At 38.3% G+C, this 43,596-nt stretch carries 29 protein-coding genes and 1 tRNA gene; 21 read left to right on the top strand and 9 right to left on the bottom strand.

What is annotated here, in order from left to right:
• The first annotated feature begins 105 nt into the window (after positions 1 to 105).
• Entirely contained in the window at positions 106 to 1,533 is a 1,428-nt protein-coding gene (locus AN389_RS16765) for an NAD-dependent succinate-semialdehyde dehydrogenase (RefSeq protein ID WP_055020297.1), read from the top strand.
• Positions 1,534 to 1,816: 283 nt separating this feature from the next.
• Here the strand turns inward: AN389_RS16765 and AN389_RS16760 are convergent, their stop codons facing one another.
• From AN389_RS16760 to AN389_RS16730, 7 genes are all read right to left on the bottom strand, one after another.
• Positions 1,817 to 3,442, bottom strand: coding sequence for an HD-GYP domain-containing protein (locus AN389_RS16760; protein ID WP_408003059.1), 1,626 nt, complete (start codon positions 3,440 to 3,442; stop codon positions 1,817 to 1,819).
• Between the two features lie 7 nt (positions 3,443 to 3,449).
• Entirely contained in the window at positions 3,450 to 5,597 is a 2,148-nt protein-coding gene (locus AN389_RS16755) for a CHASE2 domain-containing protein (RefSeq protein WP_235575992.1), read from the bottom strand.
• 80 nt (positions 5,598 to 5,677) lie between these two features.
• Complete coding sequence (locus tag AN389_RS16750; RefSeq protein ID WP_200909048.1) at positions 5,678 to 6,526, bottom strand: MBL fold metallo-hydrolase; 849 nt, start codon at positions 6,524 to 6,526, stop codon at positions 5,678 to 5,680.
• A 3-nt stretch (positions 6,527 to 6,529) separates the two neighbouring features.
• Entirely contained in the window at positions 6,530 to 14,041 is a 7,512-nt protein-coding gene (locus AN389_RS16745; protein WP_055020295.1) for an S-layer family protein, read from the bottom strand.
• Between the two features lie 86 nt (positions 14,042 to 14,127).
• Positions 14,128 to 15,279 (bottom strand): FecR domain-containing protein, encoded by a 1,152-nt coding sequence (locus AN389_RS16740; RefSeq protein ID WP_055020294.1) that lies wholly within the window; start codon positions 15,277 to 15,279, stop codon positions 14,128 to 14,130.
• An 11-nt stretch (positions 15,280 to 15,290) separates the two neighbouring features.
• On the bottom strand, positions 15,291 to 16,619 hold the full coding sequence (locus AN389_RS16735) for a hypothetical protein (RefSeq protein ID WP_055018671.1): 1,329 nt from the start codon (positions 16,617 to 16,619) through the stop codon (positions 15,291 to 15,293).
• A 234-nt stretch (positions 16,620 to 16,853) separates the two neighbouring features.
• Positions 16,854 to 16,929, bottom strand: a tRNA-His gene (locus AN389_RS16730).
• 284 nt (positions 16,930 to 17,213) lie between these two features.
• On the opposite strand from AN389_RS16730, the gene AN389_RS16725 reads away from it, so the two are divergent.
• From AN389_RS16725 to AN389_RS16635, 19 genes are all read left to right on the top strand, one after another.
• Positions 17,214 to 18,032, top strand: a complete 819-nt coding sequence (locus tag AN389_RS16725; protein ID WP_055016622.1) for a mechanosensitive ion channel family protein — start codon at positions 17,214 to 17,216, stop codon at positions 18,030 to 18,032.
• A gap of 27 nt (positions 18,033 to 18,059) precedes the next feature.
• Positions 18,060 to 18,842 (top strand): YdiY family protein, encoded by a 783-nt coding sequence (locus AN389_RS16720; protein ID WP_055018670.1) that lies wholly within the window; start codon positions 18,060 to 18,062, stop codon positions 18,840 to 18,842.
• 122 nt (positions 18,843 to 18,964) lie between these two features.
• Positions 18,965 to 21,643, top strand: a complete 2,679-nt coding sequence (locus AN389_RS16715) for an SLBB domain-containing protein (protein ID WP_055018669.1) — start codon at positions 18,965 to 18,967, stop codon at positions 21,641 to 21,643.
• Positions 21,644 to 21,734: 91 nt separating this feature from the next.
• The gene (locus AN389_RS16710; protein ID WP_055018668.1) at positions 21,735 to 22,694 is read left to right on the top strand and encodes a Wzz/FepE/Etk N-terminal domain-containing protein; all 960 of its coding nucleotides are present in this window, start codon (positions 21,735 to 21,737) and stop codon (positions 22,692 to 22,694) included.
• A gap of 234 nt (positions 22,695 to 22,928) precedes the next feature.
• Entirely contained in the window at positions 22,929 to 23,996 is a 1,068-nt protein-coding gene (gene rfbB / locus AN389_RS16705; RefSeq protein ID WP_055018667.1) for a dTDP-glucose 4,6-dehydratase, read from the top strand.
• Between the two features lie 14 nt (positions 23,997 to 24,010).
• On the top strand, positions 24,011 to 24,883 hold the full coding sequence (rfbA, locus tag AN389_RS16700; RefSeq protein WP_055018666.1) for a glucose-1-phosphate thymidylyltransferase RfbA: 873 nt from the start codon (positions 24,011 to 24,013) through the stop codon (positions 24,881 to 24,883).
• A gap of 81 nt (positions 24,884 to 24,964) precedes the next feature.
• A complete protein-coding gene (locus tag AN389_RS16695; RefSeq protein ID WP_055020293.1) occupies positions 24,965 to 26,146 on the top strand; it encodes an ATP-grasp domain-containing protein in 1,182 nt (393 codons plus the stop codon).
• Positions 26,143 to 26,835 (top strand): CatB-related O-acetyltransferase, encoded by a 693-nt coding sequence (locus AN389_RS20840; RefSeq protein ID WP_082422772.1) that lies wholly within the window; start codon positions 26,143 to 26,145, stop codon positions 26,833 to 26,835. Before AN389_RS16695 ends, AN389_RS20840 begins: the two co-directional genes overlap by 4 nt.
• The gene (rffA, locus tag AN389_RS16685) at positions 26,832 to 27,962 is read left to right on the top strand and encodes a dTDP-4-amino-4,6-dideoxygalactose transaminase (protein ID WP_055018664.1); all 1,131 of its coding nucleotides are present in this window, start codon (positions 26,832 to 26,834) and stop codon (positions 27,960 to 27,962) included. The genes AN389_RS20840 and rffA overlap by 4 nt, the downstream gene beginning before the upstream one ends.
• A complete protein-coding gene (locus AN389_RS16680) occupies positions 27,959 to 29,374 on the top strand; it encodes a lipopolysaccharide biosynthesis protein (RefSeq protein ID WP_055018663.1) in 1,416 nt (471 codons plus the stop codon). The genes rffA and AN389_RS16680 overlap by 4 nt, the downstream gene beginning before the upstream one ends.
• Positions 29,375 to 30,646, top strand: coding sequence for a glycosyltransferase (locus AN389_RS16675; RefSeq protein ID WP_055018662.1), 1,272 nt, complete (start codon positions 29,375 to 29,377; stop codon positions 30,644 to 30,646).
• Between the two features lie 32 nt (positions 30,647 to 30,678).
• Positions 30,679 to 32,181, top strand: a complete 1,503-nt coding sequence (locus AN389_RS16670; protein WP_055018661.1) for a hypothetical protein — start codon at positions 30,679 to 30,681, stop codon at positions 32,179 to 32,181.
• Complete coding sequence (locus AN389_RS16665; RefSeq protein WP_055018660.1) at positions 32,171 to 33,271, top strand: glycosyltransferase; 1,101 nt, start codon at positions 32,171 to 32,173, stop codon at positions 33,269 to 33,271. The genes AN389_RS16670 and AN389_RS16665 overlap by 11 nt, the downstream gene beginning before the upstream one ends.
• A 13-nt stretch (positions 33,272 to 33,284) precedes the next feature.
• Positions 33,285 to 34,283, top strand: a complete 999-nt coding sequence (locus AN389_RS16660; protein ID WP_055018659.1) for an EpsG family protein — start codon at positions 33,285 to 33,287, stop codon at positions 34,281 to 34,283.
• Positions 34,283 to 35,410 carry a glycosyltransferase gene (locus AN389_RS16655; RefSeq protein ID WP_055020292.1) on the top strand — a complete coding sequence of 376 codons (1,128 nt, stop codon included), beginning with the start codon at positions 34,283 to 34,285 and terminating at the stop codon, positions 35,408 to 35,410. The genes AN389_RS16660 and AN389_RS16655 overlap by 1 nt, the downstream gene beginning before the upstream one ends.
• 95 nt (positions 35,411 to 35,505) lie before the next feature.
• The gene (locus AN389_RS16650; RefSeq protein ID WP_055020291.1) at positions 35,506 to 36,645 is read left to right on the top strand and encodes a glycosyltransferase family 4 protein; all 1,140 of its coding nucleotides are present in this window, start codon (positions 35,506 to 35,508) and stop codon (positions 36,643 to 36,645) included.
• Entirely contained in the window at positions 36,642 to 37,559 is a 918-nt protein-coding gene (locus AN389_RS16645) for an SDR family oxidoreductase (RefSeq protein WP_055020290.1), read from the top strand. Before AN389_RS16650 ends, AN389_RS16645 begins: the two co-directional genes overlap by 4 nt.
• An 8-nt stretch (positions 37,560 to 37,567) precedes the next feature.
• The gene (locus tag AN389_RS16640; protein ID WP_055018655.1) at positions 37,568 to 38,116 is read left to right on the top strand and encodes a sugar transferase; all 549 of its coding nucleotides are present in this window, start codon (positions 37,568 to 37,570) and stop codon (positions 38,114 to 38,116) included.
• Between the two features lie 160 nt (positions 38,117 to 38,276).
• Positions 38,277 to 40,211, top strand: coding sequence for a nucleoside-diphosphate sugar epimerase/dehydratase (locus AN389_RS16635; RefSeq protein WP_055020289.1), 1,935 nt, complete (start codon positions 38,277 to 38,279; stop codon positions 40,209 to 40,211).
• 266 nt (positions 40,212 to 40,477) lie between these two features.
• Here the strand turns inward: AN389_RS16635 and AN389_RS16625 are convergent, their stop codons facing one another.
• A complete protein-coding gene (locus tag AN389_RS16625) occupies positions 40,478 to 40,771 on the bottom strand; it encodes an REP-associated tyrosine transposase (RefSeq protein WP_268796283.1) in 294 nt (97 codons plus the stop codon).
• Between the two features lie 191 nt (positions 40,772 to 40,962).
• Positions 40,963 to 42,339, bottom strand: coding sequence for an MBL fold metallo-hydrolase RNA specificity domain-containing protein (locus tag AN389_RS16620; RefSeq protein WP_055018651.1), 1,377 nt, complete (start codon positions 42,337 to 42,339; stop codon positions 40,963 to 40,965).
• 613 nt (positions 42,340 to 42,952) lie between these two features.
• On the opposite strand from AN389_RS16620, the gene rfaH reads away from it, so the two are divergent.
• Positions 42,953 to 43,435: a transcription/translation regulatory transformer protein RfaH gene (gene rfaH, locus AN389_RS16615; protein ID WP_055018650.1), complete on the top strand. Its 483-nt coding sequence runs from the start codon at positions 42,953 to 42,955 to the stop codon at positions 43,433 to 43,435.
• The last annotated feature ends 161 nt before the right edge of the window (positions 43,436 to 43,596 follow it).

The following is a 43,596-nucleotide window of genomic DNA, read 5'->3' as shown; positions in this document are numbered from 1 at the left end:
TAGCTGATAGCTGATAGCTGATAGCTGATAGCTGATAGCTGATAGCTGATAGCTGATAGCTGATAGCTGATAGCTGATAGCTGATAGCTTTTACTAGGAGGTTCTATGTCTGATTTGGTTTTTTCTGATTCGTTTATCGACGGTGATTTTTATTCTACAAGCCAGCGTTTTAGCGTTGATGACCCCGCGACCGAAAAGAGTATTGTTGAAGTAAGTGATATAGATGAGCAAGGCGTTAATAGTGCAATAAAGGCAGCACAAGGCGCATTCATTAAATTAAAGTCAACCAATGCTACTGAGCGAAGTGAGACGCTCATGCGCTGGTATGATTTAGTAATAAAACACAAGCAAACCCTTGCAGAGCTAATGACCAAAGAGCAAGGTAAGCCGCTTAAAGAGTCATTAGGTGAAATAGATTACGGCGCTGGGTTTATAAAGTGGTTTGCAGAAGAAGCTAAACGCAGTTACGGCGATGTGATCCCCCCAACCGACGATACACATAGATTAACGAGCTTTAAGCAACCTGTAGGCGTTGTAGCAGGTATCACACCGTGGAATTTTCCGGTTGCAATGGTAACGCGTAAAGTGGCGCCAGCATACGCTGCAGGCTGTAGTTTTGTGTTAAAACCTTCAGAATACACGCCCTTATGCGCACTAGCATTGGCGTATCTTGCCGACCAGGCAGGGTTTGTTAAAGGCGCTTTCAATGTGTTGGTTTCGCAAGATGCAAAAACAGTAGGCAAAATGCTGACAGACTCAGAAGTGGTGCGTAAATTTACTTTTACCGGCTCTACTGGGGTGGGCAAACAGCTGCTTTCGCAGTGTGCTGATACAATTAAACGTACATCTATGGAGCTTGGTGGTAATGCACCGTTTATTATTTTTGATAATGCCGATATAGACGAAGCAATTGAAGGCCTTATGGCGGCTAAGTTTAGAAACAGCGGCCAAGCTTGTGTAGCTGCAAACCGCATTTTTATTCAGCGCAGTATTTTAGATGAAGTGCTTGATAAAATTACCCCTAAAGTAGCCGCGTTAAATGTGGCAAATGGGTTTGAAGATGGGGTAGATATTGGCCCGCTAATTTACCCAAAAGCCAAAGAGAAAGTGCAGCAGCTTGTGCAAGATGCACTTGATAAAGGCGCAAAGCTAATAGGGGATAACAGCGACTTAGGCGGCAGCTTTCAAAACCCGCTCATTGTGACTAACGTAACGACCGAAATGGATATATACCACGAAGAAGTATTTGGCCCGGTATTAACGGTTATTCCTTTTGATGAGGAAAGTGAGGTGCTAGCCCTTGCTAATGACGTTCCTTATGGCTTAGCAGCATATTTTTATAGCCAAAATATCAAGCAAATCTACCGTATTAGCGAAGGGCTAGAGTTTGGTATGGTTGGCGTTAATGAAGGGGTTATATCTAACCCTGTAGCACCGTTTGGAGGCGTTAAGCAATCAGGATTAGGCCGAGAAGGCGGCCATCAAGGGCTTGATGAATACCTTGAAGAAAAATACGTGTGTATCAAGGTTTAAAAAACGCTAAGACACTTAAACCATAAAAAATTGGTTTATTCAGCACGGTTTAGGTTACTAATAGCTATTCGCTTAATTAAGTGATCTATATTGCGCATTGGTACAGGTTTATAACTACAGGCTACCTTTTTATTGCTAGATATAGGCCTTAGTGCTACATTTACGGCATAATTTTTGTTTAAAAGTAATCAAAAATAAAAAGAATTTCTACTTGTAGAAATAACCCGTGTGTAAATGCCACCGCAAGGTGGCATTTTTTATAGTTAGAGAAAGTGGAACTGACTTATTTTATAGGTGAATACCCTGGTAGCTTTGCTAGGTCAACAAAGTCTAATTGCTCGGCAATCGCATACTCTTTAATATAATTTTTATATACTTCAGATTCTACAAACACGGCAAAAATGTCCCGATCTAGGTGATTATCTTCAACCATACGTCCTAAAATTGTTAAACATTCACTCACCGGCTTTGCTTTTTTGTAAGGTCTATCTACGGCAGAAAGCGCTTCAAATATATCAGCAATAGCCATTAACCTTGCAGGTACCGACATTTGTTCTTTTGTTAATCCTTGCGGATAGCCTGTACCATCCAACTTTTCATGATGCCCAAGTGCATATTCAGACACATTACTCAAATGTTTAGGGAATGGCAGGGTGTCTAAAATATTTTTAGTTACATCCATATGGCGTTTCATAACGTCACGCTCGCCAAGGGTTAGTGTCCCCCTGCGGATTTGTAAATTTTCTACTTCATCTTCGCTCAGTAAAGGGGTTTCTTTGCCGTTAATCGTTAAGTGGTAATGTGATGCGATGCGGTCTATATTGGCAACATCTTCATCGGATAAAAACTCCCCACCGACATTGACTCTTTGTAAAAATGCTCGATCTAAAGAAAGCTGTTTTAATTCAGTATCGAGTAGACGCTCAAACTGAAGCACTTCTATGGGTCTATTGAGCTTCATCGCAGAGATAATCTGCTTTTGATAACTTATTTCTAAATCACGTTTAATGACCTCAAATTTAGCATCAATGTGTTCAATACGATCAAAAATAGTTTCAAGCTTAGTCGACTTTTCCATTATGTGATCAGGGGTAGCTATTTTACCGCAATCATGGAGCCAGCCAGCTATATCTAGTTCATGTCTGTCAGCATCACTCATTACAAAGTCAGCCAAAGGGCCACGGTCAATATTATGGACGGCGTCAGCAAGCATTAAAGTAAGCGCAGGAACTCGCTTACAGTGCCCGCCAGTATGAGGTGACTTTTCGTCGATAGCCATCGCAATGGTTTCTACAAATTTAGAAAATAGCTCTTCCATTCCTTTAATAAGGGTTGAGTTTGTCAGTGATATGGCACCTAAAGAAGCGAATGATCGTATAAGTGTGACGAGCTCATCGCTATAGGTGATGATATTGTCATGTTGATCTTTCACATTGATCAGCTGAATCACGCCAATAATATCATCAGTATGATCTTTGAGCGGGATTGTTAGCATAGACTGTGTACGATACCCCGTACGCGCATCCATATTTCGCGCAGCGCTCATATCAAAGGGCAGTGCCGCATATACATCTGGAATATTAATAATTTCGCCAGAGTTAACAGCATGAGCGACTATAGCCGTTTCGTTTTCTTTCCCGTTTATAAACAGATCTATATTAGGAAAGTTAACGGGCTCCCCTGAGCTTCCGCCTAGATAAAGGCCTAAAGATTTATTTATGACTGTTTCAAACTTAAGCTGTTTATCGTCTGTAATAGAGTAGATAGTACCTGCATCAGAATTAGAAATAGACATAACAACTTGCAAAATTTCTTCAAGAAGTTTACTTGCATCCTTTTCAGTTGTTAGCCTAATGCTAATATCAATAAAGTGATGAAGATTCGTTCTATCTTTAATGTACTCAGACATGTTGTTACTACTTTGTTTTGTGGATAAAGGCGCCATTCCAATCCTGTGCTAAATTTTGCAAATCGGTATTTTTAATTCGGTTAATAAAAATATGGTAAACATGATCACTCAATAAGGCCGTTTCACTCAACTCTTCAAATAGTGTCAGAGCGAGTCGCCAATTTTTATTATTGTAGTGCTGCATAGCAGTGAACGACTTTTTAATTTCAGATAGCTGGCTTTCGCTTATCTCAGCTACAAAGTTTATAGGCTCATACAGCTTAGTTGCATTTACTTTACCTACTACTTGTACTTTATCAATTAAGCGAAATGCAATATGTGGACAAGCAAGCATTGTTTCTTCAGTAACCAGAATAGCTACCCCGTAAAATTTGGTCAAGCTTTCTACTCTTGAGCCTAAATTTACTGCATCTCCAAGTACGGTATAGGCTTTTCTATAGACTGAGCCCATATCGCCAACATTCATCTCACCAGTGCTGATGCCCACACCAATACTCACAGTGGGAAGTTGCTGCTCGCTAAAGGCTTTATTTAAGCTTGAAAGACCTGCAACCATTGCCAAGGCGGCTTCAACACTGTGCCTTGCATGCTCACTGTCTTCAAGCGGTGCATTCCAAAAAGCCATAATCATATCACCCACGTACTTATCTATTGTGCCGTTATTATCAAAAATAACTTTTGTGGTTGCCGATAAGTACTGATTTAAATAATCACTTAATTGGTTTGGACTCATCCCTTCTGATAGCGCAGTAAAATTTCGTATATCAGCAAATAACACGGTCATATTTCGTTTTATACTTTGCTGAGTAAGTTGTTTTCGCTGGCGAATTAATTGTTCAATATGATCAGGGGGGACATATTGATTAAACATCGATTTAATTTTTCGGCTGTGCTTTAGTTCTGCTATTGAGCCAATAAAAACAAAGTAAGCGGCTAAAATAGAAATAAGTAATAGCGGCATAAATAGAGGCAGGCTAATTTTTTGTACTGACCACAAATAAAAATTAAGCAATATAACAAGCCCAGCCATACCCACTGAAAGTGTTACAATATAGCGCGCACTTTTACGAAAACTTAAAAGCGATAAGCAACAACCCACAAAGGTAATTAATAATAATGTGGCACCTAAAGCCCATGTAGGTTGAGTAGGTATAATCTCTGGGTGCAGTAGCCCTTCAAAAATATTAGCATGTACTTCTACCCCTGGGTATTGTAAACCCACAGGTGTGGCTCTTAAATCAGCTAAACCAATTGCAGAAGTCCCAATAAACGCTACGCTGCCCTCTAATTGTTGCTCAGTAACTTTTTTAGTTAATACGTCTGTGGCAGAGTAATACTTAAAGCTTTTAGCGCGGCCTTTATACGGGATAAAAACTTGGCCGTACTCATCTGTTTGTATCCAACGCTCATGAAATTTAATGCCTTCAAAGAAAGTCAAATCATCTTGGATGCTTGCACGCGTTTGAATACTATCTGCTAAGGTATATAAACGCGCAGCCTCAAGCGCAAGAGAGGGGTAGAGCTTACCATCTACTCGATTAACCAAGGCCGCTTTACGTATAAATCCATCGTTTTCACTATGGGCATTTATAAACCCGTTACCCGTGGCGCTACTTTGCAACATAGGTATATTAACCGTAGCGCCTAAAAATTGGGTTACCTGGGAGTTGCTTTGCTCGCTCTTTGGCCACACAACGCTCGAACTGGGTAAAGGGTTACGTTGTTTGTAAGCGTCGTTGTTTAACAAAAAACCTAATACGGTATCGTTACTATTAAGTGCTTTAGCAAAGGTGGCATCAGCGTCTACTTGGTGTTTAATATCATTTAACGCCAATTTATATGCACTCAATAAATCAGGGGCTCTTGATTGAATTTGGTTTACAGGGTTCACTTCTGGCTCAGAAAAAAAGATATCAAATGCGATAACTACTACCCCTGCCTCAGTGAGCTTATTTACTAAATCAGCCATTTTTGAGCGGCTCCAAGGAAAGCGCCCTTGTTCCAGCATCGTTTTTTCATCTATGTCGATAATCACAACAGTTTCGTCAAGCTGTCGAGGTGTATCAGGCAAAGTAAGCAATAGCCTAGAGTCGTAAATAATACCTTCGACCCTATTGAGCAGTTTGGCTAATGAACCACTAGAAAACAGCTCCACAGCCGCTATTAGCAGCGTAATGACTAAGCCTACAAATAGGTGTCGGTAAATTTTAGGGATATAAAGGCGAGAAATAACAGTTAATCCTTACTTGATGTAAACTCAAATGATCGGCCTTCTTTGGCACATTCAATATTAATTTGCTCGCCATAATTTGCTTGTAGTTGTGTTTCTATTGCTAACAGCTCGTCATCGGTTCTTGCTGGATCGTGACTTATAATTGCTAAGTTTTTTATACAAGCGTCAACAGCTAATTCAGCTACTTGCTTAAATGTGCTATGCCCCCAGCCATGCTTGAGCGGAAGCTCTTCGGTGGTAAATTGGGCGTCATGAATTAACAAGTCAGCACCTTTAATAAACTCAGCCCACTGGGCAAGGGTGGTTTTAACAACACCAGGCGGGGATAACTCGTTATCGGTTATATAAGCAATTTTTTTACCCTCAGCATGTACACAATACGCAGTGCCTCCACCAGGGTGATTTAACGGTGCGGTTAATACGTTAAAATTATTTATAGTAAAGCTTTCTTGGGTAGCGAATTGAGTGTTTAAGGTAATGTTTGCAGGTAAGTCTTGGTAACTAACAGGAAAAAACGAGCCTGACATTTGCATCAAAACAGCCTGCTTACTTTGCTCGTCTTCAACATCACCTACAACAATGGTTATATCGCGTTCGGCTTGGTAAATAGGCTTAAAAAATGGAAACCCTTGAATATGATCCCAGTGGTTATGTGTTAATAGTATAGCTATAGGGGAGGCGTGCTTAAGAAGCATTTCACCAAGCTGCACGATACCCGTCCCAGAGTCTAAAATAAGGCTATCACCATTTTTTTGCTCAATGTATACACATGAAGTATTGCCCCCAAATACACGTGTATGTTCACCTGGGGATGGCATTGACCCCCTTACGCCATAAAATTTAACTTTCATGATTTAGGGCTTAATTCCATCTGGGTAAAAGTTAAATTTAGATAAGCTAACGTTATTAGAGCCGTTATTAAAGCATGTGCTATTAAGTATGATTTGATTGTTCGTTTGTAACAGCATTGACGTAAATTCATGCGTACCATCACATTGATCTGCTTGATAATAACCCCGCATATTTTCTCCAAATAAGGTATCGATAGTGCCATCAGCTAATATGCGTGCGATTAACCCTTTTGAATCACTCATACCGCTAAGGATAATATTACCATTAGTGTCAATTGCTGCATCGTTCACTTTTGTGTCAGCACTTGAAGCGAGTTCATATTGCCCTATACCACTCGTGGCAAAGCTTAAATCTTCGCTACCATCGGGTTGTAACTTAATAATCACTGCTAGGTTTGGCGTGGTGCCATCATTAGCTATTAAATAGAGGTTAGCCGCGTTATCGGCGAGTATTTTTGTTGCTCTGTTATTTATATCACTAAAGGAGCGGCTATCGGTATAGGTAAATATCTCGTTAGCATCATCGTCTATTTTTAGCATGGTTAATTGCGAGCTACTGCCAGATACTTGCTTACCTGCAATATATATATCTTTATTTGCGTCTATATAAAGCGTTTCAAAAAACTCATTTACGTTGCCATAGTAAGCACCGCTTGTACCAAAACTATTTTCTAATTTACCATCACTTTTTAACATGGTTGCAAACGAATTAGTAACACTCAAAGCATTAGTCGCTGTCCCTACAGCCACAATATAGCCACTGCTATCGACAGCAACATCTGCAAAGCTAATATCGGTATTTAAAATGTCTACAGTGGTATAAATTCCTTCGTCAGCAAAGTTTTTATCTAGGTAACCGTCTTGGTCCACTTTTGCTATAAAGCCTTCTTCATTTACACCGTTTATAAGTGTACCTGCAATAATAATACTACTATCGCTAAGCTCTTTTATTTTAATGGTTTTAAACGCAACATTAATATCTAGGGCTTTATTACCATCAAGGCTAAAGCTGGTATCAATAACACCTGCATTAGTATAGCGAGTCAGCACTAGCTTATTGTTAGTATTAAGTTGCGTTACAGACGCCGTTAAGTACTTATCTGCGTGCGTGCCAGTTTGTAATTGCAATACATCCATTGATAGATCATTCGAGCTAATACTTAGATCGTTTATGCTTGTGTAGCCATCTATAGAAAAGTCGGTGTTTAAATTTGCATTACTCGTTATTGACGTTATGAAAGGCTCATTAGATGAATCGTTAAACCTGCCGGATAGCCATAGCGTGCCATTTTCATCAATAGTCGATGCGTTAGCAGTTTGATGACTGATAACATTGGAAATAATATTTATGCCTGAATTGCCGTAACTAGTGTCTAGTGTGCCATCAGGTACAGAGACTCGCGCCGAAAATAGTTGCTCGTTGTGAGCATCATCAGTGGCTTCAATACCTGTAGTACCAGAGAGGATTATTTGATTGCTCAAAGGTGCGTACTTTACACCAGTAACTCGCGCACTGCCGTTACTTGAGCCCGAATTCCCATCAATATTGTAAATTGACATTTCTTCATTAATATCGCCAAAGCGATCAACTGAAATCATAACCGCTTCTTTTTCACCAGACGAGCGAGTAAAATATCCCCCTAAATAGGCAGTAAAATTAACCGCGTCTATACCACCAATGGCAAGTAGCTCATCGTCACCTTCTTCGTCCGATAAATCTAATATAAGCGCATCGCCTGAGTTAAAGCTGCCGTTATTATTGCCATCAGGAATAAGGTACCTAATGGTTGCATCTAAATCACCTTCTTCGCCTATGGCACTACCTACTACGAGTAAATCAGAGTTACCAAAGTTTTTAATAGCGTGTGATTCATCATCACGGTTTTCACCACTTACATCCACTATACCGGGGCTGCCTGATTCGTAAGCAAGCGTCGACACATCAAATTTAAGAAATAAACTGTCTTTGTCTGAGCCATTGATAGAGTAACCAACGCCTTGTATTTTATTATCGGTAAACTCAAGGTCATTTATTACAGATTCACTCCCAAGTGTTGTACATTTAGTACCGCTGTTAGCGTCACCAGAGTTAGTACTTATAATGCCTGTAGTACTCATTTTTAATAAACATGCTTCAGTTTCTGAGCCATTAAAGCTTGAATAACCTATAAATAACTCACCATTGCCAGAGATAATAGCGGTACCTTTTTCATCTTCACCCAGATCTATCGTTTTAAAGCCGCTGCTATTAAATGCAGTGTTTAAATCGCCCGTATTGGTATAAGAAACAACAATAATATCTGTATCTGTGTTGTTATTGTATCCCACAAAATAAAGGTTAGTGTTAAGCTCAATGCTATCGTTAAATTCACCATTTGAAAAAACGCTCGAAAGGTCTAGCTGTTCGCTAAGTGCTCGTCCAAATGTTTCATCCTCGACAGGAATTAGTGGATCTTCTTCATCTGTAATATTTACATTAATGGTTATTGTAGTCGTTTCATTTGGAGAGCCATTATCAGTAATATCGACATTCACTGTGTGTTGTGTCGCTGTTTCAAAATTAAACGCGTTGCTACCGTTTACGGTTAATAATCCACTATTACTATCAATATTAAATAATGAGGTTTCGCCACCGCTTAAGCTAAAAGTGAGGCTGTTATTTTCAATGTCAGACGCTGTAATCGTACCAATTGTCTCTTCATCTATGGCATTTTCACCGATAGAAAAAGTTTGGTCTACTGCTGTTGGCGCATCGTTAATTGCTACTATTGTAATAGTCAAATTACCTTGCACCTCATCAGTGCCATCACTCAACGTGTAGGTAAGTGTTGCTATGCTTTCACTATTTAAGGCGGGGGTATATTTAATTTCATTATTTTCAACACTCGCTGTACCAATATCCGCTATAACGGCTGTTATAGTTAAGGTATCGGTTGCATCTGCATCGCTGTCATTGCTTATAACGTCAATTGTAGTTTCAGGGGCATCTTCATTTAAAGTCGCTGAATCAGGCTGTGCAACAGGTGCGTCATTCACAGGGGTTACGTTAATAGTTAATGTTCCAGGTGCTGTGTCTGTACCATCGCTCAGTGTATAATTTACGATCACTTGTCCATGAAAGTTAGTTTCTGGCGTGTATATAACGTTGTTGCCAGAGCTCGAAATACCGCCCACATTAGTACTTACGGAAGTAATAGAAAGTGTATCGTTTTCTGTATCAGTATCATTACTTAATACATTGATACTTGTTGCGGCGGCATCTTCTAAAATAGTGGCCGCGTCGGGGTTTGCCATCGGCGCATCATTTACAGGCGTAACCGTAATTGTTAATACGCCATTAGCCGTATCAGTGCCATCACTTAGGGTGTAATTTACTGTGGCTTGACCATTAAAATTGGCCTCTGGCGTGTAAATTACATCATTACCCGCGCTTGTTACTGTACCTGATGTGGCAGTAACAGCACTAATAGAAAGCGTATCGTTTTCTGCGTCTGTATCATTACTTAATACGTTTATGCTTGTTGCAGCGGCATCTTCTAAAATAGTGGCCGTATCGGGATTTGCCACTGGCGTATCGTTGATTGGTGTTACGGTTATAGTAAGTACGCCATTAGCGGTATCGGTGCCATCACTTAGGGTGTAATTTACTGTGGCTTGACCATTAAAATTGGCCTCTGGCGTGTAAATCACATCACTACCCGCGCTTGTTACTGTACCTGATGTAGTAGTGACGGCACTAATAGAAAGTGTATCGTTTTCTATATCAGTATCGTTACTCAATACATTGATGCTTGTTGCAGCGGCATCTTCTAAAATAGTGGCCGTGTCGGGATTTGCCACCGGCGCATCGTTCACGGGCGTAACCGTAATAGTTAATACGCCACTAGCGGTATCGGTGCCATCAGATAGGGAATAATTTATAACTGCTTGGCCGTTAAAGTCGGCCTCAGGGGTAAAAGCAAGATTGCTACCGGCCACTGTAACACTCCCTGTACTTGCGCTTGCGCTGCTAATAGAAAGCGAGTCGTTTTCTACATCTGTATCATTATTTAATACATCAATATTTGTTGTTACAGCATCTTCTAAAATAGTAGCCGTGTCGGGATTGGCTACTGGGGCATCGTTAACTGGTGTTACGGTTATAGTGAGCACGCCATTAGCTGTATCGGTGCCATCACTTAGGGTGTAGTTTACTGTGGCTTGTCCATTAAAATTAGCCTCTGGCGTGTATATCACATCACTACCTGCGCTTGTAACTGCACCTGATGTGGTCGTTAGCGCACTAATAGAAAGCGTATCGTTTTCTATATCTGTATCATTACTTAATACATTAATACTTGTTGCGGCGGCATCTTCTAAAATAGTCGCTGAGTCGGGGTTAGCAATAGGTGCATCGTTAACTGCCGTGACGGTTATTGTTAGCACGCCTTCGGCAGTCGTTGTGCCGTCGGTTAGCGTATAACTTACAACAGTTTGACCATTAAAATTTGCCTCGGGTGTGTAAAGCAGGTTACTGCCAGATACTGAAACTGCTCCCGTACTCGTGCTTGCTGTACTAATAGCAAGTGGATCGTTGTCTACATCGGTGTCGTTGCCAACAACATTAATACTTGTTGGCGCAGCATCTTCTAAAATAGTTGCGGTATCAGCGTTTGCTACGGGGGCATCATTAACTGGGGTAATCGTTATTGTGAGTATCCCAGAAGCACTTTGCGAACCGTCAGTTATTGTATAGTTTACTGTTGCAGTGCCATTATCGTTTTCATCAGGTATGTATTGAATTTGCGAATTTACAATTGAAACACTACCACTATCACTACTCACAGTAGAAAGCGTTAGAGTATCGCCATCTATGTCAGTATCGTTACTCAATACATCTATCAAAGTGGCAGAAGCATCTTCGGTAATGGTAACGCTATCGGCATTTACTATTGGTGCATCATTAACGGGTGAAATGGTTATTTCTAAAGTAGCGCTAGCTTCTCCTGCGCTATTATCGGAAATACTATACGTCACAATAGCAACACCGTTAGCGTTAGGCCCAGCACTGTACTGAATTTTATTATCTGCAATGCTCGCTGAGCCAAATTCGGTACTAACGCTTGTTATTGTTAAATTATCACCGTCTACATCGGTATCATTGGTAAGCACATCAACCAAAATTGGCGGCGCATCTTCTTGCATTGCAGCGCTATCTGCCATTGCTGTAGGCGCGTCATTAACGGGTGTAATAGTGATCGTTACTGTAGCGTTGCTTTGCACTGGCGTGCTATCGCTAAAACCATCAGAAATCGAATAGTTTAGTATTGCTTCACCAAAGTAATCAGGCTCGGGTGTATACTCAATTCTATTATTTACAATACGGACGGTACCTATTGTATTTGTAACATCGGTAAGAGTGAGTGTATCGCCGTTTGCATCGGTATCGTTTTCTAATACGTTTAGCAATGTGGCTGGGCTGTCTTCTAGTAAGGTGTAAAAATCATCATTCGCTTCAGCAGGCGAATTAGAACCCGTTTTATTTAATACAACCTGCGCTGTTGCAGTTAACCCTTGTTCATTGGAAACAGAATAGGTGAAACTATCAACATCTAAAGCGTCCGAATTAGGTTGATAAGAAAATGAACCATCAGCGTTGAGGGTTAAAATACCACTTTGTACGTTAACTACAGGCGTTGTATTAACAGTGAGATTACCAGGTTCTATGTTTACATCGTTTTTAAGTAAGCCATTCTCAGCTGAAACTACCAGTGTTTGGTTGTACTGAAACTGGTACTCATCTTTTTGGGCATTAGGGTTATCTGGTGTGCTATTTATAGTTAGTGTCGCGGTAGCCGTGGCAGTAGCACCTAACGTGTCGATTACTTGGTATTTAAATTCATCAATACCGTAGTAGTTTGCATCAGGTATATACGAAAAGCTACCGTCTGTAGCTAATTGTAATTGTCCGTGGGCGGGCGTTACACTGTATGTATCATCAATAATAAAAGTATCATTATTAGGGTCTGTGTCGTTGGCAAGTAACCCCTGGCTTGTATCAACTACAAGTGTGGTATCTTCATCTAAACTGTAACTGTCGTTTACGGCTGTAGGCGGGCTATTTTGATCCTGTGCATTAATAGTAACACTGGCAATTGCCTCTGCGCCTTGAGGGTCAACAATGCGGTACTGAAAACTATCCGCGCCTTGCATATTGGCGCTACCTATATACTCAAAACTACCATCTGAAGCAAGTGTAAGAGCGCCTTTACTCGGAAGGCTAACCGGTGTTGTATCTAAAGTAAGTTGATCTTGGTCTATATCGCTGTCGTTGCTTAATAAACCGGGCGCGGCAATTAATAACGTTCCGTCATCACTTATGTTGTACGTGTTATCAAGGGCTATGGGCGCATCATTTACAGCATTAATCGTTATTTCTACAATGCCGGTATCTATCATCCCAAGCTCATTAATTACTTGGTAGCTAAACGCATCGTTGCCATTAAAGTTGGCCCGTGGGGTATAAGTAAAATCACCACTTTCGCTAAGGGCAACACTGCCATGTTGAGGGTTAACCAAAGGGTTTGTATTTATGTAAAGAGTCCCTTGGTACTCATCAGTGTCATTAATTAGTACGTTACCTTGCAAGCTTTGATCTTCATTCACTAAAAATTGATCGTTAACGGCATTTGGTGCAAAGTTTAGCTCTCCACCTAGCGGTGCTACGTTAATTTTTTCTGCAAAGCCGCTTTCACCACTGCCATCTACACCGGTTATTAAAACCTGGTAGCTTTTATCTGCTAGCAGATCATCTACATTAAAGCTTGTTCCAGATATGCTTAAAAATTGTTGCCCATTCTCAAGTGTGTTTACATTACTTGTAGTTACACCTGCCTCGGTAGCTAAGTAAATATTGTAACGGTTTAAGTTATCGTTAGCTTGCCAAGATAAATTAATTGATTGACCATCTCGCTGTGCCGATATGCCTTCTATTTGGTAGGGTTGCCAATTAGTCGTCACTGCGTCTGCAAGTACCTGGTTGTTAAGGCTATCGGTAATCCATATCTCTAAGCGTAGGTCACCAGACTCAACGCCATAAAAGTAAGGGCTTAACCCTATAACTGACTGCTCAAAAGCTGTTCCACATGCTTGTGTACAAAGTGCTAGGCTTTTATTTACACTCGGCAGTACTAAATTTACTGCGCTAATGCCATCGGGGTCAGACACGCTAAGTAAAAAAGTGATATTGCCTTGTATAACTTCATTAACTTGTGAAAGAGTTATCGTAGCTTGTGAGTTGGCAACCGTTGTGCCTACAACCCCTCTGCTAGAGGCCACAGCACCCGACACCTGTGTTTTAGTAACAATAGAGTTACCGGCTATACCAGTAAGATTTATGGGTGTAGCAGAAGGGGTGGGTGTAACTTGTTCTACAGGTAGCTGTTCTGAGTTTTGTTGTGCTGTTTCATCAGAGCCCCCACACGCACTAAGCAAAAAAACCATTAAACCGAGCAAAAAAAGGTTCTTTGCTGTCATTCTACATACTCCAATAAATAGCTTTGTATTCAAATTACTTAAACTGAATACGAGTAAAAAAAATTGTTACCTAAAGTGCAGGTTACCTAAGGTTCTAGTCTAAAATCGCCGCCAGCGTTTACAGCAGGGTTGTTTATTTCACTCAGGCTAAAATCACCTGTGATGGTATCTATGTCATTCAAAAACACAGCATCAATTTGGCCTGTTGCTTTATTGTTATTGTGAGAAGCGAATGTAACGGCTAAATCCAGCTTGGTTAAATCGATTAAGCCGCTGTAAGCTGCGTACCAATTTCCCCCTGCATCATTAAAGCTGATTTCACCATCGGGTACTGTGCCGTTATCAAAATCGACTGACATAAACATAGAAAAGTCACTTACCTCGCCAAGGCTCGACGACACATCAAAACTGGTTGCTTGATAATTAAAAACACCTTGGCGCTGCGCGATTTGGTCAATTAAAGTTGCATCATTTACCGCCTGAAATTGCTGCTGTGCGTAAACATCAGTTACTGATATATCGGCATCTATAGTTTTTTCTGAAGTATTGTTTTGTACTATTGATTGCTGCTCTGTGGGTTGCTCAGCACTTGTGTCACCACTAATAGTATTTGTGTCATCACTTATGCTCGCTATGGTTTGTGTAAAAACAGCAGGTGCCTGTGTTGTTTTAATAACACGCCCTAATGAAGTGACCTGTGCAAAAGAAAAAGGCTCATTACTACCAAGAGATACAATGCTTTGATCTTCCAATGTTAAATCTATTGCGCCATCCCAAACAGCTACATACATGTCACCATCTACAAGCTGTAGCTCAAAATGAGTACCTCGAATACCAATTGATCCAACCGGTGTTTTTACGCTATACGCGCCACCATTTTTTTTAATAACACCCGAGATAGAACGCAGCCCGCCTTTTATTAGTTCAATAGAGGCAGAGCCTTGCTGAGTAGTTGGATTAAATTCATAGTTGGCAATATTTAGCTCAGAGTTTTCTTTTAGCGCAATTAAGCCACCATCAGACATTGAAAATTGTGCTTTGCTTTTTTCACCCGTTGTTATTTTATCAACATCATATACCGTATCGCGTCGCTTTAGGGTTCGCTGTTGGGCGGATTCGGCATCTGTAGCCAGTACAGCGCCTCGGGCTAAAATAGTTTTTCCTGCCACTGTGGTGCTTGCTTGAGAATAAAAACTCACGCAAAGTAAGGTGGATAATACCGGAATTAAATGTTTCATAAGTACCTTAATCAGAATGAGTAACTTGCGCTTAAATTGGTATCAAAGCGATCGTATTCGAACAACGAAATATCACTGGTTTTGTCTTGGTAGTTCAATGCTAATTGCACTGCTAAACTTTTATTAACTGAGTAGCGTAATGAGCTCGAAAGTATCAATAAATTATCACTTCGCTCTTGAAGAAATAGCGGGTGTTTATCCTGATGTTCAATCCATTGATACCCTGTTTGCGCAGAGACTTGCCAATGTTGGCTAAGTAATGCGTTTATTTGATAGTAAACCCCACTAATGTGCCTTGCATTAAATTCACCTTCATCAATGTTAGCGCTTTCATTTTTAAAGTTTGCGCTTACACTTTGATACCACTTTTTAGACAGGTAACTTGCACCTACATTAAGAGTATAAAAAGTGTTATCTAACTTATCATCAAATGTATTATTCATAAGGCCAACTGATAATGCGCCAAATACACTTAATTGTTTATTGAATTGGTAACTAGCGCCACTTGTTAGTGATGTTTCAGTTCTGTATAGCTCACCATCTAGTAGTAAAGGTGTAATACCGACTTGCAAATACCAAAGGGTGTTATTATTTAACGCCTGTTGGTATCGACCTGAAACATTGGTATTTACGCGGTCATATTCAGATAGCTCATTAAATTTGTACCAATCGGTGTTTACACCTAAAGCAAAAGCGCTATGTTGGTCTATAGGGTAAAAGTAACGGCCTTTATAATTTAGCTTTATATAATTATCGTCGCTGCTTTTGCTTTTTGGCGATAGTAAAAATTCGCCCAAGTTAGGGATTAAAATTGTATCCTCAGAAGTGCCTGCATTCACGTTACCATCTACACCATATGCAATCTCAATGCTTTGATCATAAGTACGCTCAGTTAAGCGCTGCTTACGCTGCGATGCTTCTAATAAAGAATGAGCCGCTTTTTTCACAGCTTCAGGTGAAGTGGCTGTATTAATTATTAGCGTAGCTTGAGCGTTAGCCGCAGGTAAATTATTGGCTGCAATATAAGATTTTACTAAATATAAACGTGCTTCATACCACTGTGGTTTTGCCTCAATGACTCGCTCAAATGCAAATACTGCAGGGGCCGAAAGATTAGAATTTAGCGCCGAAACCCCAAGCAAGTAGTCAAAATCGGGCTCGCCCAAATATATATAGTGCTTTTGACTAATTTTGTATGCTTCGTCAAATTGCTTTTGCGAAATTAAATATTTAAGTTCACCAAGTAGCTTTACATAGGAAATATTATTTTGAGCTTTTGCATTCAAACTTACAAAAGAAAGGTAACCAAGTAATAAAATAAAAATAGCGTGTTTGATCATGCTCGTTAGAATATCCCAAGAAGAAGTGGTGGTTTGCTAATACTAAATGCTATTAAACCTTAATAAGGTAGCACTTTCTGTTTATATGTAAAGTATATTGGTTCATTATTGTGCGATTGTAAACAGAAGCTAAGTTAGTATTTGATAAAGTGAAATATTCGGTAAAGCAGGATGGGTGAATAAATTTAAATTGAAAAACTAATGGGAGATAAATCAGGAACAAAAGGAAAAAAGTGGGGCGATTGACGGGGCTTGAACCCGCGACAACCGGAATCACAATCCGGGGCTCTACCAACTGAGCTACAACCGCCACTACACACCTCGTTTGGTGTGGCGCGCATAGTACATAAAATAATAAATGTTGTGAAGCCTAAAACTAAAAAAAATCAAAAAAAATCAATATTTCATAAATTTACTTCGTTATCAGTAAAGGTTCATAAAGAGTATGTACTCTATGCGCGGGCTAAAAGTGGCTTAAAAAAACACTAAAACAACAACTTGCTAATTATAATTTACTATTTAATGAGAATAAAATGTAAATTAATGTATAATTACGTGCGGGAAATTGCTTAATAAAAACTATTTGGAGTTACTATGGATTCAATACTTACCTGGCTAAACGAAAACTCAGGTTTAATTTTACACTACGGCATTCAAGCTGTTATAGCGTTAGTTATCTTTTTACTTGGTAGCCGCATTGCTAAGTTTTGTGCTGGCTTAACAGAAAAAGCGTTCGATAAAAAGAAAGTAGATAAAGCGGTAGGCTCGTTTGTATCGAGTATAGTTTACGCTATTGTATTTGCTGCGACTATTTTAATGGCGCTTTCGCAAATAGGCATCGAAACTACGTCGTTCATTGCTATTTTAGGTGCTGCTGGTTTAGCAGTTGGTTTAGCGCTTCAAGGTTCGCTGTCTAACTTTGCATCAGGCGTACTTATTATATTGCTTCGCCCATTCAAATCTGGTGAGTTTGTTGAAGCCGGCGGTAAAATGGGCACAGTTAAAAAAATAGAAATATTTTCTACAGAACTACGTACTCCAGATAACAAAGTTATAATCGTGCCAAACTCACAAATTATGTCGGGCGCTATTACTAACTTCTCTCGTGAGTCTACCCGCCGTATCGATTTAGTTATTGGTGTAAGTTACGAAGCCGACTTACGAAAAACAAAAGAAGTATTACAGTCAGTACTTGACGCAGAGTCTCGTTTACTTAAAGATCCTGCTTACACTGTTGCAGTTTCTGAACTGGCAGACTCAAGCGTCAACTTTATTGTCCGTCCTTGGGTAAACTCAGGCGATTACTGGCCGACTTACTGGTCATTATTAGAGAACATTAAAATTGCATTAGATGATGCAGATATTGCAATTCCATATCCGCAAATGGATGTACATTTACACAAGCAAGACTAATTCTAAGTACTAAATAGGTTATTTTTAATGAAATTAAAGCTTTTAACACTTTTAGTTGCAGCCTCTGCTGCAACTAACGCATTCGCAGAAGACGCTGAGAAAAAAACGTGGGAAGTAACAAGTGAGCTTGGTGCTATCGTCACGAGCGGTAACACTGAAACTACAACGTTAAAAGGCGGTTTAAAGGTATTACATCACCTAGAAAACTGGAACAACGAGTACAAAATCGACGGCATCTATAAAGAAGATGAAGTTGAAGATGACAACGGTGATAAAGAAAAGCAACGCACCAACGAAAAGTACTCAGCGTCTGCTCAAGGTAATTACAAGTTAAATGAAGAAAACTCTCATTTATTCATTTATGGTTCACACGTTTCAGACTATTTTGGCGCGTATAGAACTGAATCTGTAATTTCTGCAGGTTACGGCTTACGTTTAGTCGACCAGCCAGATATGTGGTTAAGTGCTGAGTTTGGTCCGGGTTACAAATTTTTTGAATACTCAGATGACAGCACCCAAGTTGACGACGATGGTAACCTACTTGCAGGTGAAAGCGACAGTGAAGTAATTGCTTTAGGTAAATTAGACTATAACTGGCAAATTTCAGACAACGCACGTTTTACTCAACTTGTATCGGTTGAGTACGGTGATTCAAACACCAAAACGCGTTCTGAGACGGCACTGCTAACTAAAATAAATGGCTCGCTACAAATGAAAGTCGCTTTTAATGTTACCAACAACTCAGATGTTGCTGATGACGAAGAAAGTACAGATACAGAGACGTCATTAACGTTAGTATATAGTTTTTAACCAAACAAACGTATTTAATGACAGTTAAGTGACAAAAGGGACGAAAGTCCCTTTTTTATTTGTTTAGATTTAATGTATTATAGCCACCAATTTTGGTTGTAGACCTAGGGATATACCTACTCGTGAAAGTTTTTATACAATTTTTTAGTGCTTTTATTCTACTTTGTAGTTTTAGTACCATGGCTTTTACGCCAACAGCCTCGCAAATTGAGCAATTTAAAAAGTTGCCAAAAGCTCAGCAAGAAGCCCTAGCTAAGCAATACGGTGTTGATATTTCTACCATCACCGGTGCTAACCAGTCAAATGATGAAAACTCAAATGAGCAGAAGTCAACTATCGGCGAACGCGAAGAAAAAGAACAAGAAGACTTAACCGACGAAGAGCGCTTTAAGCCCAAAACAGAAGAATTAAAGCCTTATGGCTACGAGCTTTTTGCAGGTGAACCTACAACGTTTATGCCAAGCGAAAATGCTGCCGTACCGGACACCTATATAGTAGGCCCAGGCGATCAACTAAAAATTAACTTTTATGGAAAAGAAAGTGACAGCTTTGATGTAACAGTTGACCGCGAAGGGCGCATTAGCATTCCCGATTTAAGCCCTGTAGAGGTAGCAGGCTTAACGTTTGCCGAAATAAAAGAACTCATAAAAGTAAAAGTTGAACAAGAAGTGATAGGGGTGAAAGCCTTTGTATCACTTGGTCAACTACGTAGCATGCGTATTCTTGTACTAGGTGAAGCCTACAAACCAGGTAGCTACAGCGTATCGTCTTTAACAACCGTGTCACATGCTCTGTTTGTAAGTGGTGGTGTGTCTGAAATTGCGTCACTGCGTAATATACAAGTAAAGCGCGCTGGTAAAACAGTAGCTAACTTCGACCTTTACGATTTACTAATCAATGGCGATAGCAGTAACGACATAGTATTAAAGCCTGGTGATGTTGTTTTTGTGCCACCTGTAGGGGCACAAGTTACTGTAGATGGCTTAGTTAAACGCCCAGCAATATTTGAACTTAAAAAAGGCGAGACGGCCAATCAATTACTCTCAATGGCAGGGGGTTTAAAAGCAGGTGCGTATGCTAAAAATGTTGTGGTAGAGCGTTTCAACTTTGATCGCAAAGAAGTACTGTCAATAGATTTCACTAAGCCACAAATTAACTACATTCCGCAAGATGGCGACCGCGTACACTTTAACTCTGTAAGCTCACAATATCAAAATTCTATAAGCCTAATTGGTGCTGTAGCGCGCCCAGGTAATTATCAGTGGTATCAAGGTAAGCGTATTTCGGATGTTTTAAAATCAGTACGTGGTGACCTGCTTCCACAAGCAGATTTAAGCTACGGCTTAGTAATTCGCGAAATTAATATAAATGGTGATATAGAAGCGCATCAGTTTGATGTAGCACAAGCCATAATTAAAAACCCAGAAAATAACTTAACGTTAAAAGCAAACGATAAAATTATTGTATTCAGCCGCTTTGAAGAAAAAGAAGCTGAAAAATCAGCACTTGCTAATATGGCCCTAAGCCAAGAGCAGCAAGAACAGCAGCTAAAAGCTGAGCAATGGCATACATACCAGCAAAAAGAGTTTGAAAAATATATTGGTATAAATCAAGAAGAAGAGGAATTTATTTTTGAAGAAAATAAAGCCCTTACACTCGCTGAAATGTCAAAACGCAAAGCTAAAGAAGAAGCTGAACTTGAATTAAAACCAGAAGATTATGCTTTATTTAGCCGCCATAATTTACTCGCGCCACTTATTGCTAAATTTAAGCAACAGGCTTCTGTCGATCAGGCTATTCAGCTAGTAGAAATTAGCGGCAATGTTACATTCCCGGGTGTTTACCCGCTAATGGTGGGCGGTGAAGTACGTGATTTGGTCACCGCGGCAGGCGGCTTACTAGAATCTGCTTACGTAAAACAAGCCGAAATTACACGTATTGTAGCGAGCGACGCCTCTAAAATAGAACACTTACGTTTAGACCTTGAAAGTGCAATGCGTGGTGATGCACAAAGCAATATTACACTACAAAGTAAAGACAGTATTAACGTATTCGCTATACCCAATTGGCAAGAAAACGTAAAAGTAGAACTTAAAGGTGAGCTTAGATTCCCTGGTACCTACACAATACGCCGCGGCGAAACACTGACAGAGCTACTTGAACGCGCTGGCGGCTTCTCTGAGTTTGCAGAGCAAAAAGCAGCAATATTTACTCGTGCGTCTATAAAAGAGCAAGAGCAGCAACAACTAGCCCGTTTATCAACTGAGCTACGCCGCGACATAGCATCAAAAAGCTTCCAAAACTCAGTAAGTAGTAATTCACTTTCGTATGATGAAATGAATAAGCTATTAAATGATTTAGCAAGCGTTGAAGCGGTAGGGCGATTAGTTATCGACTTACCACTCATAGTTGAAAATAAGCAAAACTTAGTCCTGCAAAATGGTGATGTTTTATACGTGCCAAGTAAACGTGACTCAATTAGTGTAATAGGTGAAGTTAACTACTCAACATCACACTTATATAAAGCTGGGGTTACCTTAGAAGACTATATTGGCTTAAGTGGTGGACTTAAAGATCGTGCTGATGAAGATAGCATTTACATAATCAAAGCAAATGGTTCAGTTAAAATTCCTTCTCGAGGAGGTTGGTTTGCAGCAAATGATCCTACTGAGCTAGAAGCTGGCGATACTATTGTAATACCGATGGATGCAAGCCATATGGATAAGCTTACTCTATGGAGTACTGCAACACAAATAGTATACCAATTAGGTGTTGCTGTTGCTGCGATTAGCAATATTTAAAATATAAACTTACTTATTAAGCAAAGAAAGTAAGCTAAAAATAATTATTGCTTTATGTATATAGAATAAAAAGTGGAACTAGATTAACTATATGAAAACAGATTTGAGAACACAAAGCTCCGAGTTAGAGCAAAACAGATACCCACCTGTTGATGATGAAATAGACCTAGGTGAACTGCTATCTGTTATTTGGCGCGGCAAGTGGGTGATCGCGGCAATAACATTTCTGTTTGTTTTGTTCTCGATTATCTTTGCTTTAAAACAGCCAAATTTATACAGATCAGAAGTATTATTAGCACCTGCGGAGGCAAAAAACAATGGCGGCCTATCTGCTTTAGCTGGCCAGTTCGGTGGTTTAGCAAGCTTAGCAGGAGTAAATATTGGTGGGCAAAGCACTAACAAAACACAGCTCGCTCTTGAAGTTTTGAAGTCTAGAAAGTTCGTATCAAGTTTTATTGAAAAACATAATATTTTACCAGATTTAATGGCAGTGAAATCGTGGGAGCTAAATAAAGGTGTCAGTTATGATCCAGAAGTTTACGATAGCAATTCAAAAACATGGCTGAGGGAAGTTGAGGCTCCACTTACATCGAAACCATCAGAGCAAGAAGCTTATAAAATTTTTAGTGACTTAATTTCAATAAAAACGAATAAAGAAACGGCAATGATAACTTTATCTATTGTTCACCAATCTCCTTTGATTGCTAAGCAATGGGTCAACTGGCTGGTCGAAGATATTAACAAAGAAATGAAAGATAGGGACGTAGTGGAGGCACAAAAAAGTGCTGACTTTCTTTCTAAGCAATTAGAAGATACTAAAATTGCTGATATACGAATTATTCTTTATAAATTAATTGAAGAGCAAGCAAAAACAATTATGTTTGCTAGTGTTCGTGATGAATATGCCTTTAAAACGATTGATCCAGCACTTGTTCCAGAAGTTAGAGACAGCCCAAAGCGTACCTTAATCGTAATTTTAGGCTTCGCATTAGGGATAGTTTTTAGTTGTATGGTCGTTATTCTCAAGCACTATATTAGGATTAAAGATTAAAGTAAGTTTACTTCTGTTTGTTTTATAGTCAATTTGATTAATCAATTAACTATATAAGCGACTAAAGTAATACTGTTTTAATCGAATAAAATTATTATTCGATTGAATTAACTTACTTAACTTCTTTACGCAAAGTAACAAGACCCTAGCATTTTTGAAGCATGTGAAGTCTACTTATTTCAACAAAGCTTATTAACAGCTCAGTAAAAATGGTTATTACTACATAGGATTAATGTGAAAATACTTATAACGGGTGGAGCAGGCTTTATAGGCTCAGCTGTAATACGCCATATCGTAGAAAATACTAAAGACTCAGTGATTAATCTCGATAAATTAACTTATGCTGGGAATTTAGAATCATTAAAATTAGTTGAAAATGATAGTCGTTACATATTCGAACAAGTTGATATATGCAATCGCGCAGAGCTCGATCGGGTTTTCAATTCTCATAAACCAAACGCAGTAATGCATTTGGCTGCAGAAAGCCATGTTGACCGTTCAATCACAGGGCCAGCCGAATTTATACAAACGAATATTGTAGGCACTTACAATTTATTAGAAGCGGCTCGTGAATACTGGAATACATTAAATGATGATGATAAAAAATCGTTTAGGTTTCACCATATTTCAACTGATGAGGTATATGGCGATCTTCCACACCCTGATGAACAAGAAGGTGAACTTCCATTATTTACTGAGGGAACTTCTTACGCACCAAGTAGCCCTTATTCGGCAAGTAAAGCGTCGAGTGATCATTTAGTTCGAGCATGGCTGCGTACGTATGGCTTTCCGACCATTGTCACTAACTGTTCAAACAACTATGGTCCTTACCACTTCCCTGAAAAACTAATACCTTTGGTTATACTTAATGCCCTAGAAGGTAAAGACTTGCCTATTTATGGTAAAGGCGACCAAATACGTGATTGGTTATACGTAGAAGACCATGCTCGTGCCTTGTATAAAGTAGTCACCGAAGGTGTGGTTGGTGAAACCTACAACATAGGTGGCCACAATGAAAAACAGAATATCGAAGTTGTACAAACTATTTGCAGTATATTAGATACATTAGTCCCTAAAGCAACTAAATATGCTGATCAAATTACTTATGTAACTGATCGCCCAGGTCATGATAGGCGCTATGCGATTGACTCATCAAAAATGAGTAAAGAACTTAATTGGGAACCTGTAGAGACATTTGAAACAGGGCTACGTAAAACAATCGAGTGGTACTTATCAAATCAGCAATGGTGCAAAAACGTTCAAGACGGATCGTATCAGCGCGAACGTCTTGGCGAGTTATAAAAAGGAGCTATGTAATGAAAGGAATAATTTTAGCGGGTGGTTCAGGTACTCGCCTATACCCAATTACCATGGGTGTGTCTAAGCAGTTGCTTCCTATTTATGATAAACCAATGATTTATTACCCGCTTTCGGTGTTAATGCTCGCTGGTATCAAAGAAATTTTAATCATAACCACAGATGAAGATTTAGACTCTTTTAAGCGCTTATTAGGGGATGGCTCACAATTTGGCATAGAGCTTAATTATACAGTTCAACCTAGTCCTGATGGACTTGCACAGGCTTTTATTTTAGGTGAAGAGTTCATCGGTGAAGACGATGTTTGCTTAGTACTAGGCGATAATATTTTCTATGGGGAAGGCTTTACACCTAAATTGAAAAACGCCGTCGAAAATGCAAAGAATGGGTTAGGTGCTACGGTGTTTGGGTATCAAGTGAAAGATCCCGAGCGCTTTGGAGTTGTCGAATTTAGCAGAAACAAAAAAGCAATCTCCATAGAGGAAAAACCCTTAGAACCTAAATCTAACTTTGCTGTAACTGGTTTATATTTTTATGATAATACTGTAGTTGAACTGGCTAAAAAGGTCGAGCCTTCTCAACGAGGTGAGCTAGAGATCACTTGCCTAAATGAAATGTATTTGAACCAAAATAAGTTAAATGTTGAACGCTTAGGCCGAGGTTTTGCATGGTTAGATACAGGAACACATGAAAGTTTACTCGAAGCGGCTCAATTCGTTGAAACTATCGAAAAAAGGCAAGGTTACAAAATAGCGTGTTTAGAAGAAATAGCTTTCAACAATGGCTGGTTAAGTAAGGAACAAATTAAAGAGCGTGCCGAATTGTTTAAAAAAAATAGTTATGGCCATTATTTAAGTGTTTTAACTGAATAATAAGAATACATTCTTTCGGCTATATACTTTTTAAAGTATTTATTAGCACTTTAGCAGTAAAAAGTTTACTTGGAATAAACTATGAAAATTATGATATTGGGTGCAGGGATATATCAAGTTCCTCTAATAAAAAAAGTTAAGGAGTTAGGGTATATTGCTATTGTAGTGTCTCCAGTAGGAAACTATCCGGGACTTGAAATTGCAGACTATATTGTAGATTCAGATACTAGAGATAAAGAGACCATTTTAGCAGCTGCCGTTAAGTACGGGATTGATGGAATTCTTACCACTGGGACTGATGTCGCTGTTCCATCAATAGGTTATGTCGTCGACAAACTGAATTTGCCTGGTACTGGATTTTTAGCTTCTCAAAGAAGTATGGATAAAGCTCTCATGAAAAAATGCTTTATCAGCCACAACGTTAAAACAGCTCATTATAAAGAAGTTTATACTATCGCAGAGGCAAAAAATGAAGCCAACACTATAGGCTACCCTGTAATGGTAAAGGCTATCGACTCTTCGGGTAGTAGAGGTATTACAAAGGTTGAAAGTATAGCCGAGATAGAATCGGCTTTTAATGAGGCCTTAGCAGTTTCCCAGTCAACAAAGGTTATTGTTGAACAATTTATTGAAGGCTATGAGATTGGTGCACAGGCACTAATTTGCGGCGATAAGGTTGATAAAGTTTTTATTCACAATGATGAAGTAACCCAACCTCCCATCAGTGTTCCTATAGGGCACTCATTACCAGTTACATTATCGAGCAATGTTATTACTCAGTGCGAAGAAGTTATAAAATTAGCTGTTAAAGCAATTGGTTTACAAAATACAGTTGCTAATGTGGATCTAATGGTAAGTGGTAATGAGGTTTATATTTTAGAAATAGGCGCTAGGATGGGGGCCACATGTTTACCAGAGAATATTTCTCTTTACCAAGGAATTGATATTTACGAGTACTTAATAGCGCTAGCAACTGCTAACTCATTGCCTATTCAAAAAAGAACTTCTAGGCAGGCTAATGCATCATTATTAATTTTCTCAGAAAAAAAAGGTATTGTTGAAAGCATAAATATACCCTCTAGGGTCAAAAACCATCCTATGTTAGTCGAGTTGAAACTTGATGTAACTGAAGGTGATCAAGTAAATGCATTTAAGGTGGGCCCCGATAGATTAGGGCATTTAATTGTTGTATCTGACACCAGTGCTGAAGCCGAAGCATTAGCAAAAGAATTAGTATCTTCTATAGAGCTAGTTGTAAAATGAGCAGTCATGCTAGAGTAGTTGAAAGCTTAACACATGAAAGTGTTAAGCTTTACAATAGTGTTACTGTAATTAAGTCACAATTGAGTGAAAACGTAAGTGTAGGAGACTTTTCTAAAGTAGCTAGTTCTAAGCTCTTTACCGCTGTTAAAATAGATAGGAACAACCATATTGATGGTTCCAAAATTGGGTCCTACAGTTACACTGGGCGCAACACTTTGATTCTATATTCAGTCATTGGTAGTTACACAAGTATTTCGTGGAATGTATCTATTGGTGGGGCAAACCATGATTACTCTCGTGTTACTCAGCATTCTTTTCTTTACAATCCTGCAGATGATATACGCCCGGTATCTGAACCAGTAGCTTATGACCGCTATAAAAGTCAGGTCAAAATAGGCAGTGATGTTTGGATTGCGGCAGGGGCAGTTATCACTAGGGGAGTTACAGTTGGAGATGGTGCTGTAATAGGTGCAAATGCAGTTGTAACTAAAGATGTCCCACCATATGCAATTGTTGCAGGTAGTCCTGCAAGAGTAATAAAATACCGCTTTTCTCAAGAGATTATTGAGATACTTCTTGAATTAAAGTGGTGGGACTGGTCTGTAGATAAAATACAAAAGAACTATTCAATAATTTCCCAAGCACCAGATATTGAAAAATTAAAAAGTATACTTAAGGCACAACAATGATTGAGTTTAACAAGACTCCCTATACTGGCAATGAAGAACAGTACGTACTAGATGCTATGAAAGCAGGTAAGCTATCTGGCGATGGTAAATTTACAAAACTTTGCCACGCTTGGTTTGTTGATGATTTAGAATGCAGTAAAGCACTGTTGACTCCTTCATGCACGCACGCTTTAGAGATGGCTGCTATTTTAATTGATACTCAGCCTGGTGACGAAATTATAATGCCAAGTTATACATTTGTTAGCACTGCAAATGCTTTTTTGTTACGGGGCGCTAAGATCGTTTTTGTCGATATTAGGCCTGATACTATGAACATTGATGAGTCTTTGATAGAAGCAGCTATAACAAGTAAAACTAAAGCAATAGTACCTGTTCATTACGCTGGTGTAGCGTGTGAAATGGATACAATTTTAGCCTTGGCAAAACAGCATGGGCTCTATGTAATAGAAGACGCCGCACAAGGAGTAAGATCTTATTATAAAGGTAAGCCGCTTGGGACTTTAGGTGATATTGGAGCATTTAGTTTCCATGATACTAAAAACTATACAAGTGGCGGTGAAGGAGGATTATTAATTATCAATAACTCCAAATTCGCTGAAAGAGCAGAAATAATAAGGGAAAAAGGAACGAATAGAAGTAAATTTATTCGTGGAGCAGTAGATAAGTATACTTGGGTCGATATAGGCAGTAGCTTCTTACCTAGCGATTTGCAAGCAGCATACTTATGGGGGCAATTAGAAAGAGCAGATGAAATAAACCATGCACGTTTGAAGTCATGGCAAGTATATTATGAAGCATTTAAAGACCTAAAAAGTGAACATAATGTCGAATTACCTCATATACCTGCTGAATGTGAGCACAACGCACATATGTTCTACCTTAAGCTTGCAAATATTAATATACGAAACCAATTTATTGATTTTTTGAAAACTCGTAACATCTCTTCAGCTTTTCATTATGTACCATTGCATAGCTCGCCGGCGGGAAATCAAGCGAGTGTATTTAGTGGCAGTGATGTATTCACCACAAAAGAGAGTGAAAGATTAGTTCGTTTACCTATTTTTTATGGTATTTCGCCATATGAACAGGCTCAAGTTATTAGTGCTGTATCGGAGTTTTTTGCTTGAACTTAAAGAAAGTCTTGCATTTTGCTATTGGCCCTATAGCAGCTGCAGGTTTAGGTCTGATTACACTTCCATTTGTAGCGTGGTTTTTTTCTGTAGAAGATGTCGGGAAATTAACAATGATGCAAGTTGTGTTAAGCCTATCCGTATCCTTTTTTAGCTTAGCAATGCACCAAGCTTATGTTAGAGAGTACCATGAAGAGGAAGATAAAGCAGCCTTGTTCAGAGTAAGCGTGCTTCCTGGTTTAGTGCTATTATCGCTCACAGCTATAGTTTTTTTAGTTGCACCATTCTCATTATCAGCACTTTTATTCGGAATTGAATCTAAGTTACTAACTGGTTTATTAATAATAGGTGTTTTTGCAAGCTTCTTGATTAACTTCTTGTCACACTTATTGAGAATGGAAGAAAGGGGCTTGGCGTTTTCAGCAACAAAAATCGCACCTAAACTCTTTTTCGTATTTTTTATAGCCTTAATTATGAGCTTTAGTCTATCAGCTAACTTTACTACTTTAATGCAAATGAATACCTACGCCATATTATTTTCATTGTTAATTTTTTTATTCATAACAAAGAAAACTTGGTTCAGTGCATTAAAAAGTCATACAGATCTCATTTTATTAAAGAAAACGTTGTTATTCAGCCTTCCTTTAGTTGCAGGGGGACTGGCTTACTGGGGGTTAACAACAATGGACCGCTTCTTTTTAAGGGGAATGGTTGGTTTCGAAGAACTTGGTGTATATGCGCTAGCTGCTTCTTTAGCGGGAGCGGTGTCAGTAATCTCAACCGTTTTTTCTAATCTATGGCACCCGACTTTATATAAATGGGTTAAACAAGGGGTTAGCAATAGTAAGATTCAAGCAGTAACAGAAAGTATATTATTATTAGTGTGCTTAATTTGGTCACTTGTAGGCATACTCTCTTTTATTGTTCCCTATTTTCTACCTAGTGAATACAAGGCAATTGAATATTTAATAGTAGCGTGTGTATCTATGCCTTTATTCTATATGTTGTCACAAACTACCGGGGTCGGTATTGGCATTAAGCGTAAGTCTTCATATGCAATGCTAGCATCTTTAATAGCATTTTTATCGAATGCAATTTTAAACTATTTTTTAATTCCTATATATGGCGCTGCTGGTGCTGCATTAGCAACTGTTATTTCTTTCTTTATTTTTTTCCTGATTAGAACAGAAGCAAGTGCGATAACATGGCAATCACTTCCACGCTTGAAGATTTATATAGCACTAACCATGTACACGGTAGCAACCTGTATATGTTTGTTAACCCAAGGTAATTTGCCATATTTTAACATTGTTTGGGGCGGCTTATTTGTTGTTGTAAGCGTTACTTTTTATCAAAGAATTGAAACAAGCTTACAAACAATTAAGCAATATCTAAAAAGAAGAGATTAAATGTTATTTATTTATAGTTCATTGTCGGTTGGCGGAATCGAAACTTTTTTTGTGCGTATGGCAAAAGAAAGAGCCCGTCTAGGGCTAAAAACCTCAATCTTACTTTTATCGGAGCCTAAACAAAGTAATCATGAATTACTTTCTGAAGCTAAGTTATACGCAAGTGTATATTTTGCGAAAGATATTTTTGTATTCCAGCCGACTTTAAGTTCACGTCTATCAATTATCGCGCCATTAAATAAAAATAAATTAAAAGTCATAATGGAAGGCGTTGATCAAATTCACGGTTTCGATGCTATGCAGCTACTCTTTGGCGAAAGGCTTGCCCGGTTAATGGATAAAAAAATACCTATCACAGTGGGCTTTTACCATTACATTAAGTATTTATGGGGCGGTAATAAAGTGGCGCTGCATGAACGTATAAATCGAAAATTTATTTTCGATTATCTACCGGAACAATCTCTGCTGTTTTTCTCCCCTGGGAGTAGAGATTTGTATGCAAAAACTAGAAATAAGTCATTTAAAAGGTCGAATACATTTAGTCTAGGAGTGGTTGATAAAAAAGATGTTCATTTATCTAGTGATATAAGTAAACCATTAAAATTGGTTGCTATTGGTAGATTGGTGGAGTTTAAAACCTATAACTTTTACATGATTCAAGTTATAAAAAATTTAGTTAATAAAGGCTACAATATTGAGTTTGATATTTATGGAAATGGCCCGCTATACGATGAATTAAAAGAAAAAATACTGAAATTTGAAGTTTCTAACTCTATAAAATTAAAAGGAACATTGGATTATTCAAAGTTTGATGAGGTGGTTAGTAATAGCGATATGTTTATTGGGGATGGTACAGCGATAGTGCAAGCAGCTGCTCTCGGTATCCCCTCTATTGTAGGTGTCCAAAATTTTGTTGAACCCAAAACTTATGGCTACTTTTGTGATGTTTACATGCATCAATATACACGCAAGGGCCTAGATTTACCTCTATTCTCTGTCGAAAAAATGATTGCCGACTATATCGATATGCCTACAAAGTTAAGGCTAGATTTAAAAACTAAACATGTAAATTGCATTGAGCAGTTTACAAATGAATCATGTCAACAGTCACTAGATAGTTTAAAAAGTATCGAAATGCCTACACGCAATTTTAAGTACAATCGCTTTATATATTTACTCTCAAGAACAGCTGACAGGTTTAATATGAAATATAACAAAAAGCATCCAAGAAGGACGCAATTTGAAGATTTTAGAGCATTAAATGAAAAGTGATTTTAATTTAGAGATCTTGAAAGGGTCATATAATGATTGCTAAATACAGCCTAGGTAACCCATGTTTAAAGCTTTCGTCTGATTTAGCTGGTGAGTTACCACTATACATATATTTATCTGAAGATAAAAAGACCCTGCTTTACTCTAACTCTGTAACAGAATTGTTTGATGATGTAAGAGTTACAAAGCCTCTAAAAGTATCAGATGAAGGTATTTCTTTTTTGCTACAAAGTAGTGTCATTCCACCACCTATGACAGCTTACCAAGGTGTTTTTATTGTAGGGATAGGTGATACAGCCGAGGTAAAAACTGTAGATAATGAAATTGTTATAGATTTCAGCCATGAATTTCCTTTTATGGCCAATAAAAGAGCTGACTTTGATACTTATAAAAAACCTAATCTTGATGATATTGTAAAACTCTTAGCAGAAGAAACAGTAAGCAAATTAAATAAAAACAAAAAAACGTTTCTCTTTCATAGTGCAGGCAAGGACAGTAATAGTATTGCTATTGCGCTTGCTGAAGCGGGCCTACAAGATCAAGTTACATTGGTTACGCATTGCTCAAAGGGTAATTTAGATGAAAGCCAAATTAGTAAAAGTATTGCTAAAAAATTGGGTTTTTCACATCAAGTATTAAACGAAGTTGATGAGCTAAATAATGAGCACTTAAAATACATTGAAGAGTATTTTACAAAAGCACCGTTCCCTTGCGTAGATAACTTATGTCTAGCGTATCCTTTATATGCAAAGCAACTACCGGAACTATTTAATGCCAATATAATTTTTGGTGATGGCAACGACAGCCATATGATCAGCCCACCTTCGGCTAAAGATAACTTAAAAACAAAAGTCAGTAATTACACCTCAAAGCTTTCTTTTTTTAGAAAGTTTATAGATTCAGAAAATAAATATAGTTCATTACTTAGAACACCAGCTGAATGGTTTGGCCAATCTGGATTTTCATTAAAAGATAGCCGAAAAGTATTTCCAAAAACAGTATCGACTTATGCGTACTGGAGGAAAGAGTCAAATGTGAGAAAGAGTTGGGATTTATTTTATTTTAAATCTGATATTTACTCTACACGAGTAATTAGCGAAAAAATGATTCGTAAATTATTTAACTTTACAGATTACTTAGGTGCACAAATAGTACTCCCTTTTGCAACTAAGCGGGTTGCAGAATATTTTGCAGCCATGCCAGAAGAGTACTTATTTGATCGTCATACTTTTAAAAATAAGCTTATTTTAAGAGATTTATTAAAAGAGAAAATCAATATCGACTCTGATGAAATAGGTAAGATGGGCTGGTCTTATGACACTAAAGCTATAGTGAATAATAATTGGGATATTATTACGACTGAAATAAGTAAATGTTCTTTATGGAATCATAGTGAAGTCGACCGCATTATTCTCAGACTAAAAAAATCTATGGATAAAAACACAAAGTACTCGCAACTTTCATGCAGATTAATTTACCGACTCTACTTATTATCTATGTGGAAAAACAAATGCAGATATTTAAATGAAAGATAATAAAATAACACTTTTTGTCAGCTCTTTAGCTGGAGGCGGAGCCGAAGGTGTTTGCGTTAATGTCGCAAACGGATTAGCACAAAGCGGCTGGGATGTTGACCTAATTGTATTACATTTAAAGAATGCAGCGTACCTAGAGCGTGTTAACGAAAACGTAAATTTAATATCGTTAAATGCAGCCAATGCAAGGTATGCAATTATTCCGCTATTAAAGTATATTCGTAAAACAAAAATAGAAAAATTAGTAGTATTTAAATATGAACTAGCGGTATTACTTATACTATTAAAAAGTATTTTAAGACTTAATATAAAAGTCATCGCGCGTAATATTAATACTTTTTCTCAATCTAGTGGTCAAGGTAAAGGGCTATGGCGTAAATATATCGCTAATCCATTAATTCAACATTATTTCTGCAAAGCAGATCACGTAATAAATCAGTGTGAAGCAATGCAAGAGGATTTATTAACCACGTTTCCTGAATTAAAGGGCAAAACCAGTGTAATATTAAATCCCGTAGCTAAGCATGTTGAAGAGTATGCTGAAAACCACAATAAAGAAAACAATAACAAGCAGGACTATATTTTGTGTGTAGGGCGCTTGGAAAAACAAAAGGCCTTTCATTTTGCATTAGAGGCGTTTGCACAATTAAACAAAAGCTATCCAAATTTACGGCTAAAAATAGTAGGGCAAGGCAGTCTCGAAAATGAGCTTAAAAGCTTAGCGAAACAGCTTAAGATCAGTGGGAATATAGACTTTGAAGGCTTTCAGTCTCACATGCTCGACTATTATTTAAATGCTAAAGTCACCTTGCTAACTTCAATTTACGAAGGTTTTCCTAATGTACTTGTAGAATCTATTACCTTAGGTACACCTGTCGTTTCTTTCGATTGCCCTAGTGGTCCACGTGAAATTATAGACCAAGGAATTAATGGCTACCTTGTAGAGTATCAAAGTATTGATAGCCTCGTATCCTATTTAGACAAAAGTTTAAATACTCAATTTGATTCTAAAGCGGTAATGGAAACGGCTAAAAAAAATAAAGTGTCAGAAGTTATGAAAAAATATTCAAAACTCTTAAAGAATATCTAACTAGGTTAGTAGAATGACTTCAATTGATAAACAGCTAATAAAATATAGAAACACCAAGCTAATTTATAGTTTAGTGGTACTAACTTTCGCATTTTTATACGCATTAGTGCTGTCTAATTACATACCAATGGATGTGACTATAAAAGACAGGCTAAATTACATCGAATATGCAAGCAATCCAGAAATAATATTTGTTAGGTACTGGTCTAGCGGCGTAATTTCTAGCTTTTTTAACGAACCTGTGTGGCTGGGGTTAAACTTCATATTTAGCCGCTTCTTAACTCCAGAACAAGTTGTAGCGACAATAATCTTTTTTTCAGCTTTTAGCTCTGCGTTCGTAATACTTAAGATAAATCCAAGGTACATCTTTTTTCTCGTTTTTATTTTACTTTTTCCGCAAGTGATAACTAAATATGTTGTGCATATTAGGCAAGGGTTTGCTATCAGCCTATTTCTGCTGGGGTGGTTTTGTCAATCGCGCTCGTGGCGATGGTTCTTTTTTGCTTTAACTCCATTAATACATGCTAGTTTCTTTTTTATATTATTTTTATATGTTTTTACTCACATTCTTAGAGATGTAAAGTTATCAAGTGACATAAGAACAATAGCAATTATCTTATTCGGCTTAACGATAGGGGTGGGCCTGGGCTTTTTAGCTGGTGCAGTTGGGGCGAGGCAAGCAAGCGTGTATGAATTTAGTGCCAGCTCGGTCAGCGGTTTGGGTTTTGTTTTATGGTTATGTGTTTTTACTTTGTATTATTTGCAAGGGCGAACATTCGCTAAAAAGAATGCTTTTGCTATGAGTGTAATAGCTTTTTATTTATCCACCTACTTTTTGATAGAGGTGACAGGGAGAATCTTCGAAAGCTCAGTCGTAATAGTACTATTAGCAAGTTTAGGCTTAACTTCGTGGCGAAGGCTTTGCTTTTTTGGATTAATAATATCGTTTACGTTAATAACGTGGATTCTCAGATTTAAAGAACCTTGGTTAGGCTGGGGTACAGGGTTGTAATGAAAAAAATTATTCATATTTCTACAGGTTTAGAAAATGGTGGAGCAGAAGGCGTTTTGTACAGGCTCTGTAAAGGAGATAAGCACAATACACATGTTGTGGTTTCGTTAATTGGTAGGGGTAAATACGCTGACTTATTGGAGGCTGAGGGGATTAGTGTTTACTGTCTCAATATGCCATCAGGAAGAATTTCTATTAATGGCTTATTTAACTTGTATAAATTAATTAAACAGCAAAATGCAGACGTAATACAGACATGGATGTATCATGCCGATTTAATTGGTGGGATAGTTGCTAAGTTAGCTCGAGCAAAATCAATTTACTGGAATGTGCGACATTCAACAATAGAAGTAGAACACTCTAAAAAAGCGCTCGTACTGGTCGCTAAAGCCTGCTCAATACTTTCTAAATGGGTCCCTAAAAAAATTATTTATTGTGCGGAACAGGCTAAAGCTACCCACGAGGAGTTAGGTTACGATAGTTCAAAGTCGATAGTCATTGGCAATGGCTACGATTTAGATTTATTTACAGTCAATAACGCTGGGGCAAGTATATTCCGTAATAGTATTGGCCTTGAGCAATCTAAATTGCTTTTAGGTATGATTGGCAGGTATAACCCACAAAAAGATCATCACAATTTATTACAAGCGCTTAGCTTAGTAAAAAAAGCTGGTTATAAATTTAAATGCGTTTTAATAGGGCGAGAAATAGAGAGAAATAATCAGATTTTATTTGAGCAGGTTGATAACTTAAAATTAACAGAAGAAGTTATTTTTTTAGGTCAAAGAACCGATATACCTCACATAATGAATGCTCTCGATATAAATGTTTTAGCTTCCTCTTTTGGTGAGGGGTTTCCAAATGTTTTAGCTGAGGCTATGGCTTGCGGAACACCATGTGTAACAACAAACGTTGGAGATGCAGGGCTTATTGTAAAGTCGACGGGTTGGGTTGTAAGCCCTAGAAATTATAATGAATTAGCTGACGCTATTATTAGCGCTATTAAAGAAAAAGAATTACAAAATGAAAAATGGTTAAATCGTTCAAAGGAATGTAGAAAAAGGGTTGAAGATAATTTCAGTATTAACTCAATGATTAATAACTACCACGCAGCTTGGTCAAAATAGTTGATTTATTCATTACCTGCACCTGTATTTATATAATTCAAACGAGTAAGAAAATATTAAAACTTTTTCAAATTATCAACTTAGGGATAGAGCTAATGCCTAAACTTTTATTTTTAGTTAATGTGGACTGGTTCTTTATTTCACACCGCTTACCTATAGCGCAAGAAGCGCTTAAGCAAGGATATTCAGTCACTATAGCTTGTCATTTTACCGAGCATAAGCAAGCGCTAAAAGAGATGGGCTTTAACGTTGTTGAACTACCGTTCACCCGCAGTGGTGGCAGCATAGGCAATGAATTTAAAACACTCAAAGCTATACGTAATTTAATAAAGCAAGAGCAGCCATCTGTTATCCATGCAGTAACTATAAAGCCTGTTTTATACGCTGGGTTAGTACTAAAAACAATTAAACAAAAAATACCATTTGTAGCTGCTATATCAGGCTTGGGCTATGTATTTACTGCAAGTACATTTAGAGCAAAGCTAACTAAATTTATAGCATCCATGGTATATAAAGTTGCGTTAGCGCACAAAAATAAAACCGTTATCTTTCAAAATAGATCGGATGAAAAAATACTAACAGAAGTCGCTAATCTTAAGGCTTGCGATAAAGTGCTTATTAAAGGCTCTGGGGCTGACTTATCTGTTTATAATCACATCCCTGAAATAAACCGCCCGCACATTAAAATCGCAATGGCATGTCGTTTATTACGAGAAAAAGGTGTTTATCAATATATAGAGGCTGCTAAAGCGGTTAAAACCCAGTTTCCTAATACACAGTTTTTGCTTATAGGAACGCCGGACCTAGAAAACCCAAATACAATAAAGCAATCTGAAATCGATAAATGGGTAGATGAGGGAATAATTGACTATTTAGGCCACCGCAGCGACATTCCAAATATTTTCTCTGATGTAAATATTGTTTCTCTTCCATCATTTTATGGTGAGGGAGTACCAAAAGTACTCATTGAAGCTGCAGCATGTGGTAGAGCTATAGTAACGACTACAAACCCAGGTTGTAATGACGCAATTATAGACAACGAAACAGGACTCGCAGTACCCCCAATGGATGGGCAGTCACTTGCTAATGCATTTATTCAATTAATCAATAGCCCAGAACAACGTATTGAAATGGGGATTAAAGCCAGAGTATTTGCAGAAAAAGAGTTTGATGTTAAAGCTGTAGTGGATTCTCACATCAAAATATATAAAGGATTGCTGGATAATAAACTATGATCGCTATTACTGGTTATAGTGGCTTTGTTGGCACAGAGCTACTAAAAAAAATAAACACCGAAGAGTGCGTGTTATTAGGACGCAAGTCAATTACGGGTAGCTACAAACATCAATTTTTTGATCTTAGTAACCCAGTTCAAGATTTAGATTTAAGTGAAGTTAAAGTGTTTATTCATTGCGCCGCTCGCGTACATATAATGGATGATAACTCAGCAAATCCAATAGATGAATTTAGAGCTGTAAATACAAAAGGAACCTTAAATTTAGCTTCTCAAGCAGCTAAAGCAGGTGTAAAGCGATTTATATTTATCAGTACTATTAAAGTAAATGGCGAAAGCACGACAGGTCGTAAGCCTTTTAATGAACAAGAATGCGCCCCAGAAGATCCATATGGCATTTCAAAAGCAGAGGCTGAGCAGCAATTGCTCGCTTTAGGGCAACAAACGGGGATGGAAATAGTAATAATAAGGCCACCTTTAGTATATGGAGAAGGTGTAAAGGCTAACTTTGCATCTTTAATGCGTTTAGTTAATAAAGGTTTTCCTCTACCTTTTAGATCAATCAATAACAATAAAAGAAGCTTAGTATCTGTTTATAATTTAGTTGATCTTATAAAAGTGTGTGTTGAACACCCCAATGCGGCTAATCAAGTGTTTTTAGTAAGTGATGATCATGACCTTTCTACTGCCGAAATGGTACAATTAATGGCTAAGGTGCAGGGTAAGTCAAACTTAACACTCCCAATTCCAACAACGTTATTTTCACTCGCTGGTAAAGTATTAGGGAAAAAACAAATTGTTGATAGGTTGATTGGGTCACTACAAGTTGATATCACGCACACCAAAAAAACACTCAATTGGGTACCTCCATACTCAGTTGAAAATGGCTTTAAATTATCTGCAAAAATTAAATAGGTTAATTAATGATTCGTACGCTCGACATTTTGTTTTCATTAGTGGGTTTGGTACTTACTATGCCATTTTTAATTATTTTATATATTATTGGCCTATTTGATACCGGCTCGCCACTTTTTATGCAAGAGCGCGTTGGCCGTAATAAAAACCCGTTTACTTTAGTTAAATTTAGAACAATGACCGTAGATACAGCCTCTGTAGCGAGTCACTTAGCTAGTACAGCGTCTATTACACCCTTTGGTGGCTTTTTACGTAAAACAAAGTTAGATGAACTACCGCAGCTTTGGAATGTACTTAAAGGTGAGATGAGCTTAGTTGGGCCTCGCCCAGGGTTATTTAATCAAGAAGAGCTAACACAAGCTCGCGATGCTAAAAATATATACGATGTGCGCCCAGGTATAACAGGCTTAGCACAAGTAAACGAAATAGATATGTCTACTCCAGAACTACTAGCTGAAACTGATGCAAAAATGATCGCCACACTTAACCTAAAATACTACTTCACTTATATACTACAAACCGTCACAGGAAGTGGCAGTGGCGATAGGGTAAAATAGCCAAATAACACACAAATTTACAAAAAGTAACCAAATACATAAAGACTATATAATCTTTTACATATAGTCTTTAACTATTAAGTGCAATAGTTGTTCATCTTGTAGTAAAATTGTAATCAATAGAATAGCAGTATCACTGCTAGCTTCAGGGAAATGTATTGTGTTTTTAAAATTCTTAGTTAACTTGCCTCGCCCCCAAAAAAGAGTTGTATCACTTGTTGTAGATAGCATTTTTATTATTGTCGCTTTTTGGCTCGCCTTTTTACTAAGGTTAGATAGCACGGCTGTTTTAAAAAATACACACACATGGATTCTACTGGCAACAGTATTACCCCTTAGCTTGTTCAGTTTTGTTAAGCTTGGCTTATACCGGGCCGTGCTTCGTTATATGAATACACAAGCTATGTGGGCCATTATTGCTGGTGTAGTACTTTCTACAGTTTACTTAACCGTTTTGTCTTTCTTTTTAAGCGCACCTGTCCCGCGTACAGTACCGTTTATATATGCGAGCTTTTGTATTTTATTTGTAGGTGGAGCAAGGCTAACCGTACGCGCTGTGGTTGGGCAAATAACAATGCGCCGAAAAGAAGGGGTTATTATATACGGAGCGGGATCAGCGGGGCGCCAACTTGCAACTGCATTAGCTAATGGCCCAGAGTATTCGCCAGTTGCCTTTATAGATGATGATCCTAAAAAGCATTTATCGTTAATTCAGGGTATATGTGTGCATGCACCTTCACAAATAGCCGAAATTGCCAAACAAAAATGCGCAAATAAAATTTTACTTGCCTTGCCAAGCACTTCAAGAAGCCGTCGAAAAGAGGTGCTTAACGCAATAGAAAAGTTCAAGCTACAAGTAATGACCGTACCTGGGATGGCAGATATTGTTTCGGGCACGACTAACCTAGATGAAGTTAAAGATGTAGAGATAGACGATTTACTAGGTAGAGACTCTGTACAGCCTCGTCAAGATTTAATGTCGGCAAATATAGAAAACAAAGTAGTTATGGTTACAGGGGCTGGTGGCTCAATCGGCTCTGAACTGTGTAGGCAAATAGTTAAAAATAAGCCTACAAAAATTGTACTGTTTGAGCTTTCGGAGTTTGCTTTATATGCAATAGAGAAAGAGCTATCGGAGTACTGCAACGCAAATAATTTAAATATAGAAGTATTGCCAATATTAGGCTCAATACAAAATAAAAAGTTGGTTCAATCAACGTTCTCAACTTTTAACGTGCAAACTGTTTACCATGCAGCTGCCTATAAGCATGTACCATTAGTAGAGCACAACGTAGTTGAAGGTGTTCGTAATAATATTTACGGCACCTATAACGTAGCTACGGCAGCAATAAATGCAAAGGTAGACACGTTTGTTCTTATATCAACCGATAAAGCCGTGCGCCCAACAAATATTATGGGCACTACAAAACGCATGGCCGAACTTGTGCTGCAAGGGTTGTCTGAGGTTCAAAATACCACACGTTTTACAATGGTACGCTTTGGTAATGTATTAGGGTCATCAGGCTCTGTTGTGCCACTGTTCAGAAAACAAATTAAAGCGGGCGGCCCAATAACATTAACTCACCAAGACATTACTCGTTACTTTATGACCATACCTGAAGCTGCTCAGCTTGTTATTCAAGCAGGAGCCATGGGGGTAGGTGGCGATGTATTTGTGCTAGATATGGGCGAGCCAGTTAAAATTAAAGACTTAGCAACTAAAATGGTTCATTTGTCAGGGCTTGAAGTTAAGCACGAAAAGCGCCCAAATGGTGATATAGAAATAAAATGTACAGGTTTGCGCCCAGGCGAAAAGTTATTTGAAGAGCTGCTTATTGGCGACAATGTTATTGGCACTGACCACCCAAGAATTTTAAGTGCACAAGAAATAAAAATGCCATGGCATGAGCTAGAACCATTTTTGGGCAAATTAAAAGCAGCTTGTGATGATACAGACCACCCCCTAATACGTAAACTGTTGTTGCAAGCACCCACTGCATTTTCTCCTACCGACGGAATATGCGACCTCAACTGGCAAGAAAAGCAAAATAGCCAAACCAATGTTACCGCTTTACCCAACGTAAGTGGCTCTTAAAATGGCTAGGCTGCAATAGTTTAATAATTTGCAGCCTATTTGTTTGAGCAAGCCTCACGCATAAATGTACTTTCAAGTTTGGTATATATTTATTGTGTTGTAGGCACCTTGCTTGCTGGCGCACTAAAAGCATCGCTTTTTATATATTTACCAAATTGCGTGAGCAAGCTTCACGCCTACATGGGTTTTATGAACGGTGTATATTGTGTTGTAGACGCACAGCTTGCTGGCGTTTAAAAGCGTAGCTTTTACAAATAAACACAACCTCAGTACGGATATTTGTCTATGTTGTCTACTAACTTTGCGCGTAAAGGGTTCGCTACTATATACCTAGCTTGAGCTATTAAATCTTCATCACCTCTAATTTTGTGGTCATAATAATTTGTTTGCCATATCTTCCCGTTTGTACCGTTATGCTTATTAAACCTATAAGTTGTAATATTCTTAAACTTTCTGACAAGGTTAGATAATTCTGAGCTACGATTTAATTGAAAAAGCCAACGTATATGATCAGGCATAATTACAAAGCAAATAGTGTTATGAGAATTACTTTTGAAAATAAAACAAGCTCTCTAGCTATCAACCGGGCATTTAAATAATTAGCAAACAATGGCTTACGGAAATCGCAACATAAAGTTATGGAATAAAAAGCATTAATGGTAGGGCACCTACCTTTTAAACGTTTATGCGTGTTAGCCATATAGTTTTATTCCTTTTTGTATCCTTTTCGCGCGAGCAAGCTTCACGCCTATTAAGTTCCTATCTCAATTTTAATCTCACTGCCCAATACCTCTTTATACTTACTTGCTAATGCGCGCTTTGCCTCATTATCGCCGTGCACAATTTTTATATGGCTTGGCTTTTTACGCATGCCGGTTACAAACTTAACTAACCCGTTTTGATCGGCATGGGCGCTGTAGCCGCTAATGGTATGCACCTGTGCATTAATTGTAAGGCGTGTATTGTTTATAAAAACATAGCCATTGCGGGGGCCATATTTTTGTATATCGCGGCCCAATGTACCGCGGCCTTGGTAGCCAACAAACAATACATCGGTTGTTTTGTCACCTAAAAAGCGCTCTAGGTAATTTACTATTCGCCCACCACTGCACATACCACTGGCAGCTAAAATAATGGCGGGTGTTTGGCGCGACGCTAAATAATTAATAATGGCGATATGTTCACTATGGGTATCAACCGTGGTTAGGTTTTCAAAATCTAGCGGATGCCGGCCTTTGGCTACTTTACGTTTAGCCTCTGCATCCCATAAATGTTTAAATTTAATATATTGCTCGGTAAAATTGGCAGCCATGGGGGAGTCTAAAATTACATGAATTTTTCGCCAAGGCGATCCTTTAGCTGATTGATGTATTAGCTGCTCTAACTCGTAAAGTAGCTCTTGTGTACGGCCAATACTAAATGCCGGCACTAACACCACACCGTTATCTGCAACAGCGCGTTCAATTACGTTTTTTAGTGTTTGAGTGCGCTCTTTACGGCCTTGATGGTTTTTATCGCCGTAGGTTGACTCTATAACTAATGTGTCGGCTTTATAAGGAGGCTTTGGAGCCGGTAACAGCGGCGTGTAAGGCGCACCTAAATCGCCCGAAAACACAACTCTATGGCTTCTATTACTCTTTGTATTAATGCCTATGTCTATTTCCACATAAGCTGAGCCTAATATATGCCCAGCACGCTGAAAGCGCGCTTTAGCTATTTGCTCGTTGGCGCAAGGTAGCGCAAACCAAGTATTAAAATTAACGGCAACAATGCGCTTGTTTAACAAACTTAAGCACGCATTTATAATTTTTGTATCGCGGGTAACGCCTACTTTTAACGCATCTTCAATCACGAGTGGCAGCAAACTAGCTGAGGCAAGCGTAGTAAAAATAGGGCCTTTAAAACCCGTTGCTAATAAATAGGGGATTCGCCCCACGTGGTCAATATGGCAGTGCGTAACAATAAGCGCAGTAATGTGCGTAACATTAAACTCTATTGATAAATCATCTTTTGCGTCTTCCCCCTGAAAAAGCCCGCAGTCTATTAGTATGCTGGTTTGGCTATTAATAACGAGCTCGTGGCACGAGCCTGTTACACCATTTACCGCTCCGTGGTGAAGTATTTGCATAAGTATCTTTATTTAGTTTTTTAAGAGTAAAGTTAAAAGTAGGGCTAAACAGTAATTTAAGCAAAACTTAGGTGTATTGTTATTGAAGGAGCCTTGCTTAGTAACACTCTTAGGCATTATGTGACGTTTAAATAATAAAGCTAAACGTGAGGTAAACTCGCTGCTACTTGTAAGTATTGATTTACTTATCTTTGCCCAATGGGATTTTAGTGATTTATTCACAAAGAGGACAAGAGACGCTGCGTTATAGAGTAGTAAGAATATATAATTGCTTTTGCATAATCATTGCTCATTTACTCCTCTTTTTCTTCTCCTTGTGCAATAGCCTTTTAAGCTATTAATTTATAAATAGGGTAGCCTTGTAGGCGCTTTGCTTGCTGGCGCACTTAGGCTTTATATCGCGTTTAAATAGTAAGCCTAAGCGCGTATTTTAAGCTAGGTTTAGATTATATAAACAGCAATAGCTACAACAAATATAATGGCTGCTGTTAACAAAGTAAGTGCGTATTTACCTTAAACGGCTATTTACTTAAGAAACTTAAATTGTTTATAATCAGTTGCTGTTAAAAATAATGTTGTGTTTGTTGCAATTGTGTATGAAGTAAGGATTGCTGTGAAAAGTTGGTATTTAGTTACATGTAAACCTCGCCAAGAAGAGCGAGCAGCCACCAACTTACTAAATCAAGGCATTGAAGTTTTTTATCCAAAATTAACCACTGAAAAACTCATCAAAGGCAGGCGAACTGTTAAACAGTCTGCTCTATTTCCAAACTACTTATTTATTTGCTTAGAGTCTCAAAACGGTAACTTTTCTGCTGTAAAAAATACGCGCGGCATAAATGGCTTTGTATCTTATGGCACCCGTTACCAAATAGTACCAGAAGCTCTAATAGAGCAACTTAAATACGAACGCACAAGCTCTGCCGAATCAACAATACCAAAAGCAGGCGACACAGTAAGCGTACATAACAATACATTTAATAACGTTGCAGCAATATACAAAGAGCCCGACGGCGACATGCGCAGTATTTTACTTATTAACTTACTTAACCAAAAAATCGAAGTAAGTGTCGATAATAAAGATATTAAGCAGTAAAAGCTAAGCTGCCCCTTTACACCTTAAAATTGATTAAACATCAGTACGTAGGAACTGCAACCTAGGGGCGGAAGCGTGCCCAAAGGGCTAGACAAGCAAAAAGTTTTGCTTTCAAGCTGGAGCGAGAGGAGCTCTGCGACGAACTGGAACGTGGAGCGTGC

This window comes from Pseudoalteromonas sp. P1-7a, from assembly GCF_001401855.1.
Classification (GTDB): Bacteria; Pseudomonadota; Gammaproteobacteria; order Enterobacterales; family Alteromonadaceae; genus Pseudoalteromonas.
This window is presented reverse-complemented; position numbering and strand designations above follow the sequence as displayed.

Excerpts from the sequence above, each read along its gene's own strand:
- AN389_RS16765 (WP_055020297.1), top strand. The coding sequence starts at position 106 with ATGTCTGATTTGGTTTTTTCTGATTCGTTTATCGACGGTGATTTTTAT.
- AN389_RS16760 (WP_408003059.1), bottom strand. The coding sequence starts at position 3,442 with ATGTCTGAGTACATTAAAGATAGAACGAATCTTCATCACTTTATTGAT.
- AN389_RS16750 (WP_200909048.1), bottom strand. The coding sequence starts at position 6,526 with ATGAAAGTTAAATTTTATGGCGTAAGGGGGTCAATGCCATCCCCAGGT.
- AN389_RS16745 (WP_055020295.1), bottom strand. The coding sequence starts at position 14,041 with ATGACAGCAAAGAACCTTTTTTTGCTCGGTTTAATGGTTTTTTTGCTT.
- AN389_RS16740 (WP_055020294.1), bottom strand. The coding sequence starts at position 15,279 with ATGAAACATTTAATTCCGGTATTATCCACCTTACTTTGCGTGAGTTTT.
- AN389_RS16735 (WP_055018671.1), bottom strand. The coding sequence starts at position 16,619 with ATGATCAAACACGCTATTTTTATTTTATTACTTGGTTACCTTTCTTTT.
- AN389_RS16725 (WP_055016622.1), top strand. The coding sequence starts at position 17,214 with ATGGATTCAATACTTACCTGGCTAAACGAAAACTCAGGTTTAATTTTA.
- AN389_RS16720 (WP_055018670.1), top strand. The coding sequence starts at position 18,060 with ATGAAATTAAAGCTTTTAACACTTTTAGTTGCAGCCTCTGCTGCAACT.
- AN389_RS16710 (WP_055018668.1), top strand. The coding sequence starts at position 21,735 with ATGAAAACAGATTTGAGAACACAAAGCTCCGAGTTAGAGCAAAACAGA.
- rfbA (WP_055018666.1), top strand. The coding sequence starts at position 24,011 with ATGAAAGGAATAATTTTAGCGGGTGGTTCAGGTACTCGCCTATACCCA.
- AN389_RS16695 (WP_055020293.1), top strand. The coding sequence starts at position 24,965 with ATGAAAATTATGATATTGGGTGCAGGGATATATCAAGTTCCTCTAATA.
- AN389_RS20840 (WP_082422772.1), top strand. The coding sequence starts at position 26,143 with ATGAGCAGTCATGCTAGAGTAGTTGAAAGCTTAACACATGAAAGTGTT.
- rffA (WP_055018664.1), top strand. The coding sequence starts at position 26,832 with ATGATTGAGTTTAACAAGACTCCCTATACTGGCAATGAAGAACAGTAC.
- AN389_RS16675 (WP_055018662.1), top strand. The coding sequence starts at position 29,375 with ATGTTATTTATTTATAGTTCATTGTCGGTTGGCGGAATCGAAACTTTT.
- AN389_RS16670 (WP_055018661.1), top strand. The coding sequence starts at position 30,679 with ATGATTGCTAAATACAGCCTAGGTAACCCATGTTTAAAGCTTTCGTCT.
- AN389_RS16665 (WP_055018660.1), top strand. The coding sequence starts at position 32,171 with ATGAAAGATAATAAAATAACACTTTTTGTCAGCTCTTTAGCTGGAGGC.
- AN389_RS16660 (WP_055018659.1), top strand. The coding sequence starts at position 33,285 with ATGACTTCAATTGATAAACAGCTAATAAAATATAGAAACACCAAGCTA.
- AN389_RS16655 (WP_055020292.1), top strand. The coding sequence starts at position 34,283 with ATGAAAAAAATTATTCATATTTCTACAGGTTTAGAAAATGGTGGAGCA.
- AN389_RS16650 (WP_055020291.1), top strand. The coding sequence starts at position 35,506 with ATGCCTAAACTTTTATTTTTAGTTAATGTGGACTGGTTCTTTATTTCA.
- AN389_RS16645 (WP_055020290.1), top strand. The coding sequence starts at position 36,642 with ATGATCGCTATTACTGGTTATAGTGGCTTTGTTGGCACAGAGCTACTA.
- AN389_RS16640 (WP_055018655.1), top strand. The coding sequence starts at position 37,568 with ATGATTCGTACGCTCGACATTTTGTTTTCATTAGTGGGTTTGGTACTT.
- AN389_RS16620 (WP_055018651.1), bottom strand. The coding sequence starts at position 42,339 with ATGCAAATACTTCACCACGGAGCGGTAAATGGTGTAACAGGCTCGTGC.